Raw genomic sequence first — 53,587 nt, 5'->3', positions numbered from 1 at the left:
TAATCGCGGATCAGCATGCCGCGGTGAATACGTTCCCAGGCCTTGTACACACCGCCCGTCACACCATGGGAGTTGGTTTCACCCGAAGATCGTGCGCTAACCTTTTAGGAGGCAGCGAGCCACGGTGGGATCAGCGACTGGGGTGAAGTCGTAACAAGGTAGCCGTAGGGGAACCTGCGGCTGGATCACCTCCTTTCTAAGGATTGATTGCGAAAGCGCCTGACCTAGCGTCGGGAAGTGCTTCGCAGCTTCCAAAGAACATTGCCGTCGTCCTCATGTCCTTTCATCACTGGAGATTACGCAGCCTAGCTGCGTGATGCGCCTGAGCTGGCTCATTGCCGCCCGCGGCCGTTCGGCCAGCGAGGACGGATGGGCCTGTAGCTCAGTTGGTTAGAGCGCACCCCTGATAAGGGTGAGGTCAGAGGTTCAAATCCTCTCAGGCCCACCATCTCTTGTCTGGCTCACGGGGCCTTAGCTCAGCTGGGAGAGCACCTGCTTTGCAAGCAGGGGGTCATCGGTTCGATCCCGATAGGCTCCACCAGACAACAACTTGTCTCCAGGATGAAATGAAAACGGATCCGACTTCGGTCGGCCAGGCGGGATCTGCCCGCCGCTCTTTGACATTGTGAATGGGTTTTTAAATCGATGCCGTGGCGCATGGATTGCATGGATGGTCTAGCCGGCCATTCCAAACGCGATCGATGCATCACAAATCAATCAAATTGATTATCTGGCTGAGATAATTCCTCCGCGCCATCGCGAAGACGAACGGGTTTTATGCAGGCCTGTCGTTGATGGTGTGGATTCTCAAGCGTGAGGTAAGAGCATTTGGTGGATGCCTTGGCATGTACAGGCGAAGAAGGACGTGGCACGCTGCGATAAGCGTCGGGGAGTTGTGAGCAAACTTTGATCCGGCGATTTCCGAATGGGGAAACCCACCCTCACCATTTCCTCATTGTTCCCTTCGGGGTTCGATGAAGAGGTGGATAGGGTATCACCTTAGTGAATATATAGCTTTGGTGAAGCGAACCCGGGGAACTGAAACATCTCAGTACCCGGAGGAAAAGACATCAACAGAGATTCCCGTAGTAGTGGCGAGCGAACCGGGACCAGGCCAGTGCCTCTTTGTAAATTAGCAGAACACTCTGGAAAGTGTGGCCATAGCGGGTGACAGCCCCGTATGCGAAAGTGATCAAAGAGGACTCGAGTAGGGCGGGACACGTGAAATCCTGTCTGAACATGGGGGGACCACCCTCCAAGCCTAAATACTCGTACATGACCGATAGCGAACACAGTACCGTGAGGGAAAGGTGAAAAGCACCCCGATTAGGGGAGTGAAACAGTACCTGAAACCGGATGCTTACAAGCAGTTGGAGCCCCATAGGGGGTGACAGCGTACCTCTTGCATAATGGGTCAGTGACTTAATCTAGCATGCAAGCTTAAGCCGTTAGGTGTAGGCGAAGCGAAAGCGAGTCTGAATAGGGCGACAGAGTATGTTGGATTAGACCCGAACCCCGGCGATCTAGGCATGACCAGGTTGAAGGTGCGGTAACACGCACTGGAGGACCGAACCGTTGCATGTTGAAAAATGCTCGGATGAGTTGTGTTTAGGGGTGAAAGGCCAATCAAGCCGGGAAATAGCTGGTTCTCCGCGAAATCTATTGAGGTAGAGCGTCAGATGTATGCCGATGGGGGTAGAGCACTGGATGGGCTAGGGCTGCGCGAGCGGTACCAAACCTAACCAAACTCCGAATACCATCGAGTCTTGTCTGGCAGACAGACGGCGGGTGCTAAGGTCCGTCGTCAAAAGGGAAACAGCCCTAACCTACAGCTAAGGTCCCCAAGTCATATCTAAGTGGGAAAGCATGTGGGAATCCCAAAACAACCAGGAGGTTGGCTTAGAAGCAGCCATCCTTTAAAGAAAGCGTAACAGCTCACTGGTCTAAATAAGGGTTCCTGCGGCGAAGATGTAACGGGGCTAAAGATATGCACCGAAGCTTAGGGTTCAGAATTTATTCTGAGCGGTAGCGGAGCGTTCCGTAAGCGAGCGAAGGCGAAGGGTAACCGACGCTGGACGTATCGGAAGTGCGAATGCTGACATGAGTAGCGATAAAGAGGGTGAGATGCCCTCTCGCCGAAAGACCAAGGGTTCCTGCGCAATGCTAATCAGCGCAGGGTGAGCCGGCCCCTAAGACGAGCCCGAAGGGGGTAGTCGATGGGAACCACGTTAATATTCGTGGGCCTGGAGATGTGTGACGGATCGTGGAAGTTGTTCACTCTTATTGGATTGAGTGGGCGGCCAAGCGGTTCCAGGAAATAGCCTCTCCGTATAGACCGTACCCGAAACCGACACAGGTGGTCAGGTAGAGTATACCAAGGCGCTTGAGAGAAGTATCCTGAAGGAACTCGGCAAATTGCCTCCGTACCTTCGGAAGAAGGAGGCCCCATTATTGCGCAAGCAGTAGTGGGGGGCACAGGCCAGGGGGTAGCGACTGTTTATCAAAAACACAGGACTCTGCTAAGTCGGCTTCAAGACGACGTATAGGGTCTGACGCCTGCCCGGTGCTCGAAGGTTAAGAGGAGGAGTGCAAGCTCCGAATTGAAGCCCGAGTAAACGGCGGCCGTAACTATAACGGTCCTAAGGTAGCGAAATTCCTTGTCGGGTAAGTTCCGACCTGCACGAATGGCGTAACGACTTCCCCACTGTCTCCAGGATATGCTCAGCGAAATTGAATTCTCCGTGAAGATGCGGAGTACCCGCGGTTAGACGGAAAGACCCCGTGCACCTTTACTGCAGCTTCAGAGTGGCATTAGGAAAGAGTTGTGTAGCATAGGTGGGAGGCTTTGAAGAATCGGCGCCAGCTGATTTGGAGCCATAGGTGAAATACCACCCTGCTGTTTTCTGATGTCTAACCAACTACCGTTATCCGGTAGTGGGACCCTCTGTGGCGGGTAGTTTGACTGGGGCGGTCGCCTCCTAAAGAGTAACGGAGGCGCGCGATGGTAGGCTCAGGCCGGTTGGAAACCGGCTGCGAGAGTGCAATGGCATAAGCCTGCCTGACTGCGAGACTGACGAGTCGAGCAGAGACGAAAGTCGGTCATAGTGATCCGGTGGTCCCTCGTGGAAGGGCCATCGCTCAACGGATAAAAGGTACGCCGGGGATAACAGGCTGATGATTCCCAAGAGCTCATATCGACGGAATCGTTTGGCACCTCGATGTCGGCTCATCACATCCTGGGGCTGGAGCAGGTCCCAAGGGTTTGGCTGTTCGCCAATTAAAGTGGTACGTGAGCTGGGTTCAGAACGTCGCGAGACAGTTTGGTCCCTATCTGCCGTGGGCGTCGATTGTTGAGAGGAGTTGCCCCTAGTACGAGAGGACCGGGGTGAACATACCTCTGGTGTACCTGTCATCCTGCCAAGGGTGCCGCAGGGTAGCTATGTATGGACGGGATAACCGCTGAAAGCATCTAAGCGGGAAGCCTCCCTCAAGATAAGCAATCTTCGAACCGTCATAGACCATGACGTTGATAGGCTGGGTGTGGAAGTGCAGTAATGCATGGAGCTAACCAGTCCTAATAGTTCTGATCGCGCTTGTTGAATCCCACCATCAACGACAGCCCTGTGGGTTGTCTGGTGGAGGAATAATCAGCCAGATCAACGCCTGCATTGGTGCATCGATTTAAAACCCGCATCCGCCCGCTTCATTGCTTGGTGGCCATAGCGTCTGTGACCCACCCGATCCCATCTCGAACTCGGCCGTGAAACCGGACAGCGCCGATGGTACTAGTGCCTAAGCACTGGAAGAGTAGGTCGCCGCCAGGCATTGTAGCCGGCGGGTGCGTGTTAAAACCCATTCACGATTTCAAAAAGCCGCTGCCGGTCTGACCGAGCGGCGGTTTTTTTGTCTCTCCGCTCTAGTTTGATGCGCGAGAAACGGTGCCGCGGGGTGGAGCAGTCCGGTAGCTCGTCAGGCTCATAACCTGAAGGTCGTTGGTTCAAATCCAACCCCCGCAACCACCAAGCCTCTGAAAAAACGCATTTTTCTAGCCTCGCTGCTTCCAGCGGGGCTTTTTGCGTTTGGAACTGGAAGCGCATAGGAAGCAACTCCAGCGCAGCGCAGCGTGATCAAGCGGGAGCTTACTCGTTTCTGCGTTGCCTGATGGCCTACATGCAGGATCTACGGTGGCCGAATTATGAAATGAGTACCGTGAAACGCAACATGAGGTGAGCCAATCCAGCGTAGATTGGGCTGATCCGTTTCTAATCACGCGAAGCGCGGTATGGATCCTGCTCTGTTTTATTAGGCAACCGATGAGTACACACGATTACGGATGACTTTGACGTTCATGTCGCAAAATTACTCAGACTGAATTCTCGTCGCGTGGAAGAACGCTGAATTCTGTTCAATTCATTTCGATGTCCGAGTGGCAAGAATTGGAACATGCTGGTTGCACACCCTTTTTTTTCCTCTACCCTCTACTCGAGCGCACAGAAAAACGGTTGATCATGAGCCCCGTCGGGCCGCTGCCGACCTGGTGGTGATGGAGATCCAGGCCGTAATTGCGGGGAAGAGGGAAAAATACATCCACGATGCGCGAGGCCGCCAATCTACCGACCAAACTTTCATCTGATGGACTCCTGATCGGCTACTCGCTCGATGAGGCCAGACATCGGCCCATAATGGGTTTTGAATTCGGCGACGCGATTGAGGACGACGATCCTGACAATGAACTTCTCGAACCCATATTACATACCGGGGACGGGCATCTAATCACGCTGGCGCGGACAGGGGCGGGTAAAGGCGTTGGGTGCATCATCCCCGCCCTTTTACGCTATCGCGGGCCGGTGATCGTCATCGATCCCAAAGGCGAGAACTACCAGGTCACCGCGCGTCGCCGCCGCGAGCTGGGCCAAGAAGTGTTGCTGCTCGACCCGTTCGGCATAACGGGGGAAGAGTCGGGCGCGCTGAACCCGCTCGACTTGATCGATCCGCGCTCTCCCGAAGCGATTGACAGTGCAGCGCAGCTTGCCGAGCTGATCGTCACAAAGCAGCATACACTGGACCCGTTCTGGGACAGTCGGGCACATTCGCTGATCACGACCATGTTGCTTTTTGTCGCTTCCGCGCGGCCGCCTGTTCTGCGCAACCTGCAGGAGATGCACTACCTGCTCAACCAGACGAGCGAGGATTTGGATTTCACCTTCAAGGAAATCCTCAAGAACCCGCTTCCCGTTGTCCGGCAGGGCGGCGCAATCAAGTCGACCGCAGAGGCGAAGGTCTGGGCTTCGATCTTGTCAACCGCGCAATCACACACCGATTTCCTGCGAAGCGCCGGGGCTCAGGCTACTCTCGGTCGCTCGACAATTGATCTCGAGGCGATCACGCGCGGCGATCCGATTTCCATCTATGTCGTAGTTCCGCCCGAAAAACTCGAAAGCCATGGCAAACTCCTCCGTTTGTGGATCGGAGTCATGATGGCGGCCATAACCCAGCGCTCGCGCCGTCCCGAACTGCCGACTTTGTTCATACTTGATGAAGCCGCGCAACTCGGCCCGCTCAAACAACTTCGTCAGGCGATCACACTGCTTCGGGGATATGGCTTGAGGACCTGGAGCTTCTGGCAGGATCTCAGCCAGCTCCAAATGCTGTACCCGCACGATTGGAAGACGATGATCAACAACTGCGAGGTCTTGCAGGCGTTCGGGTTCGCTAATGCGCGTGTCGCCCGCGATGGTGCCGAACTGACAGGTTACGAAAATTGGCGCGTTCTTCAAGATCTTGAGTTTCCTGAAATGGTTCTTGCGATTGCAGGAGACAAGCCAGTCATAGCGCGCAAGCCCAACTATCTCGCAGACCCTGCATTCACAGGTCAGTTCGACGATAACCTGTTCTACAACAAAGCCCCGCAGCAACACCGGGAGACGCGTGCGCCCGTCCGGTCCGCGAAACGTCGCAGTCTGGCAGAGCTCAAGCGGCTTCGGGCAAGCGAGAAGGCCGAGCCGGAGGAGGGGCGACGGCCTTCCGCAAGCGAGGTGCTCGACATGGAATTCGATCTGACTGGCCCCGAATTCACGCCGCCAGAAGACATCCCCGACCCTTTCGCCACCCCGGACGATGACGAAGCCTCTTACGTCACCAAGGATGATGAGACTGGGGAAGACAGCAAGAAGCAACACGGCAACCCTGGAGACGACGCCAGCGGTGGTGAGAAACATTGAGCGACAAAAATGAAAACCCCGTCGCGGTGGGCTTTATCGACGGGCAGAACCTTTTCATGCAGGCGAAGCGCCTGTTCGGCTACCGCACACCAAATTTCGATCCGCTCGCACTACATCACGAGATGTGCGAAGTCGCCGGCTTCCTGCCCGGAGCGGTACGCTTCTACACTGGCTTGCCATCACCGCGGCGCCAACCCCGCTGGCACGCTTTCTGGTGTAACAAGGCGGAGGCGATGGAGCGCGATGGTGTGGAGGTGACAACGCGACCATTGCGCTATCGCAGACGACGCATCTTCGACGAAGACGGCGATGTCGAATTCATGGTCCAAGCAGAAGAGAAAGGGATCGATATCCGTATCGCGCTCGACCTCGTGCGCATGGCGCGGCGCGATGAACTCACCGCTGCGATTATTTATTCGCAGGATCAGGACCTCAACGAGGTCGTATCCGAAATCGAAGCGATCAGTGAGATCAAGGGCATCGAGATAAAGCTCGCCTGCGCTTTCCCCACCAGCCCCCAATCAGACTTCGACCGCGGCGTCATGAACACCCAGTGGCTGCGCTTCGACAAGCAACTTTACGATCGTTGCATTGACGATCGCGACTACTTCCCGCGAACCTGAGGCCTTTTGCTTCCGCGCCGGAGCCTGCCTCGCTAGCAGACGACATTAAGGAGAAAAAATGCAAGTCGATCGGATTTTTCTCAGTTCGACTTTTCTTGATTTTGCCTGGGAACGAGAGTTCCTGAATACGACGCTGGTGCCGGCGCTGAACGAGGAATTGCGAACCGAAGGACGCGAAATCGATCTGCTGGACCTGCGCTGGGGCGTGTCGCGCGATGCCGGCCTCGATAATCACGCGGTCGATATCTGCATGGACGAGATCCGCCGCAGCCGCGCGTCAGGCGCACGCCCATACTTCCTCTATCTCGGCAGCGACAGACCCGGCTGGATCCCTCTACCCCGCCTTCTTGGCCAGACGGACCATCGCGCCATCCTGGATATCCTTAGTCGAAACGATGACGGTGCCGCCGCGCTTTTTGACGGCCTCTACCGGGCTGAGAACAATTTCATCGCGCCAACCTACACCTTGTGCAATCGGGAAAATTTCGAGGCCGCGCATGGGGTTGAATGGACCCAGGCGGAAGAGCGTGTTCGAAACGCGATCGATGCGCATCTCGATCATCTGTCCCCCGGAATGGCGCAACGATTGTCGACGCCGGTCACCTTGCAGGAACTCGAACTCGGTCTCAGCCTGGTCGACGGAGACGCCGGACGGATCGGCGCAATGTGGCGAAATGAGAAACTCACGCTGTTCGGACGCATGACCAAGGCCAGATCCGCGGGCGGTGATGGCTGGCGCGAACGCGTCGAACACATGTTCGCTGACAAAGGCGCGAGCCTTGAGGAGCTGGAACGCTCTGGAGAGCACGATAAAGCTTACCGGGCGGCGTTCGCAGAATGGGCACGCAAGGTACTTATGCGCGCTGCCCAACCTCCTAAAGCGGACAGCAAAGAGAGTGTTCCGGCCGCGGCTCCGACAGCGCTCATCGAGCGGAAATGCGTTGCATCGCTAGCGCGGCAGATTGATGTTACGACCAGACAGCCGATCTTGATTTTCGGCTCCAGCGGTTGCGGCAAAAGCGTCATCGTTGATCAGCTGGTGGATTGCAGGCCGGAAGCCATAGTGGTGCGCCCGGGGCGCGAGAGTCATCGGCTTGATGCTGAAGGTTTTGCCTCGCTTGTGGTCCGCGCCATTGGCGGTGCGCCTTCCGAGGGCGGCCAGGCATCCGAGGCACTTGTGGAGCTCAGGCAAAGGCTTGAGCGGTCCTTCTCGTCAGACGTGCTTCTGGTCGTGGACGGGCTCGACGAATGCGACTGGCGCGACTTCGGCGAGGCCGTTTCGTGGATTCCGGCTGAAGCGGGCGAGCGGCTTAGGCTTGCCATCACGACCTGCGACGATGGAATACGCAGTGCCTTCGCCGATATCTTCACCCGCGACGCGATACTAACGCTCGCGGAGTTCGATGATGAGGAAACGCGCCTCGCGGTCGAAAGCTTCCTCGGTGCCAGCGGGCGGCGCCTGCAGCCGGAGCAATACGAGAAATTGTTCGAAGGCCTCGAGGACATGCCTGCAAAGGCTGTTGCAACACGTATCGCCTCGACAATCGCGCGCTCGCTCTCCGAGCATGACGAACTACAGGCAAACGAGTCCCGGCTGGAGGCATGGATCGCCAGCTGGATAGAGCATCTCGTCAACCGCGAAGGCCATGGGCAGCGCCTTGCCGAGGCGACCTTGGCGCTGCTGGCGGCTGCGCGACGCAGCATTACCGAAGCGAACCTTTTCGACGCGGTCAGGGACGATGCCGAAATCCTGGCATGGCTGCGCGATTCCTTTCCCGATGCAGTTGCGCTCGATACCTTGCCGAGGACAGCATTCAGCAGGCTGATCGGCTCGCTTTCTCCGCTGCTGGAGACAACAGAACGGGACGGTGAACTGCATTACGCTTTCATACACCATGCGCTTAAACGGGCTGTATGGGAACGGGTACACCCAACATGCGGTGAGTGGGCGCATGACCGGCTGTTCAACCTGGCAACCGATCGGATCGAGCTGGGCAGGGCGCAAGGCTTCGACGACCCGCACAGCCTTTCCGAAATCGTATACCAGGCAGCATCGCTCGGCGCGCCGGCACGGGCCCGTCTTGAACAGCAGTTGCTCGATCCAACCTTCATGGCAGCGAAAACGGGGTGCGAGGCGCTAGCCGACACGCTCGCCGAGCTGGAAACATTGCGGGTCGCAGATTGGCTGGGATCACCCATTATCCGCCAGTATGCTGAGATGATTGGCGAAGAGCGGCACAACCTCGTGCGGCTGGAGATGGAGGAGGAGCGAGAGCTTTACCTGCGCCAGCGCGTGGGGCGGGATTTCGCCTCCAACCCGCTGCGCGGCCATTTCCGCGAGGACGAGCGCGTGGCCAGACTATGCCTGCAATCGCCGCGCATCCCGGGCGTACGCGTGGCAGATGCCGTCTCGCCGCGCCATGTGAGCTTCATCCAACCTGTGGGGCGAGACCTGGCGATCGGCCAGAAGGACGGGTCTATCAGCATCGTGGACGGCGAATACGGCAATCTCCGCGCGACCCTTCCCGGCCACGGCCAGATCAAGGGAATGACCTTGGTGCCCGAAAGCGGCCGGATCCTGACCTGGGGCACCCGCGGCGATCTCGCCTTGTCGAGCGTCAGTGCGGCCCGGGAATTGCACCGTTTCGACATCGGATCGGGCCCTGTCCTCGGCGCCGTGCCGACCGAAGAAGGAGCGTGGCTGGTCATCGGCGGCAGCCCCCTTGCCGTCCATCGCTTCGACTCTGCCGGCGAGAAGGTGGAGAGCAGGTCCTTCGATCTCGAAACGGGGCCATCGGTGAAGATGACGAATAACGGATTCGAGGAAGCGTGGCGATTCGGGCCCGAGAGAGTCGCAACGGCATTGATGGGGCGACGCGGCCACATGCACTTCGACCAGCAAGCCGACATCGCCAATCTGGGTGAAGGATTGGTCGCGATCTATGGCTTTCAATTGCTGGTTGTCTGGTCGGTTCAACACGGCAAGGTGCTGTTTAGCGCAAACCAGGTCGAGAACGACATGTGGGTCCCTTGGCAGGTGCGGCGCGATGGCAAAGATGTCCTCGTGCTGTCGAGAGGAGGTGGCCTAGCGCGTCTGGACCCTGCGTCCATCAGCATGACGGTCGAGAAGCTGGCGCGGGCAGTCGGCGGGGTAGAGCGTATCGATGATGAGCGGCTGCTGGTGTTCAGACAGCAAGACGACGGGACAATCGCGACCGAAATCGTCAATCCGGCCACGCTGCAGATTGTCGAGCAGCAGAATTGGCCCAACATTGCGGATCAGGGATTTTTTCGCCGCGCGACATCATTGATGACGCGTGGCGTCACGCCGCTTGGACCGCTCCTGTTGGCGTGGAGCGCGGAAGGTCATTTCCTGCTCGATCATGCGAGCGGTGAGATAGCGCCAATTCCGTTGCGCGAGTTGGCTCTTTCGCTGACCCCCGGCCCGCATCTGCCGGGCAACGCGGCGATGCTCATCAACAATGGGAATCCGCAGGTCCTGTTCATCGATGGTCAGTCGCTCGATCTTGAGCCGCTCGTTTCAGGTATTGCCACCTGCACCGATCTTGGCGACGGGCGAGCGCTGCTGACACTCGATGACCAGCGCGCTGTCATCTGGGACGCTGACGCCACGATCCGCTGGATCATAGAGGACCAGGATGGCGGCGATCCTGCGGCTGCGCGGTTAGCAGGCCAATCGATACTCTTGGCCAATGGCGACATCATAAGCCGGGATCGATCCCCCGATGCAGGCTTCAGTCGATTTTCGACGCTCGGCACCTTTTTGTTCGGCCAGAACGGACCAGATGGTCCTCTAGTAGTCGCTGACACGTCCGGCCCGTTGGGAGAGGTTGCAGCAGCGGGCGAAGGCCGTATCGATTGTCTGCTCACCGCACGCGATCCCATAATCGGACAAATCTATCCCAACGTCGCTTACCTCGGTATTCGGGGCGAACATCTGGTCACTGGCCTCAACGGCGGAGCCGCATCGACCACTTTCCCCATTCCCAGCGACGACAAAGCTGCGGTTGGGCCACTGGGCGACCTCTCGCGTGTGAAGCGCATCATGGCGACCTCCGATGGTCTCCTGCTGCTACGAAGGCGCTCGATCGAAAAACTCGTGGCCAAGAACAGCCTGCTGACGCAATTCGAGCGCAGCACGCTGCTGGACGGCAAGGTGCTCATGTTCGACCAACCCAACGCGCATTTCGCGGCGACCGCCTGGTTCGCGCACGATGGTATCGGGCTGACCGCGATCCAGGATCATTTCCAAGGCAAGGGTTTGGAAGCGCGCCTGTTCCAGAGCTTCGATACGCAGAAAGGCGTTCGCGGCGCCAAGTTCATCGTCGCGCCCGATGGACTGGTGCAGACGCTGCAGGGCTTTGCCTACCGCGACGAGAATGGCCGGTTCCAGCATCTCACCTGCGACGCGGCGAGTGGTAAAATTTCCGTAGAGCCCGTCGAGGAGGCCATCACCCTGCCATTGCCGCTGCGCGAGCGGATGGAGGATATTCACGGGCCGAACGATGGGGGAACCTACTGGGAAATGTCCGTTCCCCAGGGCCTCACCTTCACGCTTTCCTCCGGCGCGCTTTCCGCGACGCTCGACCATGGCCGGATCATCATGCGCAGCGACGAAGGCGAACGGTCGTTCTTCTTTCCAGCGGGCTTTGATCTGCTCGACGCGGTTCATCATGCGGGGATGCTCATCATCCTAATCCGCAGCGAAGGGGTGCTACAGCTGTTGCATTGCGGCCCTGCCGAACTCGTCCCCGAACAGATCCCCTATTCACACGGCGCGCCCGACCGACGCGCGCTCCGCCGGTTGGGGCTTGTCGACATTGTTGCGGAGATGCCGCCGTCCCAAGCAGGACATGGCATGGTGTTCTCAAAGGAAAAGGAAACTGCCCACCAACGCCGCGAATTGCCCGAGATTATCGAAACCAATCTCCTGATCGGGAAGGGCAACGAAGCGGAAAAGGACATGTTCCTGCTCGAAGCCATGATCGGTGATGCCGCCGGTGACAATTCGCACGCAACGAAATCCGGTGCGGCCCACCGGCTGGCAGCGCTCCATCGAGTGCTTGGCGGTGAGCTGGATTTCGAAGCCTATCGCCGGGAACGCTTCGTCAGTTCTTCGACGGATGATGCGGAGGTGTTGGTAAAGCCCTGGCTTGATGCGCTGATCAGCGCGGTTCTGACCCAACCGGATTTCGGAACCAAGGTTAAGGCCAAAAACTACGCCATCCGCAGCCAGATCGCGGCTGCGGGAGTCGATCCGTCATCGCAGCGGGAGCTTTCGGATCTTTTCCATCTTATCGAAAATCCGCCCCCGCTTTCAGAGCCATCCAAGCGGACCGATGGCAGCACAAGGGAGCAGGAATTCATGGACCTATCGAAAGCGGACATGGCGCAGCGACACGACGAAGCCATCGAACTTGATCAACGGGGCCATAGCGCAGAAGCGGAGGCGATACTTGAGGAGCTGGCGAAGGCGGGTTTCGCCGAATCAGCCTGGTCACTGTGTGTCATGCATCATGCCGGTCGCGCCTCATCTCCCTCCAAGGAAAGTGAGCGCAAATACCTGACCATGGCTGCCGAGGGCGGCCTTGATAAGGCGCGCACCAATCTGGCGAATATGCTGATGCAGGGCGAGGGTGGTCCGCAGGATCTGGCTGGAGCCCGGCACTGGTCGAAGCTGGCGCTGGACAATGGGGATCGCACCGCGGCCATGTCCTATGTAGTCGCCACGCTGACCGATCCATCTGCTGACCAGACGGAGAAACAGGTAGCATTGGCGATCCTTGAAATGGAGGCTCGTAGCGGCAATCCGCGGGCGCTTGCGCTCATCCAGCGACTGAAAGGTGACGGCTGATGTCGGTTGGCTTTCCGCCCGCGCAAAGCGGGGCGCCTGATGTCCCCGTCATCGCGGTGTCGGGGCATCGTCGCCTGTCGTTGCAGGCGGAAGCCACGCTCGAAAAGGTGCTTGGCCGCTTGTGGCGCGAGCTTGCGCAGGAATGGTCGGCGCGCGGTCGGGACGAAGCACCACCCCTTATCGCCAACGGACTGGCCCTTGGTGCCGACCTGCTCTTCGCCGACACACGCCAGCGGAACTTTCCGGCTGCGAAGGACTGGCACGTTCTACCCTGCTCACCAGCACTTTTTGAAGCGTCGTTGTTCGACGGCCTCGAAGTGCAGCCCTATGCCGCCGCGGTGCTTCGGGCGCGCTACCGCCGCGCAGCAGAGGGGGCAACAAGGCAGACCGTTATCGATGATGGCCCGGAACCGCCCACATCCTTATCCTATGGTGCGCTTGCCCGCTGGATGGTTGCTGTAGCAGACGGCGTTATCGCCTATTGGGACGGTCAAAATCCGCGTGGCGAAGGCGGTACCGGCCATGTCGTCGAACTGGCTTGCGAGCGCGCGCTTCCGGTCCTGCTTGTTTCGTCAGATGGCGAGGTACGCGGGGCGGGCGCGGTGGCTGGTAAGTCGGATGACGGCCTGACACTGGCACGCGAGTTTGTCGGCATGACCTTGGGGCAGTTTGATCGGAGAGAAAAACTTACCGCCTCGTGGGCCGGAGATTGAGGGGACACATGGATACGGACCAACAATTGCCATCGCCCAACCTCGCCGCGCGTATGACGGTCTGGATCACTCGGCGCGGCCATGCCACCACGATCGGCAAGCCGGTCATCTTCCTTTCGCTCATTCTCTGTTGGTTTTCGCTGACCAGCCTTGGGGCCTGGCAGGCCAGCCCGGAACCCGTATTTGTGCGGCGTCTCGCCGACGCGCTCTACGCCCCCTTCACTTTCCTCGCCCCGCAGGACAGTTACCTCAACCAGGCAGAGAGCGCGCTTCTCACCGATCCCCTGCTGTGGTTCGGCCGTTTCTTCGGGGCCGCGATACCGATTTATGCGATCGTCTGGGGCGCAATTGCCTGGGGGCGCCGGCGCATGGCGCATGCATTGCTCCCGCTTGCCCGGGGCCATGTGATCCTGTTTTCCGAGCCGGGCGAAGGTGATGGGATTGCGCGCCGCCTTACATTGGATGGCGAGGTAGTCATTCAGGCTGAAGTGGAACCGAGTCCTGAACGGATAGAGGTGATGGGCAATCTCGGAATTATCGTCGTCGATGCCAGTTTGCCTATGGCCTTGCGCCGGTCCAATGCCGAAAAAGCATCGCGGCTGGTGGTGTGGGGCGCCCACGATGCGGAAAACCTCGCAAGGGCACTCGAGATCGGCGAATTGCTGACGTCGCGTCATGAGGACATCCTCGTCCGTATCGAGAGCGCGCAAATGCACCGTGCGATGCGGCTTTCGCGTTCCATCCTGACTCGCCAGGACGCGCGTCTCCGACCAATTTCACTTAATCAGGCTGCAGTCCGAGCCGCACTCGCCAATGCTGAGCTTACCGATGCCGCCCATCGGCTTGGTCTGGCGCGGGTGGAAGTCGGCATCATCGGCCATTCGCAGCTGTTGGAAGAAGTCGCGACCTTTATCCTGCGGCACGCTTGGTCGGCTGGCCTCGCTCCGCCCTGCATCAATATCGATTCTGCCTATACTTCGCACTGGCAGGGATGGTTCGATCTGCACCGACAGGCTTTCGAGTCCTATCCGCGGGTACTTGGCATGCATACCGAACCGGTTTCCTTCGCCAACAACCATCACACACTGACCAACGACGCGACGCTATCGCGTATCGTCATCGATCTCGGAGATGACGCTGCGACAATAGAGGCTGCGTTTCGGATCTGCCTGCATCGTTCGCGCGAGCAGGAACTGAATTACACCATCCAGCCGGTGACACGGTCAGCGCATTCTCTCCGCGCTCTTTATTGCAATGGAGAAATGGATTTCGATGAGCCTATCTCTCTGGCTCTTCACTGCCACGCCGGCTCACTCATGTCCCGCCAGCGCGATCAGGCAGCGGCGCGAAAGCACCTAGTTTATACAGAAGGGTTGCCTGACGAGGCCGATCTGCCCGCGAACAAGCCATGGCGCCATATCGACGAGACCCATGTGCATGCCAGCCGCGCAGCTGCTGAGCACGATCCGATCAAGAAATCGGATCTGGCGCGACTTGGCGATTCAGAAGCGGCGCAGGAACAAATGCATCGCAATGAACATGAGCGCTGGTCGGCAGAACGTTTGCTGGACGGCTGGCTTCCCACGGTCGATCGTGCCGCAACTGACATAAAGCAGCTCCTTCACCGCGATCTCGTTCCCTGGGAGGAACTGAACGCCTCGGACAAGCAGAAGGACGCTGCGCAGGTCGAGGCTCTGATCGCGCAAAAGCGCAAGGATGAGGGCTAGGAAATTTGGATTTCGTACCTGACCACGCAAGGAACCGCATCAGCTGCCAAAAATGGGATGCGTGCTTTCCAGTTGAGGTGGAACTAAGGCGGAGGTTCCGCTTCTAGCCCATTGTTCGACACAATTCGTGAAGAGAGTAGCCTGCGAGAAAATCTCAGGCGACCTTTTTCCCTTTACCTGCGTACCCATTCCCAAGGACGGTGAAAACTTGGTCTCCGGAGACTGGTGCGCTGAACAAGAACCCTTGGATATAATTGCAGCCTTCGCGTCGCAGGACATCGAGCTGCTCATCAACCTCAACACCTTCGGCCAAGGTGTCCATTCCCAACGCATCAGCCAGAGTGGTAATTGCGCGGATGACAGCATGTGCGTTTCCGCCGTTAGAAAGATCCTCGACAAAACTGCGGTCGATCTTGACCTTATCAAAGGGAAAGGATCTCAAATAGCTGAGCGAAGAATAGCCTGTGCCGAAATCATCGAGCGCGATCCTGACGCCAAGGTTGCGTAAGCTATGAAGTGTCGAAAGCGTGCGTTCGACATTCGAGATGAAGATACTTTCAGTTATCTCGAGCTCGAGGCGGCTTGGCTGCAAGCCACTGGCGGACAAGGCTTGCAGAATTGTGTTGGCCAGGCCGGGTGTCCCAAACTGTTTTGGTGAGATGTTCACCGCGACGGAGATGTCGTCCGGCCATAGAGACGCGTGCCTGCAAGCCTCACGGATGACCCAGTCGCCGATTGGCAAGATAAGACCAGTTTCTTCTGCCAGTGGGATGAATTCTGTAGGACTTATTCGTCCCCGCTCGGGGTGGTTCCAGCGGATCAGGGCTTCGAAGCCCGTCATCTTCTCCTCTGCGAGGCTATAAAGCGGCTGGAAATGCAGCTCGAAGTGACCGTCACGAAGCGCAGTGCGTAGGTCTAATTCGGTCTGGCGGCGTAAACGCGCTTGCGCATCAAGCTCTGGTTCGAAAAAATGATAAGTCGACTTCCCTTCGCTTTTGGCGCGATAAAGAGCGAGATCGGCGTTTTTCATCAACGTTACACCGTCCGAACCATCTCCGGGCGCAATTGCTATACCAAGACTTGCAGAGCATTCAGCTTGTTGCCCATCGATCATCACGCTGCGCTCGAAGCATTCTTGCACTCGTTCGGCGACCGCAGCGGGGCTTCCCATTGCATTGTCGAGCATGATTTTGATCGCGAATTCGTCACCGCCAAGGCGTGCGACAAGCGCATCAGGTAATTTGTCCCTGAGATTGCCTGCCACTTCACGCAGTAGCGCATCTCCGCTTGGGTGGCCCAGCGTATCATTAACAACCTTGAAGTCATCAAGGTCGGCGTAGATCACCATCATCTTCTCGCCTTCGCCAAGCCGGCCCGCTTTCAGATTGAGCTGTTCAATGAAAAGCTTTCGGTTCGGCAAGCCCGTAAGGCCATCGTGCAGACCGACATGGATAATCTCGCGCTCACGTTCTTCGATTGCATTGACCATGTTGTTGAAGCTGGACGCTAGGCGCCCAATTTCATCGTTTGTCTCAATGTTGAGGCTGACCTCTTTCCCCTGGCTTAGCAGTCGGGTCGCTTCATCAAGTTTGTTGAGCGGGCCCGTTACGGTCCTGGCAACTCGCCAGCTCAAGCCGATCACCGCCGAAATCCCGCAAAGAGCGAGTAAGATCAGTAGGTAGTTCAGCTTGGAGTACTCAGCGAGCGATGCGGAAAGCGAGTGACGCAAGATAAGGCGAGGTTCTAGGCCGACTTCCATCACCGGAAGTTTCGACACCTGAAAAAGAAACCGTTCGGTCGTCCGGTGCTCGAAGACCTCTCCCTCGGTCGAAGTGGTCAGTCCATTCGGAAGATCGCCCGTCAACGCCACATCTGCATCAATCTCAATAGCTGCTAGATGGCGAAGTCGCTCCAGTTCAGATCTGTCGAGTGGCTGCGCGAGAATAAGCCAGCCGATGAGATCCGGCGCTTCGATCGGTGCCGCAGCTGCGAGTGCCAAGTCATCGCCCAAACGGATGATCCCGTGCTGAGCGCCGTCGTCAAGAGCGTACCAAATCGCGTCTGGTGAGGTTACATCGGCGCCGCCCTGAGCAAGAAGCGATCCATCGAGTTCAAGGACAAAAGCTGCGTCGGTGCGCGAACGGATTTTTAGACTTTCTAGCGCGCTGTTGATGGTCAGCTTATCGCGGGTCGCTACTGCCTCGCGAAAACCGAAGTCTCGCGCCAAAATGTCGGCTGATCCACGCATCTGGTTTGCCCGCAGCGCAATGATTTCGTCAAAGACGCGCCCGTTAGCTTCCATGTCGCGTGCCGCACTACTCTCACCGAAGCGGGACACGCCATTGCTGGCAATAATCACAACAAGCGCAAGGACTGCGGCAAATAGACCAGCATAGAGGACTGCAATACGTATTCTCAGCGAACCAAATCGCAGTGCGTCGATGGAAATTGGCCCCCCGGTCATCTGAGGCGAACCTTGACTTTGCGCGATTGCGAGCCGGTACGCAGAACGAGTGCCTGTGTCAGCTCATTGGCAGGCGCACGGAGGCGAGGGTGCCAAATCGTGAGTTGGCCGCCGCCGGTTGGCATCCCTGCTAGATCGACATAGCCATTGTGATCGGTCTTTGCTGCGAAGGGAGTGTCCGTGACGCGGATATATCCGCGCATGTCATCGTGTATATTGCAGCCAAGCTTTACGCTTCCGACAATCGGGAACTGCTGGCTTCGCGATTGGTCACGGCCATAGAGATCGATCTCAAATCGAGCCGTCTTGGAGAAACTATAAATTGAATGACGCACCCGATCGAGGTTCGGGAATGCCACGGTGCTTCCTTTGGCGACAATCAGTGTTCCGGGTGTAAATTGCTCGTTCTTCTGCGCCATAGCCATTCGCCAGGGGAAGCGGATTGTATCAGACTTCCGAGAAGGCACGTGCATCTCAACGACTGCATCGCGCACCGGCACACCGTTTTCGTCTGTCACTTGAACTCGCAAGCTTGAATCGGAAGCTGCTTGCGCGATCGCTGCGAAAAATATTCCTGTCGGGGCGAGGATTTGAACCAGTCTGCGCAAACTCATTGGCGCGCACTAGGAGGCAAGGATTAAGATTTCCTCGGCTCACACTTAACGCTCATTTAACCATGAGTTCCTAGTGAGCCAGTCATGCATAAAGCACTCATAATTGTGCCCCTTTCGATTGGGCTGTTTTCAAATCATCAGGCACGGGCACAAGGCCTCGAAATCTTTGAGGGCGATAAGCTTGTTTTGACCAACGGCGTCTCCACTATCGAAGGGACCAGCGGTGGCGGTATCGCAACATGGGCGACGATTGCGGGCCGTGAAACTGAAAATGGCATCGGCGTTTCGAGCCATGTTACGATTGTGGAGTTGCCGGATTATGGATGGCAAAGCCATGGCTTCGCCATCGGCGTTGCGAACCGGATCGAGCTTTCCTACGCGCGCCAAAACCTTGACACGCGCAATGTCGGAGAAGCTTTGGGCCTCGGCAAGGGCTACACACTCAATCAGGATGTTTACGGAGCCAAGCTCCGCCTATTCGGTGATCTTGTATATGGGGCTACGATGGTCCCGCAGGTGAGTGTGGGGGTCGAGCACAAGCGAAACTTGGATGGACCGGTGGCTTTTGCTGTGGGCGCTGGTGACGACGAGGGCACCGACTTCACCTTGAGTGCATCCAAACTGCTTCTGGAACACAGCGTCCTGGTCAGCACAACAGCGCGATTTACTAATGCAAACCAGAACGGCTTGCTCGGATTCGGCAATGTGAATGGGAAAGGATACTCGCTCCAGTTCGAAGGCTCGGTTGCCTACCAATTGTCACGGCGGGCGGTCCTTGGAGCAGAATATCGAAGCAAGCCAGATAATCTCGGATTGGGTGAGGACGACTGGCTTGATCTGTTCGGCGCATATGCAGTGACTGATAATGTAACTGTAACGGCGGCTTACGCTGATCTCGGATCTGTCGCCACATTCGAAGACCAGCGCGGCGCGTTCCTTTCTGCGCAGTTGGCATTCTGAAGGGCCCTTTTATGATAGTAACCGCATTGGCCATCGTATTTATCCAGCAGGCGCCGGCCGAAGGGATTGATTGGGACAAAGAGTTTGGGGTCGAAGAACGAGTTCGTGATCCGATTACCGGCGAATTTCCTGTCGATCACTATGTCGAGGACAATGCTAATGCTGGAGCTGAACCGTTTCACAGCGCTCGGCTGGCAACTGAATTTGGCGGTCGCAAAGGAATTGCAAGGATCGCCGAACGGACAGTAGCGATCAGTGAGGCTGACCCTCGTATTTCCGAGATCTTTGTCGCGCATGACACGGTACGTCTCAAGCGGACCCTGTCAGAGCAGCTGTGCTACCTTCTAAACGCTGGATGCGATTATTCGGGTCGTGACATGAATGCTGCGCACGAAGGGATGGGTCTGACAATAGCAGATCTCAACGCCTTGGTTGAGAATCTACAACAGGCCATGAGAGAGGCTGATGTGCCCTTTGGCGCGCAGAATAAGCTTCTCTCCAAACTTGCGCCGATGTCGCGGGTCGTTGTGGAGCGCTGACCATTGCAGCGGCGCTGCGACAATTCATTATCTCGTCAAATGGATTGCTGGTGCCTAGCCTTTGGCACTGATCGCGCCAGTCAAGGATGCTCCTGAGTACGCAGGGTATCTGTTTGGGTGCACACTTTTCATAATCGTCATTATCATCCCGCGGCTGGATGCTTGTCCCGAACGTAGCGCTAGGTAAGGTAGCGCAATGACAAGAATGCCGATGCCCGACGCCGTGCGGCTGGTCGCCACCGACGAGGAGTGGGCCGAATTCCTTGTCTGGCGCGCGCAACCCAAGCCGACGATGCTAGATCGTTACGGCAGATACCCAGACGTTCCGCATGTTCTGGCCGACGAATTGTTCGCCCGCCTTATCGCGCGGTTGAACGAAGGCGGGCTTGTCGCTTTCGGTCTTTGGGGGGGAGGGTCCTCGTTCCAAGAGATCGAGCCCATGCATTGGGCGACAATGCACTACAACATTTGGTTCAATGAACTTGGCTTCGCTGAAGGTGGCCGGGTTGGCTTTGGTTCGGTCTGCGTCGAACAACGCACCTATCAAGTCACCCCTCCCGAGTTGCCGCAAGTGCGTTCTGCAGTGCGTGGAGTTGTGAACAACTGGCTCAAAATGAACACAGATTCCAAGATCACGAAACGGGACATGTTAGCTAAGGTGCGTGAAGAATTGCGCCCAGAATATCATGTGTCTGAAAACCTCTTCACCAGCATCTGGCAAACTGATTTTCCAAAGGAAAACAAATATAAAAACCGCCCTCCAAAGTGAGCGCACTTTAAGGCTGGAGCCTATTTAAAGCCTTGAACCACTTCCTTGCCTCTTAATTTGCGTTCGCTTGCGCAAATCACTCTCGCCTCAATCCAGGGCGAGGTAACCAAGTGGCAGACACGCAGGCCTTTCTAACTACCAAAGAGCTGGCGCACCGTTGGCGCATCAGTCCGCGCACTCTTGAGGGATGGCGCGATAAGGGCATCGGGCCCCGCTACAATAAGATTGGCAACCGGGTGCGCTATCCTATCGGCGCAATCGAGCGTGCCGAACGCGATTGGTCCACGACCGAACAAATCAACTCCTGAACGAATTCGCAATGCGGTCCTTGCGGGCCGCGACGGCGCATTCGTTTGGTTCGATACGTTTGGGGGTGCGCCCAATCCAATTCCGCTACCAAATGGGGTGAGATCAGAGCGGAAACCCGAGTCCGAAAGGCAGAGCGGGGATCTCCAGAATGGCACATCGTTCTGTAAAGCAGCTGCTAAGCGGGAGGGCCGGTGCCGGCACCTTCTGCGCCTGAATGCGATGGCTGGCTCCGGGGAGCATTTCGTACGCAAACAGGGAGGACCAACCCGGCCATTTGGCGGGGGTTGGTCGTCCTATGCCCTCCGCCCCTGGCTTCACCAAGGATCATTTCGCTGGGTTAGGGGCACGATGGCTAAGGGAAGGCCAGCACCGCGGGAGCAATCAAAACAGCGAAGCGGTGCGGGCCTTCCTAAGTCCCAAGCAATCAATAAAGAGACACCCAGGTTCCGCGCATGCTCATGCATGCGCGCTCGTTCAGCACTCTGAGCACTCCCGCCGGGGGGGGGGAGTCAAAACCTTGGATCCTTTCGGAAGGACACCGGCGGGGGGCAAAAAAACTTGCGTGGTCGAAACTTCTAGGGGGGGTCTCGATACCGTCGGGCGCGTTTCGATACCGATAGCTTCTTAGGGACCCGCTAATTCGTTTCATGCTAGCTGCAGCGCTAATCGGCGGGCCCATGCTCTAGTCGATGAACAGGTCTGTGAACCGCACTTGAGCAGCAACGAAAAAATCGGATCAAAGTCTCGAGGGCTTCTGGGTTGGTCATCGACCGAGCCTTCTGGCATAAACACGGTCCATCCCCGGCGTGCTCACTCGCGTCTATCCCGTAAGCAATCTCTGACATCCGAGCGCCTAGGCGGAAAAGCGTCAGTGTGGCGCAAACTTACAGTCGGTGAGCAAGATTCACTTGTTGCGAACAGAGGGTTTGGGATTGGGCTGCCTCCTCCAAATGCGACAGCGGCCAATACTCGGCATTCCACAGACAAATTTTCAGCCAACCTTAACTCAGTTCCTTTAGGAAAAGGGGCTAGCAACCGAGACCCTTTTGCATGCGCCTCCGTCGTAGAATAAATCCCTGGTTCCGCCGCGCGCTGCTTGCGTTGGCGCTCATCCTGATCCCTCTGTCTTTATTAGGCGTCCACGTCCTGATTCAGAGAGAGTTTGCTGAGGTGCGGAACCTCCGCACTACTGCCGAGCAAACGGTGGCAAATCGCGACGAGCTCGCCCAGTTGTTGGCGTTGCACCTTGATGTCGAAACCGGCGTGCGCGGATATGTGCTTACTGGCGACAAGAATTTCCTACGCCCATACCTTGCGGCAATTCCGCAGCGCGATGCCCATTTCGCGCGCCTCTCTAAAGATATCGATTCTGACCGGCAGACAAAGCTGAATGAGCTAATGCGGCTGTCAGACGAGAAGCTCGCTCATGCAGCGCTGAACGTTAGCGACATGCTTGCAGGCGACGCGGAAAGTGCCCGTCGGCGAATTGCCGAAGGTCATGGCCGCGATGTCATGGATGCGATCCGATCAGCAATCGCCGAAATGGACTCCGAGGAAAGTGAGCGACTCTCAACACTGACTAAGGCTGGCAGCGGTTCTCGCGACGAAGTCGAACGATCTGTCACTTTTCTCGTCGCCGCTCTGGCTGTGCTACTGATCTTCGTCGCAATTATTGTAAGCTCATCATTCAGGCAACGTCACCACGCCTTGGAGCGGGTTGAGCTGCTCGCAGAGCGCCAAAAGGCGATGTTTGACGGGGCGGTGGACGGGATGCTCTGGCTCGATCAGGCGGGTAACATTCTACGAATGAACCCAAGCATTATCCGAATGTTTGGCTTCTCCGAAAACGAACTGATCGGACAGCACAATTTGGTGCTTATGCAGCACGAGCATACGCTCGAAGAATCGCGCGCGTGGCTGGCAAGTGTTGGCGAAGCCGGGGCCGATGGCGCGGGAAAAAGGCAGGAATTTATTGGTCAGCGAGCTGATGGGTCCACCTTCGAGACCGAGGTTGCGATCAGTCGTGTGGAGGGAGAGGACGATGGGGCGTATAGCTACATTGCTTCGATCCGCGACATCTCACACCGCAAACGCGCCGAGCGAATGAAAACAGAGTTCGTTTCTACCGTAAGCCACGAATTGCGCACTCCGCTCACGTCAATCGCAGGTTCCCTGGGGCTGGTCATGGGCGGGGCTGCAGGTCAATTGGAGGAGAAACCTCGACGCCTGATAAGCATTGCGCATGCCAATTGCGAAAGGCTTATACGCCTCATCAACGATATTCTCGACATTGAGAAAATCGAGTCCGGCAAGATGGAATTCGATTACCGACGCGTACAGATTGGGGCCTTGGTGAACCGCATAAGCGAAGCGATGACCGGCTTCGCGGAGAAGCACGAAGTGTCGCTGGCGGTTAACCTGCCACCTTGGCCTCAGTTTATCATGGGCGATCCGGACAGATTGGATCAATTGCTCACCAATCTCATTTCCAACGCCATCAAGCATTCACCTTCTGGTGAAACAGTTGAAATTGTTGGCCTCCAGCATGGCAAATCTGCACGCATCGAAGTCCGTGATCGCGGGGCAGGGATCCCCTTGGCTTTCCGCGACCGGATCTTTGGCAAGTTCGCGATGGCCGACGCATCTGACAGCCGCACAAAAGGTGGGACAGGCCTTGGCCTTTCGATCGCCCGTGAAATTGCTGGGCGGCACGGCGGAGAAATAGGCTTCGTTGATCGGGCGGGCGGCGGCACGATATTCTGTGTGGACCTTCCCCTTGCCGGAGAGCAACCTCTCGAAATATCGCCAACAGATAAGGGGCTGCCACTTGTTCTGCATCTGGATGACGACGTGGATTGCCTGACTGTGGTTGCAGGTGCCTTTGCAAACCGCGCCCGCGTGCAGTCTGTTGCGTCGCTTTCCGAAGCGCTTGACGCCTTTGCGTTCAAGAATTTTGCCGCGCTGGTCATCGACATCGGGCTGGACGGGGCGAATGGACTGACACTTGTCGAGGAGGTGCGTAAGACCGATCCCAACCTGCCAATTATTCTATTTACGGCGATGGACGAAAGCCTCAGCCGTCATGGCGCTGATCGATTGCTCATAAAAAGTCGCGTATCAGTTGATAGCCTTGTCGAAACTACAATGGACCTTGTTGCCCAGCGCACCAGAAAGGCGGCTTAATGAAGGTGCTCTATGTTGATGACGAGCCGGATATCCGCGAGATTGCCGAAATGGCACTCAGCTTGGATCCGGACTTCGCAGTCCGCACGGCTTCGTCAGCCGCAGATGCACTCTCCATTTTGAAAGAATGGGCGCCAGACGTCGCGTTGCTCGATGTCATGATGCCCGGAATGGATGGACCGACTCTGGAAGCGGAATTACGTCGATCAGAACGCTATGCTTCCCTACCCGTGATTTTCGTCACAGCGCGCGCTCAGCGCAGCGAATTGCAGAGCTTCTCGACGAACGGTGCAGTCGGCGTGATCGCCAAGCCCTTCAATCCGATGACGCTGGCACAGAGTGTGCGCGAGATTCTGCGTTGAGCGACGCTATGAAGGCCAAGATGCATGAACTGGCGGCGCGATTTGCCGCCCAGGTCGGCAATTATCGCGCTGTGCTGGAGCAGGCGATGAATGCTAATGACCTAGGCGAGGTGCAAGCTCTGGCGCATAAATTGGCCGGTATTGCTCCGATGTTCGGCTACGAAAACGTAGGCAATGCTGCGCTGGATCTAGAGGACGCGGTTTCAGCTGGCGAGAACCATTCCGCAGCAGCGCAGCAGCTGGATTTTCTTCTCGCTTCGATCGAGGCCTAGCTAGCGGAAAAGCCCTTACGGGTCATTGTTCCCCAGCCCTGTTGCCTGCGTATGAATTGCCACCACCCCTGCATTCGCCAGAGGTTGGAAATCTGCCGGTATCCGAAGTTTTCTACCACAGCGATACCAGCCAGAACCGCCAGTTCACGCGCCTTGGGGAAACGCCGCAGTTGCAATTCTTCCAATACGAGGGTCGCCATGGAAAGAAAGATCCCGAGTGTGAATGTGACCGCTAGAAATGCGAGAAGCCAGGGAAAGGCAAGCAGTCCCAGCGCCCAAAGGAGGGGGACGAGAACATACCCCATGACTTCGAGCAATGGACCCAGCACATCCACCAGCAGGATCTGTCCAAAGCCGATCATACCGATCCGGCCATAGCGAGGGTTGAAAAGCATGTCCTTGTGCTTGACGAAACATTCCAGCGCACCGCGCTGCCACCGAGCACGCTGACGCCCCAGAACACTCAGCGAATCCGGGCACTCAGTCCAGCACACTGGCTCGGCTATGAACTCAATGCGATAATCGCGTTTTTGCTCTCGCATCAGGCGATGAAGCTTGAGCACGAGTTCCATATCTTCACCCACGGTCCCATGGCTGTAGCCCCCTACGGCAACTACATGGCGGCGGCGGAATAGACCAAAGGCCCCCGAGATCACGGTCAGGGCCTGCATCTTTCCGAGCCCAACCCGGGCCATGAGGAAAGCGCGCAAATATTCAACGATCTGCACCAACGCCAGAAAGTTACGCGGTAGTTTGATATCGGTGATACGTCCGGAATCCACCTTGCAGCCATTTGCGATCCGGATCGTACCGCCGGCCGCGATGGTCAAATGAGGATTGTCCACAAAGGGTCGTACGACGCGCAGCAAGGCATCCGGCTCGAGGAGGGAATCGGCGTCAATGGCGCAGAAAAGCTCGGTCCGGCTGCAATTGATCCCAGCGTTGAGAGCATCAGCCTTGCCACCATTAATCTTGTCGACAACCAGAAGCCGCGGCAGCCTGGGTGATGCATAGAAGCCGCGGATCTCGGCGTGGTCGACACTTCGATCGACGTATCGATCGACCTGCTCCAAATTAAATTCGGCGATGAGCCGTGCCAGCGTACCATCGTTCGAGCCATCATTGATCACGATGACCTCAAAATCAGGATATTGCAGTGCGAGCAGACTGCGCGTGCTTTCGACGATCGTTAGTTCTTCGTTGAACGCCGGTGCCAGAACAGAAATCGCCGGAGCTTGCTCAGAATAGCGACGCCATAATGTGGCGCTGCGGGGCACTGGAGGACGAGAACCAAGCGCTGCTGCCGCATAGAGCAACAAGACGAAGTTGAATGCGGTCTGCAAAATACCTGTGACAATGACCACCGCAGCAATGGCTTCCGCCGAGGCAACCATCCATGCAGATGGATCATATATGGAGATGCCGTTCATGTTGCGCGGCCTTCAACAAGCATCTTGGTTGCGACGGTACGCACTACCGGATCTTCACTGCTACTTGCTTCGCGCAAGATCGCTATGCCTCGCGGGCCGAGCTTGAGCAAAGCCATGCTTGCACGATAACGTACAAAATAAACTGGATCGCGGAGCAGTTCACCAAGATGTCTGACCGCTTGCGATAGACCTGCGTTGCCTGCAGCTTCTGCGGCCGAAGCGCGCACCGTCCATTCCACGCTCGAAAGACCATCAATTATTGCCTCTGCGCCAGCAGGATGGCCGGTGCGCCCAAGCGCGCGATAAACGCGCGGCTGCAATTCTGGCTCGCCAGCGGATTCACGTGCCATGTATGCCAGCAAAGGGGCATATTCGCCGCCCAAGTTTGCCAGTGCATCCATCGCAGCAACCTTGGTTTCGTAAGGCAAGCTTCTCTCGAACAGTAGCGCTGCTACAGCCTCGGAGTTCTTTCCCGCTAAATCGGCCATTAGCGAGACAAGTAAGAGCGAACTTTCCTGCTGTCCCACCCCCAGCTTTTCTATGAGGGCCAATGGCTCTGGTGCTGCTCCCTTTTGCGCAAGCGCCATTGCTACACCGAGGCGGACGTCGCGATTGCGGTCATCAAGCGCTTTACATGCCAGCTCGCTGCAATTGTCGAACAGCGTTATGGCTTCAGCAGCAGACAGGCGCTTTTGAGCCGACCAGGAACGCATGCGGCGCAAGAGCAAGTCCGGGATGCCAAGCGCGGTTGCGCGAATGATCAGGATATCTCGTTCCGATCCGCGGGTCATTTCGGCAAGCTCGATTGTGAGATTGGCCGCAACAGCGAGTTCACCGCCTGAAACCTTCTCCAGATGTTGCGGATCGCCGGACAGCAGGACTGGCAATAGCTTCTGGCGCGCGAGGTCGTGCCTGCCTGTGAAACGTGCAGCGATGATCCGCGCGCTTATCAGGATAAACAAGGCGAGCACGCCCAGAAGACAAAGCACGAGGGACACTTCCCATAAGGCGCGGAGGGTCGTCACAGGCTGAACTTGATCCCCATCCGTCCTTCAGTGCGATCAGATCCTGTCTCACGCCATTCATGTGCGAGGCTGCCGATAAGCGAGATATCCTGTGTCACCGGAATCTCCCCGCCTCCGAACAGACTTGTCGTATCGCGCACCTCGCCCAAGTCCGTTTCCGGACCAGATGCTATTCCAAAGAAAAGCCTTTCACGTTCTCGTGGAAGATAGTCGGCCCATAGAGAAGCGCCGAACAGGAGATCGTCGCTGTCTGCAGCCACTGCGTTTGCCGTGGCCGAAATGGCAAAGCGGCCTCCGCCCAAATATTGTGTGATCCCTGGACGTAGGCTCCAGACGTCTTGTGCAGGAAATCGCTGCCAAGCGCCGTCGAGAGACAACACTGTGCTCGGGCCTAGCCGTGTATCAATTCCGGCGGTGAGGCCAATTTCAGGGCGAAAATCGGCGGAAGGTGTTATCGAGCCACCTACGCGGAGCCACACATTTTCGCCCGCTCGGTGAGTAAGAAGTGCTCCCAGCTCGACATCCTCGACGCTGAAACGCTCATACCAATGGGCGCGGATGTCGAGCATGTCGCGCTCGCCGGTAGGGACCGCGAGAACGGCACCAGCTTCCTTCCAGTCGCTCTGGCCGCCCTCGAGCTCGCTCATTGCCCCTTCGAGGAGAATGAAGCCCGACCGTGTAGCCGAACCACGTGCTCGTCGCTCTGCGACAAGGCTCCGACCCTTCGTTGCATCTTCGTATTCGGGTGCAGTGACCAGCACTCTGGAAAAAGCGCTTTCCGCTTCGTCGAACCGACCGAGCGCCAACAGCGCGTAGCCGTATTGCACGCGGGCATCGACATCCTCTGGATGCTCTTCAAGCCAGGGTTCGAGCAGATCTACTGACAGGGCAGCGTCGCCAGAGAGCCTTGCCGCAACTGCGCGGTCATAGGTGCTGCCTTGAGCCACCGCAGGCAATGCTGCCGTCAAGCAATGCGCTGCGAGAAGTATTGCCGCCAGGCGCATCACTTGCGTCTCAACAAGCGAGCAAGCCGCGCAAGCAGTTCCTCTGGCATAAAGGGTTTAACCAGATAATCGTTCGCCCCAAGTTCTAAGGCACCGACAATATCTGCCTCACCACGCCGCGCTGTAAGCATGATCACTGGCGTTTCTGCGTGTATGGTTGATGCGCGCATCTGGCGCAGAACTTCGAAGCCGTCATATACCGGCATCATTGCGTCAAGAACCACCGCATCCGGAGCAGAGTCTGCAAGGCGAGCGAGCGCTTCGCGACCATCAGAAGCAGAAATAGCTCTATAGTCCCGCTCCTGCAGGCGGAACTCGAGCAATTCCCGCATCAGCGGTTCATCATCTGCGACAAGAATTGTGAACATTGCGACCTGGCGACCTGACCCACGAAACTACGGGTATTGTACTCGGCTCTTGGTTAAAATCGGATTAATTCCTAAACACTTCGGCACAGATTTTTCTTGGGGTGGCAAACCAATATGGGCACCCGATCGGCAGTGCTCGATTCTTCCAATTAACTCTAGGGAAGCCAGCGGTATCGAAAATCAGCCCTCGATGATCGCCGTAAGCGCCCTCGCGACTTGGTTGAGAGTGTCCGGATGCGTCCACATGGGATGCTGACGAGACTGGTCTGCTAACTCGGTCTCGCGTCCCGCCAGGATTCCGCCAAGCGCGCCCCCCATAAACACCAGTCGCTGATTGAGGATGCTCGGTGAGATGTCTTTCTTCAATAAGCGAACTTCATCAAGGCAGCGCTGGTAGCCCGAGTTCCATTGCCCTGCGAGCGCATCCATGAATAGCGCGCGATTGGACGATTGCAGGCCGACGACAAAGCGATTGTAGCATTCGCCCCATTCGGGCGGATCGGGATCGATCGAAGTGTCGACGAGGATCTGCATAATCTCAAGAACCGACTTCGGCCCGCCTGCTTCCGACGCTGCGTCCAGCGCAGCATTGCGCCGCGCATCGATCGCGCGCGCACCATCGACAATCAGCACTCTGATCAGCGCTTCCTTCGATCCGAAATGATAAGTCAGCGCGGCGTGGTTCTTCTGCCCCGCCGCCTCCGCGATCTGGCGTACGGTCACTCCGTCGACACCGCGCTCTGCAAACAGCTTGAGCGCCACAGCCTTGATGTGAGCCGGTGCTCCCGATTGAACAGTCGACTGATCCCGCGCCATCAGCAGCATCTGCCATTGACAACACGATTGGTCAAATGCAGTTATCCAGTTGGATAAAAGGGGGGTAGAGGGTGATCGAAGGCGTCGACCTTTCCGCACTGGTGGACTGGATGGATGCGCACGGCGTTGGCGCCGGGCTGATCTCCGACCCAGTGCTACTGGCCGGTGGCACACAGAACATCCTCGTGCGTTTCCGTCGCGGATCATCAACTTACGTCCTGCGGCGGCCACCAAAGGTCCCGCGCGCCAATTCCAACGAGACCATGCGCCGCGAAGCCCGCGTGCTTGCCGCGTTGGAGGGTTCGAGCGTTCCGCATCCACGGCTCATCGCGGCATGCGGCGATGAGGAGGCCCTCGGCGTCGCCTTTTACCTCATGGAAGCCATCGACGGGTTCAATCCGACACAGGGGCTCCCTCCGCTGCACACCGGCGACGCTGCTGCACGTCACCGGATCGGGCTATCGATGGTCGAGGCCATCGCGGCATTGGGGGAGGTCGACTATCGCGCCGTCGGCCTCGAAGGTTTCGGCAAGACCGACAATTACCTCGAGCGGCAGGTCGGGCGCTGGAAGGCGCAGCTGGCGAGCTATGAGGATTTTACCGAATGGACAGGCCCGCAGTCGATCCCAGGCGTCGGTGCAGTTGCAGACTGGCTCGACGCGAAACGGCCGACCGAGTTCAGGCCCGGAATTATTCATGGCGACTTCCATCTTGCGAATGTGCTGGTCCGTCCGGATTCGGGCGATATCGCCGCGCTCGTCGACTGGGAGCTCTGTACGATCGGTGATCCCCTGCTCGATCTCGGCTGGCTGCTTGCGACATGGCCCGAAAGCGACGTCCCACGCGCGACCGACGTCGCAATCACGCCGTGGGACGGCTTTGCTACTCCCGAGGAGCTGGTCGATCACTATGCGCTAGTGAGTGGCCGCGATCTGGCTGCGATCGACTGGTACGTCGTCCTTGCCTGCTACAAGCTCGGGATCATCCTCGAAGGCACCCATGCCCGCGCCTGCGCCGGCAAAGCCCACAAGGAAACGGGAGACCGCCTCCACGCGCACACACTCGACCTGTTCGACCACGCATTGCGCCGGATTGCAGCGAAGGAGTAGGAATGAATTCGGATACAGATTTCTCGGGAAAAAAGGTTCTCGTCGTCGGCGGATCGAGCGGTATCGGAAACGGTATTGCGCATGGGTTTCGCTCGCGAGGCGCGAGCGTCCACGTCTGGGGCACCCGCGAGACAGCAGCGGATTATAATCCGGCCGACGGCTCCGACCTCGAAGGGCTGGGTTACAGCTGCGTCAATGTCGGCGATCCTGATGCGATCGAGGCGGCCGATTTGCCCTTTGATGGTCTCGACGTGCTTGTACTTTGCCAAGGCACCGTCGTCTACCGGCGCGGCGAGTTCGAACGAGAGGGCTGGGACCATGTCATGGCAGTCAATCTCGACAGCCTCATGCATTGCGCTCGCAAGTTCCGGGACCAGCTTTCGCAGGCTCGTGGATCGATCATCGTGGTCAGTTCGATCAGCGGATTGAAGGCCAATATCGGTAATCCGGCCTACGCCGCGTCCAAGGCCGGAGCGATCAGCCTGACCAAAACCCTGGGGCAAGCCTATGCGCGCGACGGAATCCGGGTGAACGGACTGGCGCCGGGTCTGGTCGATACCAAACTGACCAAGGTCACGACCGAGAATCCTGAGCGCCTTCAGGGCGCGATTGCATCGATCCCCCAGCAGCGTGTGGGCACGCCTGAAGACATGGCGGGTGCAGCCATCTTCCTCGCATCGCCCCTCGCTTCCTACGTCACCGGCCACACCCTCGTGGTCGATGGCGGTCTCTCGCTTTAAGGAAAGGTCTCACATGATTTTCGAATATACCGACAAGGTCGCCGATCTCTTGGCGCGGGTCGAAGCCTTCATGGACGAACACGTCTATCCGAACGAGCAGACCTATTACGATTTCGTCCATGATCCCGCCAACCAGTGGCAGGAATGGCCCGGCATGGAAGCGCTCAAGGACAAAGCGCGAGCAGAAGGCCTGTGGAACCTGTTCCTCCCGCACGATTACGGCGAGTTCTCCCCTGGCCTCACCAACCTCGAATATGCTCCCCTCGCAGAAGCGATGGGCCGCGTGCCCTTCGCCAGCCAAGTCTTCAACTGCTCCGCGCCGGATACCGGCAACATGGAGGTTCTCGCCAAATACGGCTCGCCCGAACAGCAGGATCGCTGGTTGCGGCCACTGCTCGATGGCACAATCCGCTCGGCCTATGTCATGACCGAGCCGCAGGTAGCCTCGTCTGATGCGACCAATCTCGAGCTGTCGATCACGCCCGACGGGGACGACTACGTTCTCAACGGCCGGAAGTGGTGGATTTCCAACGCGATGCATCCCCGCTGCAAGATCTGGATCGTCATGGGCAAGACCGACTTCAACGCCCCACGCCATGCCCAGCACTCGCAGATCCTGGTCGAGCCGGACACGCCCGGCATTACCATCGTCCGGCACCTGACGGTATTCGGCTCGCACAACTCGCCGGGCGGCGAATGCGAACTGCGGTTCGAGAACGTACGCGTGCCTAAGGAGAACATGATCCTTGGCCCCGGCCGCGGGTTCGAGATTGCCCAAGGCCGGCTTGGGCCGGGCCGCATCCACCACTGCATGCGTTCGATCGGTCAAGCCCAGCGCGCGCTGGAAATCATGGCCCGCCGTGCAGACAGCCGCGTCGCATTCGGCAAGAAGCTGGCCGACCAGTCCTCGATCAGGCAGGACGTTGCGAAGAGCTTCTGCGAAGTCGAGATGGCACGCCTACTGACGCTCAAGGCGGCCGATGCGATGGATCGCCATGGTAACAAGGTTGCGAAGGACCTGATTGCAGCCATCAAGGTCGTTGCTCCGCAAATGGCGCAGACCGTTTGCGATCGTGCGATCCAGGTGCATGGCGGCATGGGCGTTTCGGGTGACACGCCGATTGCGAGCTTCTTTACGCTCAACCGCTTTGTACGCATCGCTGACGGTCCGGACGAAGTTCACATGAGCCAGCTCGGCAAGCAGAAGATCGCCGAATACGTGTCGGCAAACCAGCGCTGAGACTGAAAGGGGAAAACCGATGAAGGCACTGCGGTATTATGGCGCCGAGGACATTCGCTATGAAAGCATGGATGATCCGACTCCGCAGTCAGACCGGGACGCGATCGTAAAGGTCGACGCCTGCGCCATCTGCGGCAGTGACCTCCACATCTATCACGGGCACGGATTCTCGAAGGATGTCGGCTTCTGCGTCGGCCACGAAGCCGTGGGCGAAGTAGTTGAAACCGGCAAAGGCGTGTCGAGCCTGAAGGTCGGTGATAAGGTCATGATCCCTGCCGCAGTCGGCTGCGGATCCTGCCGCTCCTGCCTCGCAGGCGTGGTCAACCTATGCGAATACGGCCTGGGTTCCTGTTATGGTCTGTCGGCGGACCTGCAGGGATCGCAAGCCGAGGCAGTGCGCGTGCCCGCGGCGGACTTCAACGCGGTACCGATTCCGGAAGGAGTCTCGAGCGAGCAGGCGCTCTTGATGACCGATGCGCTCGCAACAGCATGGTTCGGCGTCCGCAACGGAGATGTCGGTCCTGGAAGTAGTGTTGCGATCATCGGGCTTGGGCCGATCGGCCTGATGGCAGTCGAAAGCGCCTTCGTCATGGGTGCGCATGTTGTTTACGCGATCGACCCGGTGCCAGAGCGGCGCGCGCTTGCTGAAGCGGCCGGAGCCATCGCGCTCCATCCAGCCGATGCGATCGAAATCGTGAAAGAGCAGACGAAGGGCCGAAGGCTCGACAGCGCAATCGAGGTAGTGGGGCGCGACGAAACGGTCGATTTGGCGCTACGCCTAGTCAGGCCGCGCGGGACGGTATCAGTGATCGGCGTACAACAGTCTCGTCGTTATGCCTTCCCTCTCGAACGGTTCTTCGCCGCGGGTCTGACCTTCCGTGCAGGCACTTGCTCGGTTCCGGAGGAACTGCCGACGCTGTTCCCGTTGGTTCAATCGGGCCGCCTGAAACCCGAGAAGTATATTAGTCACCGTCTACCGCTCAGCGAGGGAGTAGACGCCTATCGCCTCTTCGACTCTCGCGATCACGGCGCACTCAAGATGGTTTTGACGCCGGACTGACAAGATTGGAATAAGCGAACTTTCCCGACAGCAACGATCGCCTTATCTCGACGTTCAACGTGCTCGATCCTGCATTGCCAGGTCGCTTTAAGCTCGGGTGAAGAAACCCACTTTCAAACTTAAATTGCTTAGTGGAACAGCTGGAATTGGGCCGAAAGCAGAATGGCTGCTTTTGCCCGTTCGATTGTCGAAGCGGATCTTCGGTTTACGACCTAAGAGCGAAAGTTCGATCTTTTTGCACAAACTTCGGGTTATGTGCGAACGCTCGAATGATCGGTCAGCCTTAATCGGCCAGGGGGTTCTCAAATTTGAAGACTGAAGAAATCAGCTTCATTGACGAAGTTAGGATTGATCGCCGCAGCCTGCTGGCATCGAGAGATGACAAGACGTTGTCGATTGAACCAAAGGTCATGGACTTTATCTGGGTCCTCGGGCTCCAGCCACAGATAACCTGGACGCGCGATGAGTTGATCGACAAAATATGGGGAGCCGAGGGAGGAAGCGATGAGTCTTTGACACGGCTCGCTAGCCAAGCGCGCAAGTGCTTTCGTAGTCTCGGTATCAAGAGACCTCTGATCAAGACCGTCTATCGCATCGGTTACCGTCTCGACGCGAGGATAGCAGAGGAGCTTTCAGACGAGCGAAATGCGAGTCTAAAGTCAGGCACGGCTCGCGAATTGTATCGGCCGAATTGGAAGATCGCGGTTCTCAATTTCGAAAGCGACTTGGATGCTCCAGCCGAGAGATACCTAGTAGAGGGCTGGTCCCGGGACCTGACACGGCTACTTTCCTGCGTGCCGCAGTTCTTTGTCGCTCCTTACAGTTCTTCGTCCCTATTCAACCTGGCCGTTAATACGGCAGCAGAGATTTCTGATGGGCTCGATGTCGAGTTTATCATAGCAGGGACCATTCGACGGTTTGGCCAAAATGTGCGGCTGCGGGTTGACCTTATCGACGGCAAGAATGGAATGCTTGTCTGGAGCGAACGCTACGACGCAGATCTAGACGATTTCTTCGAGGTGCAGGCAGAATGCACGATCGCTGTATCGACTGCGATCTCAACTGGCCTGAAGTTGGAGGCGCCTCCGTTCAAGATTTCCAGTCGGCCCTTCAACGATGAAGTCTACCAACTGCTCCAGCAGGCCGAAAAACTGCGCATGCGTTATTCAAGGACGGCCGCGGTAAAGATCACGAGACTGCTTCGCGATGCAGTCAATATAGAACCAGAAAATGCGATTGCCTTGGGCCAACTTGCGGTCCAGCTCAGCCAAAATCTGGTGAGCCAATGGAGCGCAGATCGGGATGAGACCGCACAAGAGGCGAGTAGGTTGATCCAAACCGCAATGCGCCTAGATCCGCAGAACCCGGACGTCTTGTCTTCTGCGGGGATCGTTTCAGCAATGCTCCACAGGCCTGCAGACGCCATCAAATTTCTTTCCATGGCATGCTCAATCAATCCTAACGATCCGCATGCCTCGGCTGTACTGGGTTGGCAGATTTGCCTACTTCATAATGAGCCCGAGGGTCTGGAGCTGATCGAAAAAGCCGAGCGCATGGCGCCCCATCATCCGCGTTTTGGGTTGTGGGCCACATATCGCGGTACCGCCTGCCTGTTCATGCTCGATTACGCGCAGGCAGTTCCTATTTGCCGTGAAGCCATGCTCCGCACGCCTAACTATTATCAACCGTTGCTGACTTCCGCCTGGGCGGAACTGGGGGCCGGCAACAGGGACGCTGCGCTTGAACTCATCCAGGAAGTCGCGAGGTCGGATTCTCCTGGCGTAGTCTCGAACTTCGTTTCCGAAATGAAGCAATGGTCTGCCAATTCTCCAAATCGGAGACATTGTCACGATGTCCTGAATGGGCTTCTCGAACTCTCGGCTTAGGCCATTGGAAAAACCGCTTAGTTTCTCGCGGTCATGCTCTCTCCACCGACAAGAACCCGAATTTCCATTCCATCATATTTCCATCAGGACTGACGCCGCGAAAAAATCCTAGCCTTCCGGCAGATGTCGTTCGCGGCCACGCATGCATCCCATGTTGTGATCTCGGAGGGCCAAACTAGTCCGCTGGGGGGATATTATGAACACTATTTCGAGTCTCGTTAAGGGAAACCTCCTAACATCGACAACGTTGCAACCTGCGGAGCCACGCACCTTGATCGCACGCTCCTTGGCGCTTCCGCTTGCTATCGCTTTCGGCAGTCTGCTGGGCACCAGCGCCAACGCGCAGCAGACGGTCGCGCTGGGCGATGCAACCATTTCGACCTGCTCGTTCGGGCAGACAAGCGCGCCAGATAAGGCCTGTTACACAGAGGTACGCACTTTCGAGATTGCGCCAAATGACAGTGCCGCAATCTCTAGCCTGCTTGCCGAAAGAGGTTGGCGGCTGGCTACACCGGAAGAAGTTGCCGCGGCGTGGGAAAACCTGGGTCTCGATACGACGTCATTTTACAAGATGTCGGACGGCCGTTTCGCTGTGCCGTCTCAAAACGGCATTGGGGCCGTATTTCAAAGAGGTGTAAACTTCCGCGATCCTGGCGTGGCGACGTTCGCGAAAGGCATTTTCTATGTCGACGCGCGGGCTCCGATCCAACCGTCGGTTGTCACTGCGGAAGCAACCATCACCCCGGATGCGCCAACAGCGAAGCTGGATGCTCAAAACACAACCCAACAGAGCAATGGCTGCCCCGCAGGCCAAAACGTGGTGGAAATGAATGGCCAACTGGTTTGCTCCACACCAATCACGCTTTCCGGCCCCGCCAATGATTCCGCTCCAATCGCAATCTCGCAAGATGGTCCGATACCGCAGCAATTCTTTACCGATCAAGCGGCGGATCGTTGCGCTGATCCAGGAAATTTCATGCTGGATGGATGGAACACAAATGAACGCCCAGTGCTAGAGGAAGCTGCGCGTACACTTTTTCCAAGGCTTGGATGGGCGGACTCATCGACCTCAATGACCAGATTGATCAGTGCGCTGCAATCCGATCCGGACGTTCGCTGGCAGTTTGCGCCATTTATGATTGATGCTGCGTGGAAAGCCCTTACCGTCCCCAACCCGACTGGTGCCCAGAGGGGCTTCAAGAGCCGTTTCGAAACCTGGGCGGGGTGCGACAAGAACCTGACGGCCCGGCGCAATGTAGGTCGCTGGAATCAGGCAATGGGCCGCTCGATCGACGCGTCTATCAACGGCGTCAGTGTTGAATGGATTGATCCAAACCCTAGTTATCGCCCGGCCACGCTGGGCGTCCTGAACGACACAGGGCCAAGTATCGGATCAACAGGCTATGACGTCACGAACGATGGAAACCCGATGTACATCGGCGCCAAAGGCCGTGCAGCATTGCAGGCCTTACTCAAGCCTATCTCCTTGCAGACATTGCCAGACCTTGACGACATGGAGGGGCTTCGCCTGCTCCATGCCAGTAGCCCAACGTTCAGCTTTGCGGGAGAGGCCGCATTCGGAGTAACCGCGCTTTCTGGTCTAATCAGTTCGATGGGCATCAACAATAAAGCCTTCGATTTTGTGCTGGGAGGCAAGAGTAGAATCCTGACCCAACAAGCAAAACTCGCGGGGAAACGAGGCGGTGACTTAGGGAAACAATGGACCCAAACCTATGTAGATGACGCATTATCAAAAGGGAAATCACTTACCCAGGCTAAGGCGGAAGCAGCCATAGAATGGGCGAAGAAAGGCGTCGATGATGTAGGCAAGGCCGCTGCAAAGAAGACGGGTTCGTCGCTCGCAGATGACGCGTTGCGCGGTACGGTGCAGAACCTTAGTGACGACGCGTTACGCCAAGTGGCAACGCGCTGGGGCAGCGAATCTGGCAAAAGGCTGCTCCAGTTGACCGGGAGGCAGATTACCCCGAGGTTTCTGGCGTCAGCCGCTGGTCCGGTATTGTCAGGCGTCTCGCTGTTCGCATCAGTATTTGGCGAAAAGCTAGCTGATTTCGTAAAGACGGCGGACTATGAAGCTGCACTTCTGCGCGACATAAAGACATATGAGCCACTGAATGTAGCTGAATTGCTGGGCCCAAATCCTGATGAAGCCCGGCAGGTTGCTGTGGCATCACTGATGATGAAGATGCTTGTGGCTGAACCGGCTGACCGGAACAAATTGACATTGGCAGTGCCGGGTCTTGTTTGCGCCATGGGCTATTATGACGCTGGCGACGCATGTATCAGAGATGTCGAATTCTACGCTCTGGCCAATGTCTCGATCGAACGGGCAAATGAAATCGCCAGACAGAATGGGTGGGCTCTGGCAGAGGGATCAGACGTCATTCTCGCTTGGGAAGCGGGCAAGCTGGACACCTACTCCTTCGGCATGCTGGATGACGGACGCTTCGCGGTTCCAGTTCAGCGCGACTATCCGAATTTCAGTAAGGGTCACAACGTTGGAGCATCAGGTGGAAACCAAGGTTTCTTCTACGTGCAAGACTTTGTCAGTCCAGCGATAGCTAAAGGCGGCGCAACCTACATCCAGAACGGAGCTGATCTAGAAAAATTCATTGTTTACGAGAACACGTTCCAGGCCAATGCAAATACAACTGGCCCAGGGAACCATTTCGCATCTTGGAGCTTCGAAAAGGTCGCAGGAGGTGACGAACATTATCGTATTTTCAGCACTGCTATGGGCGGTAAAAATTATATCACAAGTGGTCTGACAGTGGCGGTGGCAGGCTCCGACAACGTTTGGAAAGTTATAAAGGCTGATGAAACATTCTATCGAGTGCAGTCTGTTTCGAAGCCGCATCAATATCTAACATTGGATAACGGCCGTCTTGAGCTGGATCATGTTGCGCCAAACGAAAAAGCAGCATTATGGCATATTTCTTTGCCACCCGGGGAAGCGAGCTTTGCTTATCAGCCGAACGAGTTTTCTCCCGTTCCCGGATTCGTACGGCTTCAGAACCAGTGGTATAAGAATCTTTATATCAACAACGAAGGGCAGCAATTATCACTTGGGGAAATACAGCCGAATTGGTGGAGCGCTATGTGGAAAAAGATCCCGACAGTCGCGGGCTTTTTCTTGCTCCAGAACCGCTATCGTCCAACCGAATACCTCCACATTCAGAATGGCAAACTTGAACTAGGACCAATCGCTGGGGGAGAGCCGTGGTGGAGCGCCCAATGGAGAGAGGTTCCAACTGGCGATGGTTGGGTTCAGATTCAAAACCGCTGGAAAACAGACCACTATCTGAACAATTCGAGTGGTCCGACCGGTACGCTTGAAGCGATTCCAGTTCAGCCAAACTGGGCAAGCGCCAAATGGAAAGTTAAGTGAGGGTGGCAAAGTTTGGGGCAACACAATCCTTCGGGAATGCCAAATGGTTGCCCTTTCGAACCAAGTCCATGATTCCTCTCGTTACCGTTTTCGTTTTAGCTGCAAGTGCGGTTGCGAGCTCCAGTTCGGATGCGCAAAATCCAACAGCTTCCTTTAAGGAAGCAGCGCTCGAAGCCCACAACATAGAGCGCGATGAATTTGGTAGTCCGCCGCTTCAATGGAGCGAAAAACTGGCGGCTGAAGCTCAAATCTGGGCTGAAACCCTCGCGAGCGAAGGACGGATGCGGCATGCTTCCAATGACGAACGCGTTGGCGCTGGCGAGAATCTCTGGATGGGGCCCTCCGGCGTCTTTTCGGCCCATGTCATCGTAGGAACCTTCATCGCCGAAAAGCGCCATTTTGCTCCAGGGGTGTTTCCCAACATCACATCGACCGGAAAATGGCGCGATGTCGGACATTATTCGCAAGTGGTGTGGCCCGAAACGCAAGAGCTAGGCTGCGCGGTGGGACGCAACGACACGAACGAGTTCTGGGTTTGCCGATACTGGCCGGCCGGGAACAAATACGGCGTTGACCTTAAGCCGGCGCAGCAGAGTGAGATAGCGAGGTAGACATTTGGGCAAGCGTCAGCTTTGCGCCCCAAATTTGGTTGTTCAATCGAGCATCTCGGATGTCCGCTTTCCACCCAATCTCAGACGATAGAATCATGGCGATCGCCTCCTGAAAGCGGTCGTTCGGCTTTGGGGTCATTGGACACCGACCCTGAACGTCCAATATTGGGGCGCAATGCAGAAGTCCCCATCGGTCCCAAATCTAAATTGGGACCGAAGGGCTAGCTGACTGGCTGACGCAGTTGCTCGTCGATAATTGCCGATATGTCATTTGCTGCCTGCAGCATCGGCTGGTTCGCCAAGTGGGCATACCGCGCAGTTGTCTGGACTTGGGTGTGGCCTAGCAGCTTCCCAATCATCGGTAGGCTCTGGCCATTGCTGACAGCGACCGAAGCGAAGGTGTGGCGCAGGTCATGTATGCGCGCGTTCTTTAAGCCGGCCCGGCCACGTAGACGCTGCCAGAATGGCTGTAGGTCTGTGAGGTGTGCGCCTTCGTTGCGCCCAACGATCACCCAAGGGTTGGCGCTAACTCGCTCGATCTTGAACAAGACATCGATTGCAGCGTCGCCAAGATGAACTTCTTTCGCGCCAGTTTTGCTGTCCGGGAGCCGGAGCAATTTCGCGTCGAAGTCTACATGTTCCCAACGAAGGCGCATGATCTCGCCAAGCCTGCAGCCAGTAAAGAGAAGCAGTCGCACCGCTGCGATCGCAGATGGTAGCTCAATGCGTTCCGCTTCCATCTCCGAGAGCACACGACCAATGGCGCGCAGCTCTGCCTCTGAAAAATACCTCTCTCGCTTCTTTTCCGGGTACTTCTTGATGTGTTTGCGGGGGTTGGTGCCGTCTGGCCGAAGGCCCCAGAGCTCGGCCAGATTGAACATCTTCGAGATGATCTCGATGTTCCTATTTGCCTGATAAGGGCGATGCCTCCAGTCATGATGATACTTGGCTATATCAGCCCTGGTCACATCGATGATCCGAAGGTGCCCGATCGCGGGAAGGATGAAGAGCTTCAGATTGCGGCGGTACTCTTTGGCCGTGCTTGCTTTCAGGTGGACCTCGATGTGTTCTTCGTCAAAGCGTTGGGCGAGTTCACGAACTGTAAGCGCGGATCGCTTTTCTCGTTTTTGGAGTTGCGGATCGATGTCCTGTCGGATCTTGACCAGAGCCTCTAGTGCCAATCCTCTAGCCTGGTCTGGAGTAATCGCACCGACCCGTCCGAGGCTCATTCTTCGGGACGTCTTACCGAAGCGATATTGCAGGACAAACTGTTTACGTCCCGTTGGGAAAACGCGGATGCCGAAGCCTGACAGCTCTGGGTCCCATACGAAGTAGTCTCTGTCTTGAACCTCGAGCGCTTCGATTTGCCTCTTGGTCAACTTTGCCATTCCAGCCTCCTGTTACCAGCGGCGGCTGCGCGGCTCGATCCGTAAGCAAATAGGAAGCAGGCGGGAGCGAAGCCTAGCGAAACCGTGCGTAGACACACAGTCGCCAGACGATCACGCAGTCAACCTAACATGCTGAGAAATAGGAGATAAAGGTGCTTATGGGTATCTAGGCGTAGTTACGCAACAGAGCCCTCATAACCTGAAGGTCGTTGGTTCAAATCCAACCCCCGCAACCACCGACCCATTCATTCATGACAATAGTTCAGCCCCACTGGCTTCAGTGGGGTTTTTGGCGTTTCCTGTCCTGACGCAAGCGTGTTTAGGTACGACGTGGCCATCCCAAGCGGCCACGTTCAATCCCAATCCAGTTATTCCAGCACCGGCCTACAGCGACTGACCATCGTCGATCGTCAAGGTTGCGCCTGTGACATATCGCGCAGCGTCGGAAGCCAGGAAGACCGCCGCATTATCGAGCGCATCGAGATCCATGATGCGCCGCCTGTGCCAGCCTTCGATCTGGCGTTTGCCGCCTTCGCTATCGAACCAGCCATCGGTGAGTTCCGTCTTGATATAGCCGGGCTGGATCGTGTTGACGTTGATGCCCTGGCGCACCCACTCACGTGCAAATTGCCGCCCAAGATGCGCGACGGCGGCTTTGCTGGCAGCATATGCCGCATCGCCCTGGTTGGTCATTTCGGCAGTGATCGATCCGATCAGGATCATCCGGCCGTTTTCCCGTTCCCTGCTCCCCGTTTCGATCAGGCGACGCGCACCCTCGCGCACCGTCAGGTAGAGACCTTTGAGGTTGGTATCGAAAACACTCGCAATATCCTCGGCCGGCAAGTCGGTCGATCGACCCGGTTTCGTGATGCCGGCGTTGGCGATGACGGTGTCTATTGTTCCCAATGCCTCTTCCGCAGAATCGAACGCCGCGGCGACCGACGCCGGATCGACAACATCCATGGCCACCGGGTGCACTGTTCCCCCGGACGAGCGAAGTTCTTCAGCCAGCCGTTCGATCCGTTTCACACGCCTTGCAGCGAGAACGACCTGCGCGCCATGCGCCACGAAGGCCTTCGCCAGTTGCTCGCCAATTCCGGAGGATGCGCCGGTGATCAAAGCGGTTCTGCCGGCAAGGGTGTTCTCTAGAAACAAACCGAATCTCCCAAAATTCTTGTTTGGCGGCATTCATGCATCGCCGGACGGTTCGAACAAGATCGAATCCGAGAAAAGGCGATCGACGACGTCTTCTTCGAGCCCAAGGATATCATGTGCAATTTCCCTGGAATGCTCACCCATCAGCGGTGCCGGCCTGGCCGGGGCGAGGGCGAATTTCGACAAATTGACTGGAGCACGATTGCTTGCAACGGCGCAGGCATAGCCATGGAGACATGGCGGCCATCGAGCGATATGAGCAATGGATGGCCCGCCTGCTCCTGTTCAATAAACCTTACGGTGTGCTGTCGCAGTTCACCGACCGTGGATCGCCGACGGCTCGCCCGACACTTTCGGACTTCGTGCCTGTCAAAGGTGTCTATCCTGCAGGGAGGCTCGACCGGGATAGCGAGGGCCTGCTGCTGCTGTGCGACGACGGGCGCTTGCAGGCCCGGATTTCCGATCCGCGTTTCAAGATGCCCAAGACCTACCTCGTGCAGGTCGAAGGCGATCCGGGGGAAGAAAATCTGGAGCCCTTGCGTAAAGGGGTTCGGCTCAAGGATGGCATGACCCTGCCGGCCGAGGCCACTCGCATTGAAGACCCAGGGCTTTGGCTGCGCGATCCGCCGATACGCGAACGCAAGTCGATCCCTGACAATTGGTTGAAGATCACGATCCGTGAGGGTCGCAATCGCCAGGTTCGCCGCATGACGGCGGCGATCGGCTTTCCGACACTCAGGCTGGTACGTTGGTCGATCGGAGACTGGACCGTTGCGGGGATCGCCCCCGGCGAGTTCAAGGAGATCTCTGTCTAGTCGCGCCCTGAAGTTCGTATAAAGGCTGATCGACAGGACCTCGATTCCCGATGAATTACCGCCATTCCTTCCATGCTGGAAACAGCGCCGATGTCGTGAAGCATAGCTTGCTGATCGCGCTCGTCAGCGCATTGCAGCAAAAGCCGGGTGCGCTGACATTGATCGACACCCACGCCGGCTGCGGCCTTTATGACCTCCGTGGCGATGACGCCCAACGCACCGGCGAAGCAGAAGGGGGCGTCGTGCGTGTCCTTGCCGACAACAACCCCCTGCTCGACGAATACCGCCGCCTTGTCCGGGCGGTGAATGGCGATGGCGAGTCGCATCTCTCTCCAGGCTCGCCGCGGATACTGTCCCAGCTATTGCGGCCGCAGGATTCCCTGATCCTCAATGAAAAGCATCCCGAGGATGCCAAGACCTTGCGCGCCGTGATGCGCGGTACACCTGCTGCCGTGCACGAGCGCGATGCCTACGAGCTGTGGCTGGCCTTGCTGCCGACGCGCACATCGCGTGGTGTGGTGGTGGTCGATCCGCCGTATGAGCAGACCGACGAACGTGCCCGCATCACAGCCACTCTCGGCTCAGCCATGCGCAAGTGGGCACATGGCGTGACGGTAATCTGGTATCCGTTGAAGGACCGTCCAACGCATGTTCGCTGGAAACAGCAATTGCGCAGGCTGGGCATTCCGAAACTCCTGAACGTCGAGCACTGGCTTTACGACACCGATCAGCCGGGCATCTTCAACGGTTCGGGCCTCTTCATCGTCAATCCGCCCTATGCGTTCACGCAGGCGCTACCTCCTCTCCTCGAAGCCCTTCGCGCCGCAATTGCGCCGGAAGGACATCGGGGTGACATTACCGAGGAATGGCTGGGTCGATAGGCCGGACGAGCGCGGTCGAACCCCCACTCCCTCGCTCAGGGTTAGATCCGTTGAGCGCCTGCAGCTTTGACAGCTTCAATCGTCGGATAGCCGTTCACAGCCATCAGCAGGTCCGCTTCGGCGAGGATCGAATTGAGGACATGAGCCGCGCCGGCCGCGCCGCCGATCGCGAGGCCATAAGTATAGGGCCTTCCTATCCCCACGGCTGTCGCACCGAGCGCGAGCGCCTTTACCACATCCGAACCTGACCGGACTCCGCTGTCGAACAGCACGGGCGTGGATCCTGCGCCCTTCACCACATCGGGCAGCATGTCGATCGCGGCTATACCGCCGTTCGCCTGACGGCCCCCGTGGTTCGAGCAATAGATTGCATCGACGCCAAGGTCCGCGGCCTTGCGCGCATCGTCATGATGGCAAATGCCCTTGAGGACCAGCGGCAGCTTGGTCCGTTCCCGGAACCAGCGGATGTCATCCCAGGTCAGCACTTTGCCGAAAGTTGCCGCCCACATGCCGATCGCGGCGGCCGGGTCCTCTTCCGGCGGCCGGTCGAGCAGGCTGCGGAAAACGGGATCGGAGAAGTAATTCTGCAGGACCTTGCCGCGCAGCTGCGGGAAATTGGACGTGTTGAGGTCGCGGGGGCGCCAGCCGGTGACCCATGTATCGAGGGTGATGACGAGCGCCTTGTAACCGACATTTTCGGCTCGGCTGATCAGGCTTTCGGCCAGGCCATCGTGCTTGGGGGTGTAAAGCTGGAAGAACCCCGGGCAATCGCCGGCAGCTTCCGCGACCTCTTCCATCGGACTGTTCGACAGCGTCGATGCACAGAACGGAACGCCGGTGAGTGCGGATGCCTTGGCGGCCGCGATGTCGCCGAGCTTGTCCTGCGAGGTTTCGCCATTGGTGCCTATGGGGGCCATGAAGATGGGTGAATTGAACGTTATCCCGAACAGCTCGACAGAAAGATCGCGGCTCTTGCTGTTGACCATCATGCGCGGCACCATGCCCCAGTGGTGGAATGCACCTGCATTGCTTTGCTGGGTGTGTTCGTCACCGCATCCCCCCTGGATATAATTGAGCAGGGAAGGGGAGAGCGCCCGTTCGGCCCGTTGTTCGAGTGTCCGGAAATCGACCGGATATTCCGGCAGGATACCTGACAGGCCTGCATTGTAGATCGCATTCTGCATATCGCCGAAGTGCGCCATTGGCGTATCTCCCATTCGCTTTTTCGTTTTAGGGCCCTATCGCTGGGGCGACAGAAACCGACCAGGCACTCTAGTCCGAAATCGCCCGGTACCAAGAGCCGAAAAAAACTACTGGTCAGTAGATTGATTTTTTGGCATCATCGCATTTAAAGGTGGAGGACACGTCCGCCGAACGGAGATGGATTTGCGTAAGCGCTCACTTTCAGCGGTGGATTCCCGATGCCAGCGGTAGCCAAGCGCGCCCGCGCGGCTGCGGAAGCTAGCGGCGCGTCGCTCAAGAACGAATTCGTCGCGTTCAAGACCAATCGCATTGTCGAGGTGGCGAGCCATCTGTTCTACCAGCGCGGCTACAGCAGTTGCACTCTCGACAATGTCGCCGACAATCTCGGCGTTACCAAGCCGTTCCTCTATTCCTATTTCAAGAACAAGGAAGCCATCCTCGCGGCTATCTGCGAGGTGGGCATCAGCGAGGCTCTCGCGGTGCTTGAGACTACCCTTGCCGGGGAACACAAGGATCATCGTGCCCTGTTGAGCGAGGTCGTCCGCCAGGTCGGCAAGATCGTGATCGATCGGCAGGAATATGTCGTGGTGTACCAGCGCGAGATGAAACACCTCAGCGCGGCGGATCACGAACGTATCCTTCGTCTTAGGCATTCGTTCGATCATCAGATCGCAGAGCTGATCCGCGAAGGCGTGGAAGCGGGCGAATTCCGGGAAGACACCGATTCGTTCGTGGCTGTCTGGATCGGCGGCCTGATCAGCTGGATCCCGACCTGGTATTCGCCGGGCGGACAGCGGTCAGCCGAAGACGTTGTCGACCAGCTCGTGGCTGCGGCCCTGCGCCTCGCCGGCGCAGAATAACTCAATGGAATTTTCAAACGGGAAGATAATCGAAGCTGCTTTTTAACTAGAGATACCAGCCAGTAGAAAATCAGAGGCTCGGTATGAAGGGAGAGAAAATGAAGGTTACCATCGTCAGGCGCGCCCTCGTCTCGGCCACCGCCATCGCACTCGCGCAATACGCAACGCAGGCTGCTGCACAGACGGCGCCCGATCCCGCGCCCGAAGAGGAAGGTTCGGTCATCATCGTGACCGCGACCAAGTCAGGCCAATCGCTCGAAGATACGGCGGCCGCTATCTCTGTGCTCGGCGCAGAAGCGATCGGCGCAGGCGGCATCGAGGATGCCGGCGATCTTGCCGCCGCAGTTCCCAACGTTTCGGTCGGTGACCAGTTCGGCGTCAACCGTACCTTCATTCGCGGCATCGGCCTGACCAGTATCGACCTCGGCGCTGACGGTGCTGTTGCCTTCCTCCAGAACGGAGCGATCAACAGCCGCCCTGCTGCACAGCTCAGCGGCTTCTACGATATCGAGCAGATCGAAGTCCTGCGCGGTCCGCAGGGCACGACCTATGGTCGCGGCGCAACCGGCGGTGTGATCAACATCGTCACGGCGCGGCCCACATCCTATTTCGAAGGCTATGCGCGCGCGACCTACGGGAATTACGACGCGCTCACCCTTGAAGGCGCTGTGGGCGGCCCGATTGCGGGTGACACCGTGGCGTTCCGCATCGCTGGCAAGTACGAAAAGCGCGATGGTTACGGCAAGAACCTGTTCACCGGCAATCCTGTCGACGACCGCGATGCCTACGCCTTCCGCGGTTCACTGCAGTTCGACGTGACGCCTGACCTCGAACTGCTCGTGGTCGCCGATCACTTCAAGGAAGACGACTACAACTACGCCTTCCACTATTTCGGGCCGACGGTCTTTCCGGAAGGTTTCCTGCCCGGCCCGCTTATGGGCGGCGACACGATCAACGACTATTACGCGGCGCTCGGCAAGCCGGTCGATACGCGCAACATCTACTCCGATGAAGATGCGATCAACGAACGTAAGGGTACGAGCGTCACTGGCATCGCCACCCTGGACAAGGGCGACTTCACGCTGACGTCGACGACCGCCTATCGCAAGTTCGAGCGCTTCAACCGGGATGACCTCGATGTCAGCGATATCAACGCGTTCGGTCAGAACAACTACATCGAAGACAGCGAATCCTTCAGCCAGGAATTCAGCTTCACGGCCGATCTCGGAAAACTGTCGCTGCTCGGCGGTGCCATGTATTTCGAAGAGGAACTGATCGGTGAAGTCCGCGTGCCGACAGTGAACTTGGCGCAATACTTCAATATCGTCCTCGGGACCGATCTTGCGCCAGACCTGTTCGACGACGGGTTCTATCTCCAGCGCGGCACGGTGAAGACGAAGGCTGCAGGTGCCTATCTCGAAGGTGCGCTCGAAATCGCGCCTGACCTGACCTTCACGGCTGGCGCGCGCTATAACTGGGAAGAACGCGCCGGCTCCGGACGGTTTACTTTCGACGCGCAGGGCCTCGACATTCCGACCGACAAGACCGGTGACTGGGATTCCATCACGCCAAAGTTCGTGCTCGAATACAAGACGCCGGGCGGAACGCTGCTCTATGGTAAGGTCACGAAGGGCTTCAAATCCGGCGTGGTGAATATCGGCAGCATCAACGACATCATCGATCCGGAATTCGTGTGGAGCTACGAGCTAGGCCTGCGCGGCGAGACCGACGATGGCACGTTCGGTTACAGCGCAGCTGCGTTCTACTATGATTACACCAACCTCCAGGTCGGTTTCGTCAATGAAAACAGCATCGTCGAAACGATCAACGCGGCTTCTGCACGCAACTACGGCGTCGAAATCGAAGGCACGATCAGGCCGGCACGCAATACCAGCATTCGCATCTTCGGGACCTATCTCAATGCGAAATACAAGGACTTCTGCAACGGCTATTACGCTGTCGGCGATACTTCGCGCCGTCAGTTCCCTGCCTGTGCGGATGAACCGGCTCTTTCGGATCTGTCGGGCAACCGGCTCGCCAATGCGCCCGAATTCACGGTAGCCGTATTCGCCGACCACACTGTCGAGCTCGGGAATTCCGGCACGCTCGACCTGTCGGCCGACCTGAATTTCCAGGACGAGGTGTTTTTCACCGAATTCAACAACAAGGACGCGCGGCAGGAAGCCTTCGCCATGGCCAATGCGAGCATTACCTATCGCTCTCCGGACGAAAAGTTCTCGGTCTCGCTGTGGGGCAAGAACCTGTTCGACAAATACGCTCTGGCGAACACGATCATCACCGCGCCGCTTTATGGCTTCGTCTCGGTCGGTTCGCTCAGGCCGCCGCGCACCTACGGCGTAACCCTGGGGATCGATTTCTAAGAAACCTGCGGGAGACGCTGCAATGGAAGAGGCATTTCGCATCGGCAGCCACAAAGTCTACCGCATCGAAGAATGGCAGGGCGGGTTCAGCCCGCCCGAAGCCCTCTTCGCCGAATTCGAATCCCGGGTGTTTGCAGAGCATGCCCCGGGATTCGAGCCGGACTTCATGCGCGATGGCCTGATCTACGGTTATCTGCAGAGCTGGCTCATCGACACAGGTGACGAGCTGGTTCTGGTCGATACAGGCGCGGGCAACGAGAAGGACCGGCCTGGCATTCCGATCTTCGGCAATTTGCAGACCGATTTTCTGGCAAAGCTCGAAGAGGCGGGTTTCGCACCCGAAGACATCGACAAGGTCTTCTGCACCCATCTCCATATCGATCATGTCGGCTGGAACACCCGGCTGGTGGAAGGAGAGTGGGAACCGACCTTCGCCAACGCGACCTACTATTTCCCGACGCTAGACGAAGCGGCCTGGAACCCGGCCAAGGAAACCTACGGGTCGCTGGGCGGGGCGGAAGTGAATGCCAACGTCTTTGAAGACAGCGTTGCCCCTATCATCAAGGCGGGCCGTGCCGAACTGATCGAACACGGCGCTTCGATCGCCGACGGGATGACGGCGATCGACTCGCCCGGCCACACGCCGGGTCACATGGTGCTGGAGGTCGAGAGCGAGGGCGAAATTGCCTTCTTCACCGGCGACATCCTTCATCACCCCATGCAGATCAGCCAACCCGGCTGGAACAGCGTCTATTGTGAAGATCGCGATCAGGCTGCGAGCACGCGGCGGGCCATTCTCGACCGGGCTGCCGACCGGAACGCTCGCATCGTTCCGGCGCATTTCGGCGCGCCGCATTCAGTCTTCGTCGAACGCGCGCAGGACGGATTCCGGCCTGTCTTCGACGAACGCAGGGGAGGCTGACATCATGGCGCGAGAAGATGTGACTTCCTTTGCCCCCGATGCGCCGGGGATGAGCCTCGATCCCTATCCCGCCTTTGCCGAACTCAGGGAAAAGGATCCGCTTCACCGTTCCGACCTCGGTTATTGGGTGGTGAGCCGCCACGAAGACGTGCGCGGGGTCCTGATGGGCCGCGATTCATTTGGACAGGGGGATTTCGTCGAGAATATCCGCCTGTTCTATGGCCCGGATTTCGACGTCCTCGGGCAGCGATCCTACAAATGGCTGTCGGAAGTATTCCTGATGCAGGATCCTCCGCACCACACTCGGGTTCGCGGAATGGTGACCGGCGCGCTTACGGCAAAGCGCGTGAGGGCGATGGAAGGCCGGATATGCGAGATTGCCGACGAACTGATCGACGCCATGCTGGCAGCAGGTTCGGCAGACCTCATCACGGATTTCGCCTACCAGTTGCCGGTGCGGGTGATGTGCGACATGCTCGGCATCGATCCGGAGGACCCGCGCCTGCCCGCGGTCATCGGGGCGATCGCGCAAAGCTTCATCGTGTTCGAGGCGCGGGCGCTGACCGACACCGAACTGGCGACGGCGAACGAGCAGATCTCGATCCTTCAGGCATTCTTCGAAGACCTGTTCGAGCAGCGCATGGCCGAACCGCGGGATGATCTCGCAACGGCGCTGGTGCAATCGGGCGGGAATGAAGACTCGCTGTCGCACGACGAGCTTGTCACGGTCGCCATCGGGCTGTTCGGGGCTGGTTTCGAAACCACTGCCCACATGATCGGCAATGCCGTTCTTTCATTCGCAAGGTTTCCGGACGAGTGGGCAAAACTCGTGGCCGACCCCTCTGGCATGGCGGCAGGCGCGGTCGATGAAACCCTTCGGTTCGAAAGTTCGCTGATCGCGACCTACAGGACCGCCCTGGCAGAGACCCAGCTGCGGGGCGAGACGATCCTGCCGGGCGAAAAGGTGCTTACGCTGATCGGGGCAGGGAACCGCGACCCGCGCGTTTTCGATGACCCCGACCGGTTCGATATCGCGCGGGATGCGCGCGGCCATCTCAGCTTCGGGGGCGGAATCCATTTTTGCGCTGGCGCCGAGCTTGCGCGGCTGGAGGGGCGCGTGGCGTTCGAACAGCTGGCGCGCCGAATCCCGACGCTGAAGGCGGACGCCAGCAATCCGCAGTGGCGCGACGGCTTTCTTTTCAGGGGACTGAGCAGCCTGCCGGTTAGCTGGTAGCCGCGCCCTAAGGCGTCACGACAACCTTGCCGAGGCGATTGCTAACGGTGACGAATTCTACCGCTTCTGCAGCGTCGGCCAGGTCGAAGGTCCGCGCGATCCTCGGACGGATCTGACCAGACCTCGCAAGCTCGAGGACAATCGTGAGGATTTGCCTGACCCGCGCGGGGTCGCTTTCCCATAGATAACGCGCATCGACGCCCACGAGTTCGCCTGATTTGAGCAACGGCAGGTTCGCCGGAAGGCTCGGGATTCCGTCACCCGATGCGAAGCCTACGACCAGGTGGCGACCGTGTTTTGCGAGGGAGCGGAAGCATAGCTGGAACAGCGATCCCCCGACAGGATCGAAGACCATGTCGACCCCGCTTGGAAATTCGCGCTTGAGAAGATCGCGCCAATTCGCGTCCCTGTAATCGATCACGCGCGATGCGCCGAGTGCGGACACGAATTCGCGCTTCTCGTCGGTAGAGGCAAGGCCGATCACCGTCGCAGCCGAGGCGCTCGCCAGCTGGACCGCAGCCGAGCCTACGCCGCCCGATGCGCCGGTCACGAGCAGTGACTGGCCGGGCTTCAGACCTCCGCGATCATAGAGGCCGTAATAGGCAGTCAGGTAGTCCAGCAGGGCGGCAGCGGCTATTTGCGGCTCCAGTCCATCGGGGACGGCGACTGCGTGTTCGGCAGCGGCGACCGCCTGTTCGGCAAGCCCGCCACCAAACTGCCAGCACGCGATGCGTTGCCCAGCTTCGAAGCCGGTCACGCCTTCGCCGAGCGCAATGATTGTGCCGACAATCTCGCCGCCCGGCACGAACGGGACCGGCGGTTTGACCTGATAGAGGCCGCGCATAACCAATTGGTCGACGAAGCCGAGGGCTGTCGCTTCGACCGATACGAGGATCTGCCCCTGGCCGGGATTTGGCGCGCCGGCATCCTCGATCCTGAATTTGGCAAGGCTGCCGAGTTCACTCGCTTGGAAGGCGCGCATCTGCCGTTGTCAGCCGGCTTTGGCCGTGGCTCTCGACGAAGCACCCTGCTCGCCGAACTCGAGGTCGCTTTCGTCGGGCTTGCGCGTCATTCGCCAGAAGGCGTCGTTGCGCCACGGGGTGATCGCGACCACGCGCCCCTTGGAATTGCGATACCAGTTCTCGGTTCCCGGATGGGTCCAGACCAGCTTTTCGTGCGCTTCGTCTATGCGGCGGAGATAGTTTTCATAGACATCGTCCCGAACCTCAACCGTCTGGGCGCCGCGGCCGCTGGCCGACAGGACGACCTCGCCTGCGAAATGCATCTGGTTCTCGATATTGCGGATCATGCTGCCGCCATGCCCTGCGCCGACATTGGGCCCGAGCAGGATGAAGAAGTTCGGGAAGCCGGGGACCAGCGTGCCGAGATAGGCGGCTGCGTCATCCTCTCCCCACTTCTCGCGCAGGACCTGCCCTTCGCGCCCGATGATGTCGTAGGAGCCGAGCACGTTGGTCGTCTGGAACCCGGTGGCGAGAATGATCACATCAGCTTCGACCGTGCGGCCGGAAGAGGAATAGAGCGTGTTCCCGTCGACCTTGGCAAGGTGCTCGGGGATCAGCGTGACGTTCTCTTTCTTGATTGTCCTGAACCAGCCGTTGTCGAGAAGCATGCGTTTCGCGAAGGGCGGATAGTCGGGCAGCACGTGCTCGATCAGTTCGGGCCGGTCCTGGAGCTGCTCTTCCACATACCGCGTGAAGGCGCGGCGGTGGCCGTCGTTGATCTCGTTGACCGCACGTTCCGGATAGGCCCACTCAGGATCGCGGAAGAGCGTACCGTGGACGCGGTCGTTGAAGGTCCACGAAAGGCGTTGTTCGAGCCAGGCCCGATACAGCGGGACGACCTGCATGAGATAGCGGACGCCCTCGGGGATCTTCTTGCGGAACTGCGGGAAGGGTGCGGCCCACTGTTTCGACCTTGCGAACAGCGTGAGGCTTTCAACCTCGTCCGCAATCGCCGGCGCGACCTGCATGCCCGATGCGCCATTTCCGATCACGGCAACGCGTTTGCCTGCCAGGTCCGCGCCATCGGGCCAGCGGCTGGTGTGATAGACGTCCCCTGCAAATTCGGCGAGCCCTTCGATCCTCGGATATTTCGGGATGTTGAGAATGCCGACGGCGCTGAACAGATAGTCTGCGCTGTGGACCTCGCTCTGGCCCTCGGGCGTGGTAATGGACACATCCCACTTTCCGGTCGCGTCGTTCCAGCGCGCTTCATCCACATGAGTGCCGAATTGCGCATTCTCGTAGAGTTCGAACTGTTTGGCAGTGTCGAGGAGGTAGCTCTCGATCTCGTCGCGCAAGGGGAAATACATCGACCAGTCGTTCGGGCGACACGAAAACGTGTAGGTCAGCGAAGGCGTGTCGACGCCGCAGCCAGGGTATTTGTTTTCGAACCAGGTGCCGCCGAAATCCTCGTTCTTCTCGAACAGGGTGTAGGGGATGCCGAGTTTCTGGAGCTCGATACCGGCGCAGATGCCGGACACCCCGCCACCGATGACGATGGCAGTCTTGTCGCTGGCAACGGCTGTGTCCGCATGCGCTTCGGCATCGTACTCCATGCCGGCAGCGATGATGTCGCCATACTCTTCGGGCACGTGTTCGGTCATGGCCACGGTCAGCATTTCGGCGAGGCGCGCATTGCTGGGCCGCGGGATGGCCAGCTCCTTGCCGTCCAGCCATGCGTCGATCGCATTGTGCACGGCGAGGCGGATTTCGTTCTGGATCGCATCGGGCAACTGCCCGCTGTCATTGTCGTCGAGGCCCGGCGAACGCTTGGGCGCGTAGGGCTCGTTGAGCCATTTTTCCTCGCCGGTCATCTGGTAGAGGACCATCAGCAGGGCAGGAATGTTCGCCCTGGATATACCTTGCTCGAGCAGTTCGCGATCTACGTCGCTTGCTGCCACCGGGCGTTGCTTGAACGGATTTGTCATCGAATGAATGGTCCTGCGGTCTTGGCGCATCGGTCGGAATTATGGGAGACGGTTGCAATCACGCGCTGAAGCTTTCCCTGCGCACGCGCAGGCCTGCTGCCTCGCGGTCCCAGGTGTCTGCGGTGATACCCTCGGTCCTGAGCTCGGCCTTCATGACCTTCGCCGAAGGAGTCTTGGGAAGCTCGTCGAGCACGCGGATGTACCTCGGCACCATGAAATAGGGCATGGTATCGATCAGGAATTCGGCCAGCGCGCGCGGATCGATTGTCTGACCCGGCACAGGCGCCACGACCACCATCACCTCGTCTTCCGAATATTCGCTGGGGACCGCGATCGCCGCGGCCTCGCGCACTGTCGGATGGCTGCACACGTCTGCCTCGACCTCGAACGACGAGATGTTTTCGCCGCGCCGCCTGATCGCGTCCTTCACGCGGTCGACGAAATAGAAATAACCGTCCTCGTCCCGGCGGAA

38 protein-coding genes, 3 tRNA genes and 3 rRNA genes (2 of these 44 cut by a window edge) are annotated in these 53,587 nt (G+C 58.0%); 31 read left to right on the top strand and 13 right to left on the bottom strand.

Translation table 11 applies throughout. The features are described from left to right. From AMC99_RS10350 to AMC99_RS10300, 11 genes are all read left to right on the top strand, one after another. A 16S ribosomal RNA gene (locus tag AMC99_RS10350) occupies nt 1–196 on the top strand; it begins 1,292 nt to the left of the window's first position. A gap of 175 nt (nt 197–371) precedes the next feature. Further along, nucleotides 372–448, top strand: a tRNA-Ile gene (locus AMC99_RS10345). A 17-nt stretch (nt 449–465) separates the two neighbouring features. Further along, nucleotides 466–541 (top strand) — tRNA-Ala (locus AMC99_RS10340). A gap of 267 nt (nt 542–808) precedes the next feature. Continuing rightward, a 23S ribosomal RNA gene (locus AMC99_RS10335) occupies nt 809–3,598 on the top strand. Between the two features lie 111 nt (nt 3,599–3,709). Continuing rightward, nucleotides 3,710–3,824 (top strand): 5S ribosomal RNA (rrf, locus tag AMC99_RS10330). Together the 16S, 23S and 5S rRNA genes with 3 tRNA genes alongside form the textbook arrangement of a ribosomal RNA operon. Before the next feature lie 118 nt (nt 3,825–3,942). Beyond that, nucleotides 3,943–4,019: transfer RNA gene (locus AMC99_RS10325), tRNA-Met, on the top strand. A 573-nt stretch (nt 4,020–4,592) separates the two neighbouring features. Next, complete coding sequence (locus AMC99_RS10320; protein WP_061926287.1) at nt 4,593–6,221, top strand: type IV secretory system conjugative DNA transfer family protein; 1,629 nt, start codon at nt 4,593–4,595, stop codon at nt 6,219–6,221. After that, on the top strand, nt 6,218–6,844 hold the full coding sequence (locus AMC99_RS10315; protein ID WP_061926285.1) for an NYN domain-containing protein: 627 nt from the start codon (nt 6,218–6,220) through the stop codon (nt 6,842–6,844). The genes AMC99_RS10320 and AMC99_RS10315 overlap by 4 nt, the downstream gene beginning before the upstream one ends. Nucleotides 6,845–6,902: 58 nt before the next feature. Further along, nucleotides 6,903–12,719, top strand: coding sequence for a DUF4062 domain-containing protein (locus tag AMC99_RS10310; RefSeq protein WP_061926283.1), 5,817 nt, complete (start codon nt 6,903–6,905; stop codon nt 12,717–12,719). Next, on the top strand, nt 12,719–13,432 hold the full coding sequence (locus AMC99_RS10305; RefSeq protein WP_061926281.1) for a hypothetical protein: 714 nt from the start codon (nt 12,719–12,721) through the stop codon (nt 13,430–13,432). The genes AMC99_RS10310 and AMC99_RS10305 overlap by 1 nt, the downstream gene beginning before the upstream one ends. Before the next feature lie 8 nt (nt 13,433–13,440). Then, the gene (locus AMC99_RS10300; RefSeq protein ID WP_061926279.1) at nt 13,441–15,159 is read left to right on the top strand and encodes a hypothetical protein; all 1,719 of its coding nucleotides are present in this window, start codon (nt 13,441–13,443) and stop codon (nt 15,157–15,159) included. A 154-nt stretch (nt 15,160–15,313) separates the two neighbouring features. On the opposite strand, the gene AMC99_RS10295 is transcribed toward AMC99_RS10300, so the two are convergent. Together AMC99_RS10295 and AMC99_RS10290 are read right to left on the bottom strand one after the other, a co-directional pair. Then, entirely contained in the window at nt 15,314–17,623 is a 2,310-nt protein-coding gene (locus AMC99_RS10295) for a putative bifunctional diguanylate cyclase/phosphodiesterase (protein WP_061926277.1), read from the bottom strand. Next, nucleotides 17,620–18,237, bottom strand: a complete 618-nt coding sequence (locus AMC99_RS10290; RefSeq protein WP_061926275.1) for a cupredoxin domain-containing protein — start codon at nt 18,235–18,237, stop codon at nt 17,620–17,622. Before AMC99_RS10290 ends, AMC99_RS10295 begins: the two co-directional genes overlap by 4 nt. An 84-nt stretch (nt 18,238–18,321) precedes the next feature. Here AMC99_RS10290 and AMC99_RS10285 point away from each other — a divergent pair, with 84 nt between their 5' ends. The 7 genes from AMC99_RS10285 (at nt 18,322) to AMC99_RS10255 (ending at nt 24,631) form a co-directional block, all read left to right on the top strand. Then, nucleotides 18,322–19,197: a DUF3034 family protein gene (locus AMC99_RS10285; protein ID WP_061926273.1), complete on the top strand. Its 876-nt coding sequence runs from the start codon at nt 18,322–18,324 to the stop codon at nt 19,195–19,197. 11 nt (nt 19,198–19,208) lie between these two features. Further along, nucleotides 19,209–19,736 carry a group I truncated hemoglobin gene (locus AMC99_RS10280; protein WP_083440143.1) on the top strand — a complete coding sequence of 176 codons (528 nt, stop codon included), beginning with the start codon at nt 19,209–19,211 and terminating at the stop codon, nt 19,734–19,736. 211 nt (nt 19,737–19,947) lie between these two features. Continuing rightward, nucleotides 19,948–20,505: a hypothetical protein gene (locus AMC99_RS10275; RefSeq protein WP_157058304.1), complete on the top strand. Its 558-nt coding sequence runs from the start codon at nt 19,948–19,950 to the stop codon at nt 20,503–20,505. Between the two features lie 110 nt (nt 20,506–20,615). Further along, nucleotides 20,616–20,813, top strand: coding sequence for a helix-turn-helix domain-containing protein (locus tag AMC99_RS14300; protein ID WP_061926269.1), 198 nt, complete (start codon nt 20,616–20,618; stop codon nt 20,811–20,813). Nucleotides 20,814–21,864: 1,051 nt separating this feature from the next. Continuing rightward, a complete protein-coding gene (locus AMC99_RS10265; RefSeq protein WP_061926267.1) occupies nt 21,865–23,997 on the top strand; it encodes an ATP-binding protein in 2,133 nt (710 codons plus the stop codon). Further along, nucleotides 23,997–24,359: a response regulator gene (locus AMC99_RS10260; protein WP_061926264.1), complete on the top strand. Its 363-nt coding sequence runs from the start codon at nt 23,997–23,999 to the stop codon at nt 24,357–24,359. Before AMC99_RS10265 ends, AMC99_RS10260 begins: the two co-directional genes overlap by 1 nt. After that, nucleotides 24,356–24,631 (top strand): Hpt domain-containing protein, encoded by a 276-nt coding sequence (locus tag AMC99_RS10255; RefSeq protein WP_198143518.1) that lies wholly within the window; start codon nt 24,356–24,358, stop codon nt 24,629–24,631. The genes AMC99_RS10260 and AMC99_RS10255 overlap by 4 nt, the downstream gene beginning before the upstream one ends. Here the strand turns inward: AMC99_RS10255 and AMC99_RS10250 are convergent. The 5 genes from AMC99_RS10250 to AMC99_RS10230 form a co-directional block, all read right to left on the bottom strand. Beyond that, nucleotides 24,628–26,061 carry a glycosyltransferase family 2 protein gene (locus AMC99_RS10250; protein ID WP_061926261.1) on the bottom strand — a complete coding sequence of 478 codons (1,434 nt, stop codon included), beginning with the start codon at nt 26,059–26,061 and terminating at the stop codon, nt 24,628–24,630. The genes AMC99_RS10255 and AMC99_RS10250 overlap by 4 nt on opposite strands. Next, a complete protein-coding gene (locus tag AMC99_RS10245; protein ID WP_157058303.1) occupies nt 26,058–27,059 on the bottom strand; it encodes a HEAT repeat domain-containing protein in 1,002 nt (333 codons plus the stop codon). Before AMC99_RS10245 ends, AMC99_RS10250 begins: the two co-directional genes overlap by 4 nt. 23 nt (nt 27,060–27,082) lie before the next feature. Continuing rightward, nucleotides 27,083–28,054 carry a YaiO family outer membrane beta-barrel protein gene (locus AMC99_RS10240; protein WP_198143516.1) on the bottom strand — a complete coding sequence of 324 codons (972 nt, stop codon included), beginning with the start codon at nt 28,052–28,054 and terminating at the stop codon, nt 27,083–27,085. 35 nt (nt 28,055–28,089) lie between these two features. Further along, on the bottom strand, nt 28,090–28,458 hold the full coding sequence (locus tag AMC99_RS10235; RefSeq protein ID WP_061926254.1) for a response regulator transcription factor: 369 nt from the start codon (nt 28,456–28,458) through the stop codon (nt 28,090–28,092). A 180-nt stretch (nt 28,459–28,638) separates the two neighbouring features. Further along, nucleotides 28,639–29,274, bottom strand: a complete 636-nt coding sequence (locus AMC99_RS10230) for a TetR/AcrR family transcriptional regulator (protein WP_061927928.1) — start codon at nt 29,272–29,274, stop codon at nt 28,639–28,641. Nucleotides 29,275–29,345: 71 nt separating this feature from the next. Here AMC99_RS10230 and AMC99_RS10225 point away from each other — a divergent pair, with 71 nt between their 5' ends. From AMC99_RS10225 to AMC99_RS10195, 7 genes are all read left to right on the top strand, one after another. Next, nucleotides 29,346–30,383, top strand: a complete 1,038-nt coding sequence (locus tag AMC99_RS10225; protein ID WP_157058302.1) for a phosphotransferase family protein — start codon at nt 29,346–29,348, stop codon at nt 30,381–30,383. Between the two features lie 2 nt (nt 30,384–30,385). Continuing rightward, nucleotides 30,386–31,123 (top strand): SDR family NAD(P)-dependent oxidoreductase, encoded by a 738-nt coding sequence (locus AMC99_RS10220; RefSeq protein WP_061926252.1) that lies wholly within the window; start codon nt 30,386–30,388, stop codon nt 31,121–31,123. 13 nt (nt 31,124–31,136) lie between these two features. Continuing rightward, a complete protein-coding gene (locus AMC99_RS10215) occupies nt 31,137–32,363 on the top strand; it encodes an acyl-CoA dehydrogenase family protein (RefSeq protein WP_061926250.1) in 1,227 nt (408 codons plus the stop codon). A gap of 19 nt (nt 32,364–32,382) precedes the next feature. Then, a complete protein-coding gene (locus AMC99_RS10210; RefSeq protein ID WP_061926248.1) occupies nt 32,383–33,423 on the top strand; it encodes an alcohol dehydrogenase family protein in 1,041 nt (346 codons plus the stop codon). 308 nt (nt 33,424–33,731) lie between these two features. Next, on the top strand, nt 33,732–35,309 hold the full coding sequence (locus AMC99_RS10205) for a winged helix-turn-helix domain-containing protein (protein ID WP_061926246.1): 1,578 nt from the start codon (nt 33,732–33,734) through the stop codon (nt 35,307–35,309). A 286-nt stretch (nt 35,310–35,595) separates the two neighbouring features. Then, nucleotides 35,596–38,715: an RICIN domain-containing protein gene (locus AMC99_RS10200; RefSeq protein ID WP_157058301.1), complete on the top strand. Its 3,120-nt coding sequence runs from the start codon at nt 35,596–35,598 to the stop codon at nt 38,713–38,715. 68 nt (nt 38,716–38,783) lie between these two features. Further along, nucleotides 38,784–39,326, top strand: a complete 543-nt coding sequence (locus AMC99_RS10195) for a CAP domain-containing protein (protein ID WP_061926241.1) — start codon at nt 38,784–38,786, stop codon at nt 39,324–39,326. A gap of 221 nt (nt 39,327–39,547) precedes the next feature. Here AMC99_RS10195 and AMC99_RS10190 read toward each other — a convergent pair whose 3' ends face one another. Together AMC99_RS10190 and AMC99_RS10185 are read right to left on the bottom strand one after the other, a co-directional pair. Continuing rightward, nucleotides 39,548–40,714: a tyrosine-type recombinase/integrase gene (locus AMC99_RS10190; RefSeq protein ID WP_061926240.1), complete on the bottom strand. Its 1,167-nt coding sequence runs from the start codon at nt 40,712–40,714 to the stop codon at nt 39,548–39,550. Between the two features lie 384 nt (nt 40,715–41,098). Continuing rightward, the gene (locus AMC99_RS10185; RefSeq protein WP_232301381.1) at nt 41,099–41,833 is read right to left on the bottom strand and encodes an SDR family NAD(P)-dependent oxidoreductase; all 735 of its coding nucleotides are present in this window, start codon (nt 41,831–41,833) and stop codon (nt 41,099–41,101) included. A gap of 302 nt (nt 41,834–42,135) precedes the next feature. Here AMC99_RS10185 and AMC99_RS10180 point away from each other — a divergent pair, with 302 nt between their 5' ends. Together AMC99_RS10180 and AMC99_RS10175 are read left to right on the top strand one after the other, a co-directional pair. After that, the gene (locus AMC99_RS10180; RefSeq protein WP_061927924.1) at nt 42,136–42,684 is read left to right on the top strand and encodes a pseudouridine synthase; all 549 of its coding nucleotides are present in this window, start codon (nt 42,136–42,138) and stop codon (nt 42,682–42,684) included. 50 nt (nt 42,685–42,734) lie between these two features. Further along, nucleotides 42,735–43,565: a 23S rRNA (adenine(2030)-N(6))-methyltransferase RlmJ gene (locus tag AMC99_RS10175; protein ID WP_061926236.1), complete on the top strand. Its 831-nt coding sequence runs from the start codon at nt 42,735–42,737 to the stop codon at nt 43,563–43,565. Between the two features lie 41 nt (nt 43,566–43,606). Here the strand turns inward: AMC99_RS10175 and AMC99_RS10170 are convergent, their stop codons facing one another. Next, nucleotides 43,607–44,782: an alpha-hydroxy-acid oxidizing protein gene (locus AMC99_RS10170; protein WP_232301379.1), complete on the bottom strand. Its 1,176-nt coding sequence runs from the start codon at nt 44,780–44,782 to the stop codon at nt 43,607–43,609. A gap of 204 nt (nt 44,783–44,986) precedes the next feature. On the opposite strand from AMC99_RS10170, the gene AMC99_RS10165 reads away from it, so the two are divergent. From AMC99_RS10165 to AMC99_RS10150, 4 genes are all read left to right on the top strand, one after another. Then, nucleotides 44,987–45,628, top strand: a complete 642-nt coding sequence (locus tag AMC99_RS10165) for a TetR/AcrR family transcriptional regulator (protein ID WP_061926232.1) — start codon at nt 44,987–44,989, stop codon at nt 45,626–45,628. 98 nt (nt 45,629–45,726) lie between these two features. Then, entirely contained in the window at nt 45,727–48,009 is a 2,283-nt protein-coding gene (locus AMC99_RS10160) for a TonB-dependent receptor (RefSeq protein WP_061926230.1), read from the top strand. A 22-nt stretch (nt 48,010–48,031) separates the two neighbouring features. After that, nucleotides 48,032–48,931, top strand: a complete 900-nt coding sequence (locus AMC99_RS10155) for an MBL fold metallo-hydrolase (protein ID WP_061926228.1) — start codon at nt 48,032–48,034, stop codon at nt 48,929–48,931. Between the two features lie 4 nt (nt 48,932–48,935). Continuing rightward, on the top strand, nt 48,936–50,165 hold the full coding sequence (locus AMC99_RS10150; RefSeq protein ID WP_061926226.1) for a cytochrome P450: 1,230 nt from the start codon (nt 48,936–48,938) through the stop codon (nt 50,163–50,165). A 7-nt stretch (nt 50,166–50,172) separates the two neighbouring features. Here the strand turns inward: AMC99_RS10150 and AMC99_RS10145 are convergent, their stop codons facing one another. The 3 genes in view from AMC99_RS10145 to AMC99_RS10135 are tightly spaced (at most 58 nt apart) and all read right to left on the bottom strand, a layout consistent with a single transcriptional unit that may run on beyond the window. Continuing rightward, entirely contained in the window at nt 50,173–51,147 is a 975-nt protein-coding gene (locus tag AMC99_RS10145) for an NADPH:quinone oxidoreductase family protein (RefSeq protein WP_061926224.1), read from the bottom strand. A 9-nt stretch (nt 51,148–51,156) separates the two neighbouring features. Then, entirely contained in the window at nt 51,157–53,115 is a 1,959-nt protein-coding gene (locus tag AMC99_RS10140) for a flavin-containing monooxygenase (protein WP_061927922.1), read from the bottom strand. Between the two features lie 58 nt (nt 53,116–53,173). Continuing rightward, nucleotides 53,174–53,587: the final stretch of an AMP-binding protein gene (locus AMC99_RS10135; protein ID WP_061926222.1), read on the bottom strand. Its footprint extends 1,212 nt past the window's final position; only the last 414 of its 1,626 coding nucleotides appear in the window; its start codon lies off the right edge, out of view; the stop codon is at nt 53,174–53,176.

The sequence above is a fragment of the Altererythrobacter epoxidivorans genome (assembly GCF_001281485.1).
Taxonomy (GTDB): domain Bacteria; phylum Pseudomonadota; class Alphaproteobacteria; order Sphingomonadales; family Sphingomonadaceae; genus Erythrobacter; species Erythrobacter epoxidivorans.
The sequence above is the reverse complement of the archived record's forward strand: the minus strand, read 5'-3'. Positions and strand labels throughout refer to the sequence as shown.

What these genes read in the sequence shown, in the direction of transcription:
- AMC99_RS10215 (WP_061926250.1), top strand. Translation starts at nt 31,137, where the DNA reads ATGATTTTCGAATATACCGACAAGGTCGCCGATCTCTTGGCGCGGGTC.
- AMC99_RS10145 (WP_061926224.1), bottom strand. Translation starts at nt 51,147, where the DNA reads ATGCGCGCCTTCCAAGCGAGTGAACTCGGCAGCCTTGCCAAATTCAGG.
- AMC99_RS10305 (WP_061926281.1), top strand. Translation starts at nt 12,719, where the DNA reads ATGTCGGTTGGCTTTCCGCCCGCGCAAAGCGGGGCGCCTGATGTCCCC.
- AMC99_RS10280 (WP_083440143.1), top strand. Translation starts at nt 19,209, where the DNA reads ATGATAGTAACCGCATTGGCCATCGTATTTATCCAGCAGGCGCCGGCC.
- AMC99_RS10180 (WP_061927924.1), top strand. Translation starts at nt 42,136, where the DNA reads ATGGCCCGCCTGCTCCTGTTCAATAAACCTTACGGTGTGCTGTCGCAG.
- AMC99_RS10160 (WP_061926230.1), top strand. Translation starts at nt 45,727, where the DNA reads ATGAAGGTTACCATCGTCAGGCGCGCCCTCGTCTCGGCCACCGCCATC.
- AMC99_RS10235 (WP_061926254.1), bottom strand. Translation starts at nt 28,458, where the DNA reads ATGTTCACAATTCTTGTCGCAGATGATGAACCGCTGATGCGGGAATTG.
- AMC99_RS10210 (WP_061926248.1), top strand. Translation starts at nt 32,383, where the DNA reads ATGAAGGCACTGCGGTATTATGGCGCCGAGGACATTCGCTATGAAAGC.
- AMC99_RS10140 (WP_061927922.1), bottom strand. Translation starts at nt 53,115, where the DNA reads ATGACAAATCCGTTCAAGCAACGCCCGGTGGCAGCAAGCGACGTAGAT.
- AMC99_RS10155 (WP_061926228.1), top strand. Translation starts at nt 48,032, where the DNA reads ATGGAAGAGGCATTTCGCATCGGCAGCCACAAAGTCTACCGCATCGAA.
- AMC99_RS10320 (WP_061926287.1), top strand. Translation starts at nt 4,593, where the DNA reads ATGCGCGAGGCCGCCAATCTACCGACCAAACTTTCATCTGATGGACTC.
- AMC99_RS10165 (WP_061926232.1), top strand. Translation starts at nt 44,987, where the DNA reads ATGCCAGCGGTAGCCAAGCGCGCCCGCGCGGCTGCGGAAGCTAGCGGC.
- AMC99_RS10150 (WP_061926226.1), top strand. Translation starts at nt 48,936, where the DNA reads ATGGCGCGAGAAGATGTGACTTCCTTTGCCCCCGATGCGCCGGGGATG.
- AMC99_RS10300 (WP_061926279.1), top strand. Translation starts at nt 13,441, where the DNA reads ATGGATACGGACCAACAATTGCCATCGCCCAACCTCGCCGCGCGTATG.
- AMC99_RS10230 (WP_061927928.1), bottom strand. Translation starts at nt 29,274, where the DNA reads ATGGCGCGGGATCAGTCGACTGTTCAATCGGGAGCACCGGCTCACATC.
- AMC99_RS10260 (WP_061926264.1), top strand. Translation starts at nt 23,997, where the DNA reads ATGAAGGTGCTCTATGTTGATGACGAGCCGGATATCCGCGAGATTGCC.
- AMC99_RS10175 (WP_061926236.1), top strand. Translation starts at nt 42,735, where the DNA reads ATGAATTACCGCCATTCCTTCCATGCTGGAAACAGCGCCGATGTCGTG.
- AMC99_RS10285 (WP_061926273.1), top strand. Translation starts at nt 18,322, where the DNA reads ATGCATAAAGCACTCATAATTGTGCCCCTTTCGATTGGGCTGTTTTCA.
- AMC99_RS10275 (WP_157058304.1), top strand. Translation starts at nt 19,948, where the DNA reads ATGCCCGACGCCGTGCGGCTGGTCGCCACCGACGAGGAGTGGGCCGAA.
- AMC99_RS10290 (WP_061926275.1), bottom strand. Translation starts at nt 18,237, where the DNA reads ATGAGTTTGCGCAGACTGGTTCAAATCCTCGCCCCGACAGGAATATTT.
- AMC99_RS10190 (WP_061926240.1), bottom strand. Translation starts at nt 40,714, where the DNA reads ATGGCAAAGTTGACCAAGAGGCAAATCGAAGCGCTCGAGGTTCAAGAC.
- AMC99_RS10195 (WP_061926241.1), top strand. Translation starts at nt 38,784, where the DNA reads ATGATTCCTCTCGTTACCGTTTTCGTTTTAGCTGCAAGTGCGGTTGCG.
- AMC99_RS10310 (WP_061926283.1), top strand. Translation starts at nt 6,903, where the DNA reads ATGCAAGTCGATCGGATTTTTCTCAGTTCGACTTTTCTTGATTTTGCC.
- AMC99_RS10170 (WP_232301379.1), bottom strand. Translation starts at nt 44,782, where the DNA reads ATGGGAGATACGCCAATGGCGCACTTCGGCGATATGCAGAATGCGATC.
- AMC99_RS10250 (WP_061926261.1), bottom strand. Translation starts at nt 26,061, where the DNA reads ATGAACGGCATCTCCATATATGATCCATCTGCATGGATGGTTGCCTCG.
- AMC99_RS10295 (WP_061926277.1), bottom strand. Translation starts at nt 17,623, where the DNA reads ATGACCGGGGGGCCAATTTCCATCGACGCACTGCGATTTGGTTCGCTG.
- AMC99_RS10265 (WP_061926267.1), top strand. Translation starts at nt 21,865, where the DNA reads ATGCGCCTCCGTCGTAGAATAAATCCCTGGTTCCGCCGCGCGCTGCTT.
- AMC99_RS10220 (WP_061926252.1), top strand. Translation starts at nt 30,386, where the DNA reads ATGAATTCGGATACAGATTTCTCGGGAAAAAAGGTTCTCGTCGTCGGC.